Source organism: Nocardia carnea (genome assembly GCF_029868325.1).
Classification (GTDB): Bacteria; Actinomycetota; Actinomycetes; order Mycobacteriales; family Mycobacteriaceae; genus Nocardia; species Nocardia carnea_C.
This window is the reverse complement of record NZ_JARWNW010000314.1, coordinates 1-57399: the sequence shown is the minus strand read 5'-3', so window position 1 is coordinate 57399 and position 57399 is coordinate 1. Positions and strand designations below refer to the sequence as shown.

The window sequence follows — 57399 nt, the reverse complement described above, 5'->3', positions numbered from 1 at the left end:
GCCGTTGGCGATGAGCCCGCCGTCGGTGTTCACCGGTATCGAGCCGGAGATCTCGGTGGCACCCTCGGCGATCAGCTTCTCCTGGTCGCCGTGCGCGCACAGACCGGTTTCCGCCATATGGATCACTTCGGCACCGGCATCGGTGTCCTGTAACTGGGCGACGTCGATATCGGTCGGCGCGATACCGGCGGACTCGAACGCGGCGCGGGCGGCGTAGACCGACGGCGCGACATCCTCTTGCACCGGCGCATAGGTCGTATTCACCTCGTAGGCACCGTATTTGCGGGTGCGGATCTCGACCGCCCGCACGTACACCGGCTTGGCGGTGAACCGGTGTGCCAGGTCCGCCCGGCACATGATCACGGCGGCCGCGCCCTCGTCCGGCGCACAGAACATGTAGTGCGTGAGCGGGTAGTTGAGCATCGGCGCCGCCAGGATATCGTCTTCGGCGATCGGCTTACGCCGGAACGCGTTCGGGTTCAGCACGCCGTTGCGATAGTTCTTCGCCGCGGCCTTGGCCAGGGTGCGCTGGGAGATTCCGTGATCGTGCAGGTACCGGTTGGCCTTCATACCGAAGAACTGGGTAGTCAGGTACTGGCCGTTCTCGCCGTACCATTTCGGCATCCCGACGACGGTGGGATCGACGGTGAACGCACCGCGCGGATGCTTGTCCAGGCCGATCGCGATGCCGATATCGTATTTGCCGAGCCGGATCGCGTCGGCGCAGGCCTCGGTGGCGCCGGCGGCGGTCGCACAGGCGTTGAACACGTTGGTGAACGGCACGCCGGTGAGCCCCATCAGGCTCACGATGGCATCGGGATTGGCGACTTCCCAGCTGCCACCCACCGCGAACTGGATATCCTTCCACTCCAGCCCCGCGTCACCCAAGGCGGCCCGGATGGCATCCGCGCCCATCTGCATCGCAGTCTTACCTTCGAAGCGGCCGAACGGGTGCAGGCCGACACCGATGATCGCGACATCGTTGCTCATCTGAAAACTCCTGGTCGTCTACAGCGGCTGGAAGGCGAAGGTGAGGACCTCGTTGCCGTCGGCATCGGTGCCGAGCGGCACGGTGGTCAGGCCGACCCGCATACCGAATTCCAGTTTGTGCGGGTCGTTCTCGGTGAGCCTGCCTTCCACCCGGATGACGTCGCCGAGCTGCACCAGCCCGACGCCGAATGGAACGAACGTCTTCGCCGTCTCGTCGCCGAGATAGGGCGGTCCGGGCAGGAACCCCTGGGTTGTCCAGGCCACCAGGACGCCCTCGTTCGGCAGATCGATGGGCTCGACCGCCGGCCGGCTGCACCGCGGGCACAGCTGCTGTACCGGGAAGACCGTCGCCTCGCAGTCACCGCAGGCCCCGCCTACGAGCCGGAAGTCACCATCCGGCCATGTCGATATCTCCGGTGCGATCATTCGCTGCATCGTTGTCGTCCTCGCTTCTACCGATAGCCTTACCGTTAAGCCGTCCAGGCAATGACCCGTACCGCATCCGGCCATGCAATGGTAGCTTACGGTAATATCAACGGTAACCATTTCGACCCGCTAGTTGCGAGGTGGATTCATGAGCTCGAAAATTCCCGGTGACCTCGAGGACCTGCTGCACCGGCCCCTCGTGGGCGTCCTCGCGACCGTGCCACCCGACGGGTCACCGGAGCAGGCACCGATGCGCTTCACCTGGGACGGCGCACATCTGCGCATGAGCCATACGATCCCGCGCCGGAAGTTCACCAGCCTGCAGGCCAATCCGAACTACTCGTTCCTGCTCACCGACCCGGATGCGCCGGAACGCTGCCTGGAGATTCGCGGCTGGCTGGTGACCGTGGAAGGCGACGAGGACGGAAAGTTCTATGCCGAACTGGGCGAGCGCTACGGCGACACCGGCGGCGAGCCGCCCGCGGACGTCGACGACCGGGTCGTCCTGATTCTCGACGCCACCAGATTCGTCGCCAAATAGCCGTTCAGGAGATACCGATATGACTCGAGCCCCCGATATTCCGATCTTCGACGCCGACGCGCATATGTACGAGACGGCCGATGCCCTGACCAGGTACCTGCCCGAGCGGTACCGGCAGGCGGTGCAGTACGCCCGCATAGGGCGCCACACCCGGATCGCGATCAACGGCCGGATCACCGACTTCATCCCGAACCCGACCTTCGAGCGGGTCGCCGCGCCCGGCGCACACGAGAAGTTCTTCGCCGGAGAGAACACCGAGGGCTTGACCCTGCGGGAGATGCAGGGCGAGGCCATCGAGGCCCCGGCCGCCACCCGCAACCCCGCGGACCGGATCGCCGAACTCGATCGCCAGGGCGTCCGGGAGACGCTCAACTACCCCACCCTCGCCAGCCTGGTCGAGCATTCCGCGGCCGACGACCCCGAGCTGACCATGGCGATCATCCACGCGCTGAACCGATGGATGCTGGAGCACTGGAGCTACGTCTACGAGGACCGGATATTCAGCACCCCGATCATAAACTGCGCCGAGGTCGACGGCGCCCGGCGAGAGTTGCAGTACATCCTGGACAACGGCGCGAAGGTCGCACTGATCAAACCGGCGCCGGTGAAAGGCGTGAACGGCTGGCGTTCGCCCGCCCTGCCCGAATTCGATCCGTTCTGGCGCGACGTGGAGGACGCGGGGCTGCCGATCGTGCTGCACGCCGGCCAGCCGCCACTGGACGAATACGTCAACAAATGGGAACCGCCCGCCACGAAGAACTTCATGGCCATGAGCTCGTTCCGCTGGCTGGCCCTCGGGCACCGGGAGATCTCGGACATGATCGGCAGCCTCATCTGCCACGGCACCCTCACCCGGTTCCCCCGGTTGCGCATCGCCAGCGTCGAGAACGGCAGCTCGTGGATCCACCCGCTGTTCCACGACCTGGCCGATCTGACCAAGAAGATGCCGCAGAACTTCCCGGAGGACCCGCTCGAGGTATTCCGCCGCAATATCTGGGTGAGCCCGTTCTGGGAGGGCTCGGTCGCCGATGTGGTCGACACCGTCGGCTGGGACCGGGTGATGTTCGGCTCGGATTACCCGCATCCGGAGGGGTTGCCCGAGCCGAAGGCGTACTGGAAATACGCCGAGGGTATGGACAACCGGCGGACCTGGGATTTCCTGGGCGACAATGCCCGCCGGTTCCTCGGCCTGCCGATCGAGAATCCGGACCCCGCCGCCGCCGAACCACCGGCAACAGCCGCACCGGCAGCGTTATAGTTTTTCTTACAGTAAAGGGCTCGAAGGGAGTACCTCCGTGGACAAGAACGATATGATCCTCGTCAGCGTCGACGACCACATCATCGAACCGCCCGATATGTTCGCCAACCACCTGCCAGCGAAATACGCCGACGATGCGCCGCGCCTGGTCCGGATGGAGAACGGCGCCGATATGTGGAAGTTCCGGGATCGGGTGATCCCGAACGTGGCGCTCAATGCCGTCGCCGGCCGCCCGAAGGAGGAGTACGGCCTCGAACCGGAGGGTCTCGACGAGATCCGTCCCGGCTGTTACAACGTGGACGAACGGGTCAAGGATATGAACGCCGGCGGTGTGCTGGCGCAGATGAACTTCCCGTCCTTCCCCGGTTTCGCCGCCCGCCTGTTCGCCACCGAGGACTCGGACTTCTCGCTGGCACTGGTGCGGGCGTACAACGACTGGCATATCGACGAATGGTGCGGCGCCTACCCCGGCCGTTTCATCCCCATGGCGCTGCCGGTGATCTGGGACGCCGAACTGTGCGCCGAGGAAGTGCGCCGGGTATCGAAGAAAGGGGTGCATGCGCTCACCTTCACCGAGAATCCGGCCGCGCTCGGCTATCCGAGTTTCCACGACGAGTACTGGAATCCGCTGTGGAAAGCACTGGTGGACACCGACACCGTGCTCAATGTGCATATCGGCTCGTCCGGCAAACTCTCCATCCCCGCCACGGATTCCCCGCCGGATGTGATGATCACGCTGCAGCCGATGAACATCGTCTCCGCGGCGGCCGATCTGCTCTGGTCACGCCCGGTGAAGGAGTACCCCGACCTCAAGATCGGACTTTCCGAGGGCGGTACCGGCTGGATCCCCTACTTCCTGGAGCGCATCGACCGGACCTTCGATATGCACTCCACCTGGACGATGCAGGACTTCGGCGGCAAGCTGCCCAGCGAGGTGTTCCGCGAGCATTTCCTGACCTGCTTCATCAGTGACCCGATCGGGGTTCGGCTGCGCCACGAGATCGGCATAGACAATATCGCCTGGGAAATGGATTACCCGCACAGCGATTCCATGTGGCCGGGCGCACCCGAGGAACTCAACTCGGTATTCGAGGCCGAGAACGTCCCCGACGACGAGATCCACAAGATGACCCACCTCAATGCCATGAAGTGGTATTCGTTCGACCCCTTCACCCACGTGCCGAGGGAAAAGGCAACCGTCGGCGCTTTGCGCGCTGCCTCGGCCGGTCACGACGTCAGTATCAAGGCGCGCAGCCACCAGCAGACCACTGCCGCAGAGAAACTGGCCGCCTACCGCTCCCAGATCGACGCGGCCACCGCACACACCGCCACCGAATAGCGGCCCCCGGCGATCGCGAAACCGACGGCCGGACCGAAAGGATACCGAATATGACGACGCTGGATTATCTCGCCGTAGACGTCGACAACCACTACTACGAACCGCTGGACGCCTTCACCCGCCATCTGCCCAAGGAGTTCAGAACCCGCGGCGTGCAGATGGTGACCAGCGGTAAACGCACGCTGGCGTTGATGGGCGAAAAGGTCAACCACTTCGTCCCCAACCCGACGTTCGATCCCATCGTCGAACCCGGCTGCCTCGATCTGCTGTTCCGCGGTGAAATCCCCGAAGGCGTGGATCCGGGTTCGCTGATGAAACTCGACCGGCTGCCGGATCATCCGGAGTACCAGAACCGCGAAGCGCGGGTGAAAGTTCTGGACCGTCAGAAACTGGAAACCGTTTTCATGCTGCCGACCTTCGCCTGCGGCGTCGAAGAGGCACTCAAACACGATATTCCCGCCACAATGGCCTCGCTGCACGCGTTCAACCTGTGGCTGGACGAGGATTGGGGCTTCGATCGTCCCGACGGCCGGTTCATCTCGGCGCCGATGATCTCCCTCGCCGACCCGGAAGCCGCCGTCGCCGAGGTCGAATTCGTCCTGGAACGCGGGGCGAAGCTGGTACTGGTGCGCCCCGCGCCGGTCCCGGGCGTGACCGGACCGCGTTCCCTGGGCGATCCGCTGCACGACCCGGTGTGGGCCCGTTTGGCCGAGGCAGGCGTTCCGGTGGGATTCCACCTGTCCGACAGCGGCTACCTCGCCATCGCGGCACTGTGGGGCGGTAAGGCGACCTTCGAAGGGTTCGGCAAGAAGGATCCGCTGGATCAGCTCCTGCTCGACGACCGCGCAATCCACGACACGATGGCCTCGATGATCGTGCACCAGGTGTTCACCCGCCACCCGAAGCTCAAGGTGGTCAGCATCGAGAACGGCTCGTACTTCGTCTACCGGCTGATCAAACGATTGAAGAAAGCGGCGAATACCGCGCCTTACCACTTCACCGAAGATCCGGTGGAGCAGCTGAAGAACAACGTCTGGATCGCGCCCTACTACGAGGACGATGTCAAACTCCTCGCCGAGACCATCGGCGTGGACAAAGTGCTGTTCGGATCCGATTGGCCGCACGGCGAGGGGCTCGCCGATCCCACCACTTTCACCGCGGATATCCCGCAGTTCCCGGAATTCTCGTATGAGGACACCCGGAAGGTGATGCGCGACAACGCTCTCGAGCTGCTCGGTTCGAAGGTCCCACTCGGCGTGTCCGGCTGATCGCCGCAACGGGCCCGCGGGCACTTCGACGATGCCCGGCACCGCGACGCGGCACGGTTACCGCGGCATCCGGCGGCGAGGTGGTTCACTGTGCCCATGACCTCGCCGTTCAGGAGTGTCGATCGCCCGAACCCGCCGGCGCAGCGGGCACTACGCGATGTGGCCGCGTATCTGGGCCTGCCCTGGACCTGCGCCGATGCGACGGCTACCGGCATCAGCCAGGATTCGCGGCTCGTCTCCGCCGGTGAGGTGTACGCGGCGCTACCCGGGGCGAACCATCACGGCGCCGATTTCGCCGGCGAGGCCGCGGCACGCGGCGCGATCGCGGCGATCAGCGACCGGCCCTGCGCGGGTCTCCCGACCTTCGTGGTCGCCGACCCGCGGCGCATACTCGGCCCGCTCGCCTCCTGGTTCTACGGCGAACCGTCCCGGCACCTCGACGTCTTCGGCGTGACCGGAACCAACGGAAAAACCAGCACGAGCTACCTGCTCAGCGCCGGCCTGAGCGGCGCGAACATCGAGAACGGGCTGCTGACCGGTATCACCCTCTGCGGGCCACAGGGCGCGCGCCCGGCGGTGCGGACCACCCCGGAAGCCGGGGAACTACAACGCACACTGGCAGCGTTGCGCGCCGAAGGCGCCCGCGCCGTCGCGATGGAAGTGTCCAGCCATGCCCTGGCACTGAACCGGGTGGAGGGGACCCACTTCCGTGTCGGTATCTTCACCAATCTGAGCGCGGACCACCTGGATTTCCACCGCGATCTCGACGACTACTTCGCGGCAAAGGCCGAGCTGTTCTCGCCCGAGCGCAGCGATTGCGCCGTCGTCTCCATCGATGACGACTACGGCAAACGCCTCGCAGCCACCCTGGACATCCCCCACTGCACCTTCTCGACACAGTCCACGGCCGCGGACTTCTACGCCGACCGGATCCGCGCCGACGAACACGGCACCTCGTTCGTCGTACACGGCGCCGGTCGCCGCGCCCCGGTCGAGCTGAAACTGCTGGGCGCACACCAGGCCGACAACGCGCTCGGCGCGATCGCCGCGCTCGCGCAGGTCGGAACCGATCTGGACGCGGCCATCGCGGGTATGGAAGGCCTGGACTGCGTTCCCGGCCGTATGCAGCGGATCGACGCCGGGCAGCCCTTCCTCGCCTTCGTCGATTACATGCACAACCCGGCGGGCCAGAAGCGGCAATTCCCCTACCTCCGCTCCTTGACCACAGGCAAGGTCATCGTCGTCATCGGGGCCACGGGTGAACGCGACCCGGGTAAACGCGGACCGCTGGGGGTGACGGCGGGCCTGTTCGCCGACACCGTCATCGTCACCGACGAAAGCCCCTTCTCCGAGAGCGCCGCCGTACTGCGCCGCGATATCGCCGCCGGCGCCCGCGCCGCCTGCCACGCCGAAGTCATCGTCCAGCCCGGCCGCGCCGAGGCGATCGCCCTGGCCACCGCGCTCGCCCAGCCCGGTGATGTCGTAGTCGTCGCCGGTCGAGGACACGACCCTGTCCAAACCTTCGGCACCACCACCCACGCCTTCGACGACCGCGACGAATTACGCCACGCCATCCAGCAGCATCCGGCCCTCCAGCGGCTGCGATAGGGCACGCCCGATCACTGCGCCGGCGCTGCAACCCGGAAAAATGGCCTGCCCTCAGCGTGTTCAGCACCACACCGGATAATTCGCTTTTCAAACACCGAATTAATAGAGTGGCTCTGTGCAACTGTCCCGCTTCAGCGATCTCGGCCTGCGGGTGATGATGCGCCTGGCCGTCAGCGGGGCGGCCGCCGAACGGGTCACCGTCAAACTCGTCGCCCGCCAGATGAACGCGTCGGAACACTACATCGCGAAAGCAGTGACCAAGCTCGCCGAGCTGGGCCTGGTGGATTCCCACCGCGGCCGCACCGGGGGCATCTTCCTCACCGATCACGGGCGTACGGCCACCGTCGGTCAGATCGTGCGCGGGCTGGAGGGGCGCGGTGAGGTCGTGGAATGCGTGGGCGCCAACCCGTGCCCGCTGGCCGCGGCCTGCCGGTTGCGGCATATGCTGGCCGACGCCCAGGAGAGTTTCTACCGGAATCTGGACCGGTACACGCTCGGCGATCTGGTCGACAGCCGAACCGTGCAATTACTGTATATGCCGGAAATTCCCGAACGTTAGATAATCCGTCTGCGGGAAATATCAACCGCAATACAAAAACATCGGTTCGGCCGACGGATCAATTGCACCGGAAATCGGTTCACACTCTTTTCCAGCACGTTCCCGAACCAGTGCGACACCTCCCTCTTCGAGCACTTCCATTGCAGCATCACCGGTTTCGTCCGCGTTCGACGACCACTGTGGCGCCGACGACATATTCCGCACAACCGTGGGTAATTTACTTCACGCCGTCGGCACCTATTTTCCGCCACGGAATTGGATACCGTGTTGTCGTGGCATTCGAGCCGCGATTCCGCTCGACGAGGAGAACAGCATGACAACCGTCGCGATATCGGCCCCGGACCTTCCCGCAGAATTGGAGGCGCACCACGCCGAGACGGTCCGCGCGACCCTTCCGGTGATCGCTGCGCATATCGACGACATCACCGCCCTGTTCTACGAGAAGTTGTTCGCCGCCCACCCCGAACTGCTCACCGGCCTGTTCAACCGCGGCAACCAGGCACAGGGCGCGCAACAGCGGGCGCTGGCCGCATCGATAGCCACCTTCGCCACCCATCTGGTGGATCCGGCACTGCCGCATCCGCGGGAGATGCTCGCGCGGATCGGGCACAAGCACGCTTCCCTGGGCATCGTGGCCGAGCAGTACCCGGTGGTGCACGAGCATCTGTTCGCCGCGATCGTCGAAGTGCTGGGCGCCGAAACGGTTACCGCGGACATCGCCGCGGCATGGGATCGCGTCTACTGGCTGATGGCCGACACTCTCATCGAGTTCGAGCGTGGACTGTATGCCGGTGCCGGGGCGGAACCGGGCGATGTGTTCCGCGAGACGGTGGTCACCGAGCGTATCGACGACCCGTCGGGTGTGGTGACCTTCGTCGTGGAATCCACGGATCCCGCTCGGCCGCTACCGGATTTCCTTCCCGGCCAGTACGTTTCCGTCGGCGCGACGTTGCCCGACGGGGCCCGGCAGCTGCGGCAGTACAGCCTGGTCCGGGCGCCGCGCGACGGGCGGCTCGCCTTCGCGGTACGCCCGGTGGCGGCCACCCCGGATCAGCCTGCGGGGGAGGTTTCGACCCACCTGACGACTCATATCGCCGTGGGCGACACGTTGACAATCACCCTGCCGTTCGGTGACCTCACCCTCGATCCCGCGGCGGCCACACCACTGGTGCTGATCTCGGCCGGAATCGGTATCACGCCGATGATCGGCATCCTCGAACACCTCGCCGGCGCCGGCTCCCCGCGGCAGGTGCTCGTTGCCCATGCCGATCGCGATACCGGCACCCACCCGTTGCGGTCGGTCCAGCGCGACCTCGTGGCGGCACTGCCGAACGCTGCCCTCGAGCTCTGGTACGAACAGCCCACCGGAGACGGCCGGGCCGGCACGCTCACCGTGTCCGATCTCGAGCTGCCCGCGGAGGCCGATTACTACCTGTGTGGCGGTGCGGGGTTCCTCCGGTCGGTACGGGCTCAGCTGACCGCCGCGGGAGTTGAGCCGTCGCGGATGCACTTCGAACTCTTCAGCCCGGACGACTGGTTGCTGCCCGAGTGAGATGACCGGATAGCGAGCGGCCGTTCACTTGCGAGGCGGGCGATATTCTCGCCCGCGATATCCGATATCCGGTTACCCGTCGACCTGCAGCCCGGCGATCTCCTGGCGGTGCCCTGTACGGGCGCCTACCACCACCACCGTCTGTCGGCCTCCTACAACTGTGTTGGCAGGCCGCCGGTGATCGCCGTAAGTGACGTTTACGCCCGGGAACTGGTCCGCCGCGAGACCGTCGCCGATCTGCCGGCTCGCGATATCGGCGGATGAATCTGCGCGGAGAACGTCAAGGGGCCGGCGGCGCGGGATCGGGGCGTAACGCGGCCAGGGCGAGACGGGCGTAGCGCCGCCACACCTCCGGGTCCCGGATATCGAGCTCGATGAGCGCGCGGGCCACACCGGACACCAGGATCTGCACATCCATCCCGGTGGCGTCCGCACGCAGGCTGCCCTGCCTGCGTCCCAGCGTCAGCAGCTCTTCGAGCCGATCCCCCAGACGCTGGTCGAGTCCTTCGAAACCGCTGAGCACCTCGACCATCAACCGGTCCTGGGCCAGGCGGGCGGTCACCTGTTCCAGCAGGTCCTCGAGCGCACGGTAGGCGTCGTCGCGCGCCGCCGCGACCGCGGCGGCGGCGAGCTCGTGGAACCACTCGATATGCTGCTGCGCCAGCGCCCGCACCAGATCTGCCTTGGTCGGGTAGCTGCGGTAGACCGTGGCCTTGCCGACGCCGGCCCGGGCCGCGACCTGCGGAATGGTGGCGCCGATCCCGTGCTCGGTGAACACTTCCCGGGCCGCGGCCAGCACCCGTTCGTGGTTCAGCCGGGCATCCGCCCGGCGACCCGCCCAGTTCTGTGCGTCATCGTTCTGCGCGTCGTCGCGCGCGGTGTCCGGCTGCGCTGCCGTCCTACCGGTCATGGTGTCGCCTCCACGAAATCCGCATCCATCCTGCCGGATCGAGACGCACGTCTCATCCCGGGCGCAGGGTGAGTTGCTCCACAACTTCCTCGCCGAAGTGGACCCTCGGGTCCACTCGCTTCTACCCTTGAGCATAACCGGACCACAAGGTCCACATAATCGCTCGGAGGAAAGCGCATGGCGTGGCAGTTGTTCCGGCTCGGCCGCTGGTCGTTCGTGCACCGCAGGGCGGTGGCGGCGATCTGGGTGGTGCTGCTGGCCGTTCTGGCGGTCGGAGCGGCGACATTATCCGGGAAGACCAGCGATAAATTCGAACTGCCCGGTATCGAATCCACCCAGGCCTTCGAACTCATCGAACAGCGCAGCCCGCAGGCGTCCCCGGACGGCGCGACCGCGCGCGTGGTGTTCGAGGCCCCCGAAGGCCGGTCGCTCACCGAACCCGCCTACAACTCGGCGGTCGCCACAGCATTGCGCGAACTGTCGACCGAGAACGTGCAATCGGTGGCCGACCCCTTCACCGGCGGCACCCTCTCCCCCGACGGCCGGGTCGGCTACGCCGCGGTGACCTACAGCAAAACCGCCAACGAACTCGCCGACGCCGACCGCTCGGCGCTGGAAACCGCCGCCCACAACGCGGAAGACGCGGGCCTGGCCGTTGCCATCGGTGGTGATGCGCTGAGCGAATTCGAGATGCCGCTGGCCGAGGTGGTCGGTATCGCCGTGGCGCTGGTGGTACTCGCGATCACCTTCGGATCGCTGGTGGCCGCCGGCATGCCGATGCTGACCGCGCTCGTCGGCGTCGGTATCGGGATGCTCGCCATCACGACCCTCACCGGGTTCGTCGAACTCGGCTCCACGACCCCCGCCCTCGGCACCATGCTCGGCCTCGCGGTCGGGATCGACTACGCCCTGTTCATCATGTCCCGATACCAGAGCGAGGTCCGCGCGGGTCGTTCGCTCGAGGAGGCCGCCGGACGGGCGGTCGGCACCGCGGGTTCGGCCGTGGTCTTCGCGGGGGCCACGGTCATCATCGCCCTGGTGGGCCTGGCGGTGTGCAATATCGGGTTCCTCACCCAGATGGGCCTGGCCGGCGCGTTCACCGTCGCGATCGCCGTGCTCATCTCGCTCACCCTGCTCCCGGCCATCCTCGGCTTCGCCGGCGACAAGGTCATGCAGGGCAAACCGCGCTATCTGAAGCAGGCGGGCGAAACGGATTACCGCACCCACGGCCGCCGCTGGGTGGAAGGTATCGCCCGGCGCAAATGGCTCGCCCTCGCCGGCGGTATCGCCGTCGCCGCGGTGGCCGCACTGCCGATGACCTCCATGCAGCTCGCGCTGCCCGACGATTCCAGCAAACCCGCCGATAGCGATGCCCGCATCGCCTACGACCTGATCTCGGAGAACTTCGGCGCCGGCGCCAACGGCCCGCTCGTCGTGGTCGTCGATACCGCGCATGCCGCCGATCCCGCGGCGGCCGTGCAAACGGTCACCGAGGACCTGCAGAACATGGCCGGGCGAGCAGATTCCGATATCGCGACCGTCGTCCCGGCGGTCACCAGCGATACTCCGCAGGCCCGGCAGATGTTCGCGCAGCAGCTCGAAACGGTCCGGTTCGCCACCCTCACCGTTATCCCGGCCTCCGGCCCGTCGGATCAGGCCACCAAGGACCTCGTCGCCGATATCCGCACCACGGTCGCCGATCTACCGTCGGAAACCGGCGCCCGTGCCCTGGTCACCGGCCAGACCGCGGTCGGCGTCGATATCGCCGACAAGCTCACCGAGGTGTTCCCGATCTACCTCGCCGTAGTGGTGGGCCTGGCGATCATCCTGCTGATCGCGGTGTTCCGCTCGATCTGGGTGCCGGTCAAGGCCGCATTGGGCTTCCTGCTCTCGGTCGGTGTCTCGCTCGGCGCCACGGTCGCGGTCTTCCAGTGGGGCTGGCTGAACGAACTCGTCGGCCTGGACACCACCAGCCCGGTGCTGTTCATCCTGCCTATCCTGCTGACCGGGATCCTGTTCGGTCTCGCGATGGACTACGAGGTCTTCCTCGTCACCCGGATGCGTGAGGCCCACGTCCACGGGACCCCGGCGCGGCGGGCGGTGATCGACGGGTTCGCCCACAGTGCCCGCGTGGTGGTCGCCGCCGCGATCATCATGATCGGCGTTTTCGCCGGATTCGCGCTCGTCGACGATGTCATCCTGAAATCCATCGGTTTCGCGCTCGCGGTGGGTGTGCTCGCGGATGCGTTCCTGGTCCGCATGCTCATCGTTCCCGCGGTCATGCTGATCGTGGGCGAGCGGATCTGGTGGATGCCGAAATGGCTGTCCCCGCTCGTACCCGCCTTCGATATCGAAGGCGAAGGACTCGCCCGGCGGCTCGATACGGAACAGCCGGCGCCCGCCGAGGAGCGTGTACTCACCGGGAGCTGAGCACAACCACGCGACCCGCCGTATCCGAACCGCAACCTCTACATGGTGTAGGTAGTGCGGCCCCGGGTACGCGGGTCGGCGTGGGTACTGCGAATACGGACAGCACAGCCACCCGGCAGGCGCGCCGGCCGGGACGCCCGTCCGCATGGTGGATGGCGGTCCTGTCGGCCGTTGCCCTGGTCACCGGTTGCAGTGCCGGGCAGCAAACCCAGACCGCCGAAATGGAAGCGGCGATCAACGGTACGGACGGCAGTATCGGCGTCATCGACCTCGAGAACGTCTACCTCCAAGCCGAGGTCGCCGAACAGCCGAAACCGTTCTACACCGATATCCGCCTGGCCTTCACCGCCGTGAATACGAGCCAGACCGAATCCGACCGGCTGACCGGGATCGCCTCACCGGCTGCCGAATCGGTGAAGATCGAAGGCTCGGGTCCCGCGCTGGAACTGCGCCCGCAGACCGCTCTCGCCGCCGGTGAACCCATCCAGAATCTCGGTCCGAGCGCCGCTCCCGACCAGCCGATCACCGTCACCGTGACCATGAAAGACCCCGGCGCATCACCCGGCCTGACCTTCCCGTTCGATTTCACCTTCGAAAAGGCCGGCACCGTTCAACTTCAGGTCCCCTTCGACGTCTGGACACCGAGCGAATCACAGCCCACCCAGCGACCCCTGCCGCCCTCGGTAACTCCTTGACGCCCGCCCACCCAGCGGTGTGATTCGATCGGGTCATGACAGACAGCAGTGCGCAATCGCGCGTCGTATCGGCGAGCCGCGAGATCGCGGCACCGGCACACGAGATCTTCGAGTTGATCGCCGACCCGGCGCAGCAGTCACGGTGGGACGGTAACGACAATCTGGCCGACGCCCCCACCGGGCAGCGCGTCTCGCGGGCAGGCGAGGTGTTCACCATGACCCTCACGACCGGCGCGGTGCGCCACAACCAGGTGGTGGAGTTCGAGGAGGGCCGACTGATCGCCTGGCTGCCCGCGGAACCGGACCGGCAGCCCCCGGGTCACCTGTGGCGCTGGGAGGTCGAGCCCCTCACCGAGACCAGCAGCCGGGTGACCCATACCTATGACTGGTCACGATTGAACGATCCGAAACGTCTCGAACGAGCGCGGGCCACCACGGCCGACAAACTGCTGGCCTCTCTCGGCAACCTCGCCCGGCTCGCCGAGGACCGCTGAAGCGGTACCCGCCCTGCCGTCGGCACCACATATCGCGGAGGGGTTTCGGGAGACCGGCGAGTAGCCGGTATCATCCCGCAGCCGCTGTGCTGCGCATCCGGCGGGCCACCCGGTCCCGCTCCTCGGCGATCGCGCGCCGGCGAACCGACATGGCTTCGGCGGGCGATTCCCCCGCGGCGATCGCCCGGTACACGGCCACCACGTCCTCGATGCCCTCCCGGGCGCCGACGCCCGCCGCCGGGGTGATGGCGTGGTCGGCGTCGCCCACCAGCACCACAGGTGGTGTGGGCGGCGCCGCCGGGCCGAGCGGGACATTGCGGGCGTTGGAGACGTGCACCCACGCGGTTGCGGCCACCAGCTCGGCGGTCAATTCGTGAACCGGTGCGGGAGTGGTTGTCAGCACCGCCTCGGCCCACTCGCCGACCGGCCGGATCCCGGTCGCTGCCTCCGGTAGCGGCGACCGGGTGATCCGCAGAAACCACAGGGCCGCGTCGGCTGCGGGGCGCCAGATATGCCCGAGGGTGGCTGCCGGGCGGGCGCCGGACCCGGATACGGCGTCGAAGTGCAGGACGAAGGGGTCTGTCGGGCAGTGCACCGCGCGTTCGGTCATCCCGTAGACCACCACATCGCCCGCGTATTCCGTGGACCGGTTCGGTTCGATAGCGGCCCGCGCCACCGAATCGATACCGTCCGCGCCGATGACCAGGTCCCGGGTCGTCACCGTACTGCCACCGAGCCGGAGCACGGTGCCCTCGGCAGGATCGGCCCGGACCTCGAGGACCGGGTCGCCGTAGCGGATCTCGGCGCCCGCCTCGAGCGCGAACCGGGTCAGTACCGCCATCAGATCGCGGCGCAGCCAGAACCGGTGTCCCTCGCTCGGACGCTGGCGGGTGACACCGTCGTCCGGGGTGTAGCGCAGTTCGTCGAGCGCGTACGACGCGGTATGGAGATCGTGTTCCGGCACACCGAGTTCGATCAGGCCGCGATGCCCGCGACCGTCGAGGATCAGGAATGCTCCGCCCCCTTCGCCGCGGCGCTGTTCGTAGACGGTGACCGGGCGGCCGGATCCGGCCAGCGCACCGGCCGATGCGGTGCCGGCGATTCCGCCGCCGAGGACAGTGACCATCGGCGAATCCTTCCGTTGCTGGGCCGTCGGCAGTGCGATCGCACCTTAACCGACGCAGACCGACACGCCGCTGCCCAGCCGCAGGCCGCGTGTGTTCCGGATGTCATGTGGCCGCGGCGAGCTCCGCCGCCACGGCCTCGAGAGTGTGCATACCGGTGGCGATGAGCGGATGTTCCCCACTGCCCCGGCGGATTCCGGCGATGATCGTGCGAACCGGCCGGACACTGCCCTGCAGTGGCACCCGCACCACCGGATGCTCGGCGGGTATCGGGACGAGCCGCGGTAGCAGGCAGACACCGAATCCGAAAGCGACAGCGGCGGATACCGCGAACCACTCCTTCACATGGTGGGTGATGTGCGGGGTGAAACCGGCAGCGGCGCAGGCTGCGACGAGCAGATCGTAGGAGTCGTTGTGTGCTGGTTTGGCGATCCACGCCTCGGTCCGGGCATCGGCCAGGGTGACTTCGGCCCGTTCGGCGAGCGGGTGACCGCGCGGCACGAGGAGGTCCTGCACATCCTCGAACAGCACGCGCTGCTCGTAGCGCGGATCACCGGCGGGCGGGGTGTGCGCCGCCGGAAGCGTGAGGGCGATATCGGCGCGCGCTGCCAGCAGTTGCCGGAAGCATTCCTCGCTTTCCAGCTCCCCGACGTGGACAGCGATACCGGGATGGCTTTCCCGCAGGCGCGCCGCGACCGGCAGCAGCAGTGCGGCGACAGCCGAGGACACCCCGCATACCCGCAATATTCCGGTCAACGCGTTGCCGCGCGCCGCGATATCGGCGCGAGCGGCCTCCCAGCGCGCACCGAGATCGTCGGCATGGGCGAGCAGCGCGTACGCCGCGGGAGTCAACTCGACGGTGCGGCCGGTCCGCGCCAGCAACGGCACACCGATCTCCTCGGTCAGCGCCCGTAGCTGCTGAGACACCGCCGAGGGCGTCACATGCAGATCGGCGGCCGCAGCAGTGACGGTGCCGCGTTCGGCGAGTACGCGCAGTACCAGCAGACGTCGCAGATCGAACATGAAGGAAACGCTAAACGATCAGCGGCCTGATCTTTCGATGGACCTCAATCGAGGGCAAAGCCAGGCTGGAAAAGTGGTTCCTGCTCCGCTCTTCGTCGTCACCGCGGCCCTGTGCACCCAGTCCGGTCAGGCCGTCGGCAAGTTCCTGTTCGGCCGGATCGACCCGTCGGGTGTTCTCGCCTTACGCCTGGGCATCGCGGCGGCGGTGCTGCTCGTGATCTTCCGGCCGGTTCGCCTCCCACGCACCCGCCGGGACCGCACGCTGGTGGCCGGGCTGGGAGTCGCTGTCGCGGGGATGAACCTGATCTATCCCGCGCTGTGGTATCTGCCGCTCGGTATCGCCGGAACCATTCAGCTACTGGGCCCGCTGTCCGTCGCGCTGGCCGGTTCCCGGCGCCTCCCCGACCTGCTGGTCGTAGGCGCGGTGGCGGCGAGCTTATGGCTTATGCGTGACCCGGGTGCCGGTGCCTTGGCCTGGCAGGGGCTCGTATTCGCCGGGCTCTCGGCGGTCGCGATGGCCGCCTATCTGCTGATCTCGCGCGCGCTGGCGCCGGCACTCGGTCATTCCGGATTGGCCTGCGGTCTCGTCGTCGCCGCCGGGCTGGGAGTGCCGGTGGGTCTGAGCAGCGATGGACTCGATTTGTTCCGGCCTTCGGTGCTCCTGATCGGCGTGGTCGTCGCACTGCTGTCCGCGGTGATTCCGTATTCCCTGGAAATGGCCGCTCTCACAAGACTTCCCGCCTCCACGGTCGCCGTCCTGCTGTGCCTGGAGCCGGTAGTTGCCGCAGGTGCGGGGCTGATCGTCCTCGATGAGACTTTGTCCGTACAGCGGTGGGCGGGGATCGGTGGTATCTGTGCCGCGGCGGCCGCCGCCACCGTCCGCGGCGCTCGGCAGGCCCCAGCCCGGCATGGCGACCCGAGCTGACTGTTGTGCGGTGCGGCGCCGGTGGCACCCGTCACGCGGCGGCGGCGTTCCGGCGCCGACGTGTGCGCCGCTGACCGCCAGGATTCCGGAAAATAGGTATGTATCGGGCTGTTCGACCGACGCGGTCCGGGCGGGACCGGCAGATGCTGGAAGCTGCTCACCAGTATCCCCACACCGAGGCTCGTAGATGCGATATCGCCATTCGGACCAGGTTCGACACGACTGTGAAAACTATGCGGAATGCAGACCGGACGCATTGACGATCCGCCGGTGCGTCACGTGTCAGAGGCTGTTCGCGCCGTCGGCGGTGCGCTGCTCGGCGTGCTCGTCCGGGGATTTCGAGCGCGTGACCGCGGTAGGCACCGGATCGATCGTGTGCTGGCGGGTCGTGGAATGCGCGGCGAACGCGCTGGTGGATCCGGTACTGGCGACCATCGCCATCGTCGAGCTGGACGAGGGTCCCTGGGTGTACACCACGATCGAGGGGGAGCTACCGCCGGTCGGCGAGCAGCCGGTACGGGTCCGCTTCCGGGCACCGCCGTCCGGCGACAGGTTTCCGGTATTCGCGGTGCTTCCGCCCGCCTGTCCGGCGTAACCAGCCGGGCAGTACATAACAAGGCCGCATCGCACCGGCCGGCTGCCGGGTTCCGCATCTCGCCGCCGAGACCACTCGGGGATACAGTTGACAGTGGCGAGAGGTGAGCGCATGTCGACCGGTGCCCACACACATACTCGGCGGGTCGTTTTCCGGCCATGACCGCCGAAGATCCGCTGCGAACGCGTCGTGAGTCGACGACATCGGTCGCCGCGGAATTGGAGGCGGCCGGTTTCACGGCGGCCGGCGAAATCGGGCGCGGCGGATTCGGGGTCGTCTATCGCTGTACCCAGCAGGCGCTGGATCGCACGGTGGCGGTCAAACTCCTCACCGGCGAAACCGACGAGGACAACCGGGCCCGGTTCGTGCGCGAACAGCGCGCTATGGGCCGCCTCACCGGGCACCCCAATATCGTCCCCGTGCTGGAGGCGGGGGTCACCGACGGCGGCCGTCTGTATCTGGTGACGCCCTATTACCCGTCGGGTTCGCTCGAGCAGCGGATCCGCCGAGACGGGCCGTTGCCGGCGGCGGACGCACTACAGCTCGGGGTGAAGATCGCGGGCGCATTGGAGAGTGCTCACCGCCTCGGGGTCGTGCACCGGGACGTGAAACCCGGCAACATTCTGCTCACCGATTACGGAGAGCCGGCGCTGACCGATTTCGGCATCGCCCATATCTCCGGCGGGTTCCGGACCGCAGAGGGCACCGTGACCGGATCCCCGGCCTACACCGCACCGGAAGTCCTCGAGGGCTCCCCGCCGGAACGCACTGGGCCGGCGCGCGCTGTTGCAGGCCGGGGCCGGTGCGGTCGCCGCCGCTGGGGTGCTGGCCGCGCCCGCAGCCCGGGCAACGGCGCCGGTGTTCGGGCACGGCGTCGCCTCGGGCGATCCACTGCCCGACGGGATGATTCTGTGGACCCGGGTGACCGTCCGGCCGGACGCAGTCCCCGGATCCGGTGCCGGTGAGCCGGCCACCGTGCGCTGGGAAGTGGCCGCGGACCAGGGATTCAGCGAGGTCGTAGCGTCCGGGACCGCGACCGCCACCGCCGACAGCGACCACACGGTGAAGATCGATGTCCGGGGTCTGGCGCCCGCGCAGTACTACTGGTACCGGTTCGCAGCCCTCGGCGAAGTATCGCCCGTGGGCCGCACCCGCACCGCGCCGGCCGCCGCGGCCACTCCCGCACGACTGCGTTTCGGCGTGGTGTCGTGCTCGAACTGGGAGGCCGGATATTTTGCCGCCTACCGGCATCTGGCCGGCCGCGACGATCTGGATGCCGTCGTCCATCTCGGCGATTACCTCTACGAGTACGCGACGGGGTCCTACGGTGGCCGGTCCGGATCCATCCGGCGGCACGATCCGCTGCACGAGATCGTCTCGCTCGCCGACTACCGGGTCCGGCACGGTCAGTACAAAACCGATCCCGATCTGATGGCGCTGCATGCCCGGCTACCGTTCATCTGCACCTGGGACGACCACGAATCGGCCGATAATTCCTGGTCCGGCGGCGCCGGGAATCACGACCCGGCCACCGAGGGCGACTGGCCGGCGCGCCGGGCCGCTTCCGTACGCGCCTACCTGGAATGGATGCCGGTACGAGCCGAGGGCACGGCCGCGGCGCCCCGGATCTACCGGCGGTTGCGGTTCGGCACTCTCGCCGAGCTGTCCATGCTGGATCTGCGCAGCTATCGCGATGCCGCGCCGCACCTCGGCTCGCCGGACAGCGACGATCCGGCCCGCACCCTCACCGGGGCGGCGCAGATGGATTGGCTCACAGCCGGACTGGTATCCGGTTCGGCGCGCTGGCAGCTGGTGGGCAACTCGGTGATGATTTCACCGCTGGCCTTCCCGCCCATGGACCCGGCGACGACGGCCGCGGTGACCGAGGTCCTCGGGATCCCCCGGGAGGGCCTGGCGCCCAACACCGATCAGTGGGACGGGTACACGGCCGACCGGCGGCGACTGCTGACGGCCCTCACCGACCGCAATGCGACGAATATCGTCTATCTCACCGGTGATATCCACAGTTCATGGGCGTCGGACGTGCCACTCGACGCGGCGGCCTATCCGAACGGGCCCACCGCGGGGGCGGAGTTCGTGGTCCCGTCGGTGACCTCGCTCGGGATCGGTGATCTGCTGCCCGGCCCGCCGCGGACGGGGTCGGTAGCGCTGGAGAATTCGATCCGGACGCTCAACCGGCATATCCGCTACACGGAGCTCGATTCGCACGGTTACGGCGTGGTCGATATAGCCGCCGAGCAGGTGCGCATGGAGTGGTTCTATACGGCGGACGTCACCGACCCGGCCACCGGGGTCGCTCTCGGCGCATCCTGGGTCCTACCCCATGGCGGCCGGCTTCAGCCCGGAATCTGACGCCACAATCCGGCAGCCCTCGCGCCGGCACGGCACGCGACACTCCTGCTACCGGCACCGTCGCGCCGTTTCTCGATCCAGTGAAACACGCGGCGTGACCCCAGGGTTTGATATGCAAGTCACTACTTGCCTATAGTCGACGTGTGCACGCCGACCAGGGACCGATTTTCAAAGCACTCGCCGATCCGACCCGGCGGGCAATCCTCGACGAACTGGCCGGCCGCGACGGGCAGACGCTGTTCGAGCTGTGCGGGCGACTCACCATGATCCACGGCCTGTCGTCCACCCGGCAGGCGATCTCCCAGCATCTCGACCAACTGGCCGCCGCGGGCCTGGTTCGCACGCATCGCGACGGGCGGCACAAATTTCATTATCTCGACCGCGCACCCCTGCGTGGTCTCACCGACCGCTGGCTGGAGGAATAATGTTGCGGATCAATGTCACAAGCGTCTACGTCGACGATCAGGCCAAAGCCCTGCGTTTCTACACCGAAATACTCGGCTTCCAGAAGAAAACCGATGTGCCGGTGGGCGACGCCTCCTGGCTGACGGTGGTCTCCCCGGCCACACCCGACGGCGTCGAACTACTGCTCGAGCCGACCGGCCACCCCGCGGCAAAGGTATACAAAGAAGCCCTGGTCGAGGACGGGATCCCCTTCACCTCGTTCGCGGTCGACGATCTCGCGGCCGAATTCGACCGGCTGCGCGGGCTCGGCGTGCGGTTCACCCAGGAGCCGGTCGACTACGGCACCGTGAAAACCGCGGTATTCGACGACACCTGCGGCAATCTCATCCAGATCGCCCAGGAAAGCCCCGCGCAGACCTGAGGCGGGGTGAGCACCGAACGTCCGCCAGTCACCGGCGGGTGTCGCCACGGAACGTCCCTGCTGGTGGCGGACAACGAGATCGATATCGCGGCCACCCGGGCGTTACTGGTTCGCGCCTACTGGGAACTGGACCACGGTGAACAGGCGGGTAATTCGACGTCTATCGCCAAAACTCTTGCCGCCGAAGCCATCTTCCGGATCGTCGACCGCAGTATCCAGCTCTGCGGTGGTCTCGGCGTCTCCGACGATCTGCCGCCGGCCCGGCTGTCCCGCGAGGTCCGGCCCTTCCGCATCTAAGACGGACCGTCCGAAGTGCACCGCTGGGCCATCGCCAAACGGGCCGTCGGCGCAGCCCGGCGCGCCGCCCGCTAGAGCGGATGGGACGGTCAGGCCGTGTATCCCCCGTCGACGTCCAACATCTGACCGGAGATGAAGTCCGCCCGATCCGAGGCGAGGAAAGCAACGGCTTCGGCGATATCGTCCGCATCACCGAAGCGACGCAGGGGAATATTGCCCCGGGCGATCTCGAGCGCCGAGTCCTCGAGGTCACCGGACCCGATCAGGCGTTCGGCCATTCCATCGGTGAGCATGCCGGGGCCCACACAATTGACCCGGACGCCGTAACGCCCCTCCTCCACGGCCAATCCCCGGGCCACCGCCTCTACCGCGCCCTTGGTCCCGGCGGACAGCCCGTCGCGGACCGGGTACCGGCGAGTGGCGGCAGTCGTCACGGCAACCACGGCACCACGAGATTCGCGCAGTAGCGGCAGAGTGGCGTGCATCAGGTTGAAGAATGCCGCGGAATCGCCGAGCAGCTGGTCGCGATATTGCTGCGGAGAGACCCTGCTCAGGTGGACCATCGGAACATGGGGGCCGGCGGCGTATACCACGGTGTGCAGGCCACCGAAGTGTTCACGGAATTGCGCGACGATATCGGTTACCGCGTCCGGATCCGCCAGATCCAGCGGCCATGCCCGGCCCGAGCGCCCGAGTGCCCCGACATCTTCGGTCAGCGCGTCGGCCTTCGCCCGGTTCATCCGGTAGGTGAACCCGATATCGCTGCCCCGGCGGGCCAGTAACCGCACCACCGCGGCGCCGATTCCACCGGTCCCGCCGGCCACCAGCGCCGCCCCGGGGCGCCCGGAAAACTCGTCCATCATCACGCCTCCCGACCAACCAAGCAATTGCTTGCTTTAGCCTAGCAGTAGACCGGCTGCCCCTTGATGACTGTCACCCGGCCGGGGTGTTCCCCGCCCCCGACAACCACAGACCCGCACCGTCTGCCACCCCCGGACCCCGCCACGACAGCTTCGCGTTGACGCCACAAGATCGCGGCGGCCCCATGCCCGCACGCCACTATGGCCTGCCGTTTTCCGACCACTCGGGTGTTAGTGTGAACATATGTTCGAATCCGATGGCGGCCTCCGGGGACGTGGGCGCACACACCACTCCCCCGGAGCCGGCCCGCGGCCTCGGATCGCCGCGCGACCGCAGGCATCGATCCTGCACGCCGATCTGGACTCGTTCTACGCCTCGGTCGAACAGCGGGATCAGCCGCATCTGCGCGGCAAACCCGTCTTGGTGGGTGGCGGGGTCGTACTGGCCGCCAGTTACGAGGCCAAGGCACGAGGGGTCCGGACTCCGATGAATATCGGGCGGGCGCTGCAGTTGTGTCCGGAGGCGATCGTGGTGCCGCCGCGGATGTCCGAATACGCGCAGGCCAGCAAGGAGGTGTTCGCGATCTTCTTCGATACCACTCCCGTCGTGGAGGGGATCTCCATCGACGAGGCCTTCCTCGATGTCGCAGGGTTGCGCCGGGTCGCCGGGGAGCCGCGCACCATCGCACGGGAACTGCGTGCGCGGGTGCGGCGCGAAGTCGGTCTGCCCATTTCGGTGGGGATCGCGGGCACCAAATTCCTGGCCAAGGTCGCCAGTGCGGTATCGAAACCGGACGGCTTACTGCTGGTCGAGCACGGCGGCGAGCTGGAGTTCCTGCATCCGCTTCCGGTACAGCGACTCTGGGGCGTGGGACCGGTGACCGCCGAGGCATTGCGCGGGCACGGGATCGAACGGATCGGGCAGCTGGCCGAACTCGGCGAACAGGGGCTGCGGCCGATCGTCGGCCGGGCAGCGGCCCGGCATCTGCACGCCCTGGCCTGGGCGCGCGACCCACGCCGGGTGGAAACCGGGCGACGGCGCCGGTCGATCGGCGCTCAGCGCGCGCTCGGACGCCGGGCGCGGACCCCGGACGAAATCGAGGCGTATCTGCACGGTCTCACCGATCGCCTGGGCCGGCGGCTCCGGAACGCGGACCGGGTCTGCCGGACGGTGGTGCTGCGTCTGCGTTTCGACGATTTCACCCGCGCCACCCGTTCGCACACCCTGCCCGACTGCACCGATCACACCGAAACGATCCTGCGCACGGCTCTCGGCCTGCTGACTGCCGCCATGCCGCTGATCCACGAGCGCGGGCTCACCCTCATCGGGTTGACGCTGACCAACCTGGAAGACGCGGACCCCCGCCAGCTCACGCTGCCGTTCGAGCACGGACCCGGCCCGGAATTGGATACGGCACTCGACGAGGTCCGGACCCGGTTCGGGTCGAGCGCCGTGACCCGCGCCGCGCTCCTCGGCCGGGGTGAAGGACTTTCGGTTCCGCTACTGCCCGATTGATCGAGTCTCCCGCCTCCGTGCGCATCACCGGCACCACGAACTGAACAATTGACCAACCGCATCTGGACGAACGTTCAACAGTGTGGTTCGCTGCCACACGACAGGAAAGGAACCGCGATGGCAGCGACACCCGAACCCCGCACCGCCACCGGCCCGTCCGGCGACCGGCCCGCGGCACTTCCGCGCCGGACCGTGCTGGCAGGTGCCGCAGCGGGAACCTTCGCTCTCGGCTCGGTCACCACGTTCGGCGCCGCCGCCCCTGCGGCAGCCGCGCCCGGATCCGGCGAATACCTGATCGGGATGGGGATTTCCGATATCACCGGGCCGGCGGCCGAATGCGGCATGATGGGGTACTCCCAGCAGGACCAGACCACCGCCGGAATCCATCTGCGGCCCCGCGCCCGCGCGTTCGTCATCGCCGCCGGCACCGAGCGGGTGGTGTTCGCGGTCGCGGAGAACGCGATGATCTTCCAGTCGGTGCACCGGGGCGTGCTCACCGAACTGGCGCGGCGGTTCGGCGATCTCTACACCGAGCGCAATGTCCTGCTCACCTCCACGCATTCGCATGCCGTCTGCGGCGGCGCGGCCCACGATTACGCCTACAATCTGTCGATTCTGGGATTCCAGCAGCAGGTCTACGATGCCGAGGTCGGTGGGCTGGTCGAGGCCATCGCCGCGGCGCATGCCGATCTCGCGCCCGGCACCCTGGCGCTGGGGCGCTCCGAACTCCACGACGCGAGCGTTAACCGGTCCCGGGTCGCCTTCGATCGCAACCCCGCCGCGGACAAGGAGCACTTCCCGTCTGCCATCGATCCGGCCGTCACTGCGCTGTCGATCGAGCGGGGCGGCCGACCGGCGGGCGCGATCACCTGGTTCGCCACGCACAACACGTCGATGACGAACAAGAACCGGCTGATCAGCTCGGACAACAAGGGTTATGCGGCCTTCGCCTGCGAACACACCGACCATGGTGTCCGCTACCTCGACGAGGGACCACCGGATTTCGTCGCCGCCTTCGCGCAGACCAATGCCGGTGACATGTCGCCGAACCTGAACCTGCAACCGGGTTCCGGGCCCACCGGCAACGAATTCGACAACACCCGGATCATCGGCGAACGGCAGTACAGCGCCTCCCGCGCGGCACTGGCCGCGGCACGTCCGCTGGCAGGCCCGGTGGGGTCGGTGTTCTGCTATATCGATCTCGCCGATATCGCCGTGGACGGCCGGTTCACCCCGGACGGCGTGGCCCGCCATACGGCACCCGCCGCTGCCGGGGTCTCCCTGCTGGCAGGCAGTATCGAGGACGGACCGGGCCTACCCGGCGCGCCGATTCCCGAGGGAGTGCGCAATCCGTTCATCGACGCATTGGGCGATCCGCACACGCCCGCGCCCGGCTGGCTCGCCGATGCCCAGGCCCCCAAGGCGATCGCGGTGCCGTTCAGCCTGCTACCACCGGCTCCTTGGGTGCCGAATATCGTGCCGATTCAGATCGTGCGGATCGGTGAGTTGTACCTGGCGGCAGCCGGTGGCGAGTTCACCATCGTGGCAGGCCTGCGGGTGCGCCGGGCCGTGGCGGCGGCACTCGGGGTGGATATTGCCCAGGTCCTGCTGCAGGGCTATGCGAACGCCTACCACGAATACGTCACGACCCCGGAGGAATACGACGTCCAGCAGTACGAGGGCGCGTCCACGCTGTTCGGTCGGTATACGCTGCCCGCCTACCAGCAGGAATTCACCCGCCTCGCCACGGCGCTGGCCGCGGGCACGACCGTCGCGCGCGGACCCGCCCCGCGCGATATCTCGCATCTGCAGCCGAATTTCGTGCCCGCGCCGGGCCCCGATACCGCCCCGCCGGGATCCGATTTCGGCGCGGTGCTCACCCAGCCGGCACCCTCCTACACTGCGGGCACCCGCGCGACCGTGGAGTTCGTCTCCGCCCATCCCAAGCACAACCCGCGCCGCAACGGCACCTTCCTCGAGGTCCAGCGATCGGTCGGCGGCCGCTGGACCCGGGTCGCCCACGAAGGCGAATGGAATGTGCGCTTCCACTGGAGCAAACGCCCACCGGCCACGTCCGTCGCGACCTTCACCTGGGACATCCCCGGCGACACCCCGGCCGGGCGGTACCGATTCGTCCACCGGGCCGACCGCTTGTCCCCCGACGGAACCCTGCACCCCGTCAGCGGCACCAGCAGCGAATTCGATATCCGTTGATCACCTACGACTGCACCGCTCACGAACCGGCCGGCCGCCGGACGGCATCGGCCTGCCCCGAAATGCCGGAGCATGAAGCCGATACAACCCGGCGCGGAGGCCGGTCCGATCGAGCACACCGCGGCGATAGACATTCGCACCTACCGGCGCCCGGCTGATCGTGACCGGGCCCAGCCGACCAGGGCCGCCCGGAAACCTCTTCGCCTCGCCCGCCGGTATTCCGCCTCGGCCCCGGGCTCCGGCTCACCGACCGGCACACCCGGCCGTTCGTCACGCGCGATCAACCGCCGAGAGCAGGCTCACCGACCCGGGCGGGCAATTGCTGTTCACAGACCGCCTCCACGAATTCGCCGGTCTGCGCCTCCGATACACCGTGGGCGATATCAGCCTCGGTGATGATTCCGACCAGCCGGCCGCGCTCGGTGACGGGCAACCGGCGGATCTGGTACTGCTGCATCAGCGCCAGGATCGCCCCGAATTCCGTATCCGCCTCGACGGTGCGCAGTTCGTCGCCCTGCGCGAACTCTCCGGCGGTCGCTGTCGTGGGATTGCGTCCCAAGGCCAGGCAGTTCACCACGATATCCCGGTCGGTGACGATGCCGACCGGATGTCGTTCCCCGTCACAGATCGGCAGCGCCCCGATATCGCGCTGTCGCATCTGCTGGGCGGCGGTGTCCATGGTGTCGCGTACACCGATGGTCACCACATCGGTGTGCATGAGCTCGCGTGCTGTGGTCATCGTGCTCTCCTTCCACCGGGATACAACCTGCCGGGTCCTCCTCGCTGCGAATGCTCTAGTCCATCGTCCGCGCCGGTGTGATCGCTGTCCAGACTCGTCCGGGATCCGGCCGGACGCGTTCGGCGGTCCGGCCCGAGTTGCCGCTATCGCCACACCAGAAACCTGGTTGCCCACCGGAACGGACCCGTGACAGCATGCAAATGCAACACCTGTCGCTATAGTGGCGCGATCCCTCTGCCGCTGTATCGCCGAACACCACCCGGACCGACCGGAAACGAGTTATGCCCACGACCCACCACCCCGCACATATCGCGATGATCGGTATCCCGATCGTCAGTCACGTCCTGCCGAGCCTCGAGGTGATCCGCGAACTGGTGCGCCGAGGCCACCGCGTGACCTACGCCAACGACCCGTTCGTGGCCGAACTGATCACCGCCACCGGCGCCGAGTTCGTCGCGTGCAGTTCGGCGTTACCGGTGGCCGACAACAACTGGCCCGACGACCCGATCGCCGCCGCGAGCCTGTTTCTCGACGATGCCGTCGCAGCATTGCCGCAGTTACAGGCCATCTACGATCGCGACCCGGCCGACCTCTACCTGTACGATATCGGCGCCTACGCCGCCCGCGCCCTCGCCGAGAAGCAGCGACGCCCGTTCATGCTGTTGTCCCCGACCTTCGTGGCCTGGGACGGCTACGAAGAAGACGTCGCCGCCCACCTGCGACAGCTGCCCGGCGCCGGCGACTACCGGGCACGATTCGCCCGATGGCTCGCCGAATGCGGTGCGACCACCGCTGACGTCGACGCCTTCTCCGGCCGGCCCGCGCATACCGTGGCTCTCATCCCCCGTGCGATGCAACCGAATGCCGAACGCGTCGACAGCGAAACGGTGACATACACCGGCCCCTGCCTGCCCCCGGGCGAATCCGTTACCTGGACGCGTCCCGCCGCGGCCGAGAACGTGCTGCTGATCTCGCTGGGTTCGGCGTACACCTACCGGCCGGAGTTCTATCGGCAATGCCTGTCCGCATTCGGCGATCTGCCCGGGTGGCACGTGGTGCTGCAGATCGGGAAATACACCGGCCCACAGGAACTCGGAACCATCCCCGCGAATATCGAAGTGCACTCCTGGGTCCCGCAGCAGGCGATCCTGGAGCAGGCCGACGCCTTCGTCACGCATGCCGGTATGGGTGGCTGTGCGGAGGGGCTGACGGCCGGCGTGCCCATGATCGCCGTGCCACAGGCGGCCGAACAATCGGTCAATGCCGACCGGCTGGTGGAACTGGGCGTGGCCCGGCGGATCGATACCGAGCAGGCCACCGCCGGAACGCTGCGCACAGCATTGAATGATCTGGTCACCGGCCCGGAGGTGAGTCGCCGGTCCGCTCGGCTACGCGCGCAGGCCCGGGCCGAGGGTGGTACGGGCAGGGCCGCCGACCTGATCGAAGACATGCTCGGGTGATCCGAATCGGCGCGGGTGATCCCTGTGATCACGAAGTCCCCACCGGCCAGGGTCTTTCGGCCTTCCGGCACGGGACCATCGCCCGCATCCGCCACCGCGTGCTGCGTTCTCATGTCGGCGACGAGTCTGTATAGACCGGTTGCTCTCACTGTGCCGAAACCGGGTATCGGGGGCAGCCGACCGTCGAACGAAAGGAAACCCCTTGACCGCGCGCACGCGAGCCCCTGTTGTGGTCGGCATCGACGGGTCGTCCGGATCGATGACCGCACTGTGGTGGGCGGCACGCACGGCGGCACGTCACCGCATCCCCTTGCATCTGGTGTCGGCAGTCGGCAGCCTCGGCGAGCCCGATCACGACAGGGGCAACTGCCACCAACGACGACGGGACGCTGCGTGCGGATGCGGCGACATTACTGTTCACCGCACGTGATCTCGCGCGCAACCGTGCCGGAGCCGAGCTGGAGATCGTCTGCACGGTCGCCGACGAGCGGCCGGACACCGTGCTGATCGGCTGTTCCAAGGATGCCCGCATGGTCGTCGACGGAGTCCGCGGCGTGGGGCAGCGGCCTGGCGAATCTGACCGCTCGCGCCGAGGCCGCCGGCGGGCGCTGCGATATCGAACCGCTCCCCGGCGGCGGGACGGCCGTGCGCTGGCAAGCACCCCTACCGTGACACGCTCGCAGACCCGCCCGCGGGCAGCGTCCGGTCGAACAATGCGAGAAGTTCGCGGTAGTGCCGTTCGGCGGCCGCGGGATCGTAGGCGGAGGTATCGGCCTGGGTGAAGCCGTGCCGGGCGCCCTCGTAGACCTCGGTGCGGTACCGGACACCGGCGGTGGCCAATGCCTCGTCGAACCGGGCGATATGGTCCGGAGTCATATGGTCGTCCTCGCCGGCGTGGGCGAAATACAGTTCCGCGGTGATGTTTCCGGCCATCAGATGCGGACTGTCCGGGGTGTCGGTGACGAGCGGCCCACCGTGGAATCCTGCCACCGCCCCGACTCGGCCGGGAAACATGGCGGCGATCAGCACCGCAAGCCGCGCCCCCATGCAGTAACCGGTGACGCCGACCTTCCCTGCGGCCGCCTGCGGTGCCGCCGCCAGCCGGTCCAGGTACGCGGCGCTATCCGAACGCAGCAGCTCCGGTGTGAGCTCGCGGATCATCGGGAAGACCTGCTGGAAGATCTCCGGCCGCTGTTCCGGGTCGATGAAATCCGGCAGTTCGATCACCGGCGCACGCCCGTGCCGGTAGTAGGCATTCGGTAGGAGAACTGTGTACCCGTGGGCGGCGATACGGTCGGCCAGCGACCGCAGCCCGGGCCGCAGGCCGAAGCCGTCCTGGATCACCAGCACTCCCGGATGGGGAGCGCCGTCGTCGGGATAGGCGAGATACGCGTCGGCCACCCCATCGGCCGTCCGCACGTCGACCGGCATTCCTTGTATTGCAATCATCGGTGATTCCTTCTGTCGTAGTCGATGTTCTGCGATCAACTCGACGAAGGCGGAGCCCGGGCAGTACAGCGGAATCCTGTGCAGCACAGCGGACCCGAACCAGCCCGCGCGGCGCTCAGAACAACACCGGGTAGCCCGTCCGTGTGTGGCGCAATGCCGTCCCGGTAGTCATCACCACAGACCCTAGCAACGTTCCACCGATGGCGCGATCTGTGGGATGTATGTCGTTGACGCCACCCTCGGTACAGCGGAAGGTGGGGAGTGTGCAGCAACGCCGTGTCGTATTCGTCGTCTTCGACGATTTCCAAGCGCTCGACCTGGTCGGCCCCTACGAGGTCTTTCAGGGCGCCGGTGAGTACGACTGCCAGGTCGTGGCCACTCGTCCGGGATGCGTGCGGTCCGACAGCGGGTTACCAGTAGGAGTCGACTGCGGTGTGGACGATGTGGCCCCGGCGACCGTGGATACGCTCATCGTCGTCGGCGGACCCGGCGTCGAGACCGCCCGCGACGATCCCCGCCTCATGCAGTGGATCCGGGCCGCCGCGCGGGCCCGCCGCGTCGCCTCGGTGTGCACCGGTGCGTTCCTGCTCGCCGCGGCAGGGGTACTCGATGGGAAGCGGGTTACCACGCATTGGGCGTTCACCGCGCAACTCGCTCGCGAGTTTCCCCGGGTCAGTGTCGAAAGCGACCCGATTTTCGTGCACGATGGCAACGCCTGGTCCTCGGCGGGCGTGACCGCCGGGATGGATCTCGCCCTGGCTCTCGTGGAGGATGATCTCGGCCGCCGGGTCGCCCTCGAACTGGCGCGCTTCCTGGTGCTGTTCCTGCGCCGTCCCGGCGGGCAGACCCAGTTCAGCACGGCGCTGTGGCGACCACAGCCCGCGACCGACCCGGTGCGGTCGGCGGTGGCGGCCATCCACGCCGAACCCGGCGCCCGGCACAGTATCGGCGATCTCGCGGCACGGTCCGGTTTGAGTCCCCGACACTTCCAGCGCCGTTTCAGCGCCGAACTCGGCGTCGGCCCGGCGGCCTATGTCGAGCAAGTCCGGATCGAAGCGGCCCAGACGGCACTGTTCGATGGCGATCCGGTGGACACCGTCGCCCGGCGGTGTGGTTTCGGTACCGCCGAATCATTGCGCCGCGCCTTCCACCGCAGGCTCGGGATTTCGCCCGCGGACTACCGGGACCGCTTCCGCTCCACCACTGCCGCCACCATCACGGCGTAACCCGCCGTACTTGCCTGACCGACACCGTCCTGTCCCGGCCGAAAACCTCGACCGGCCCGCCCTCTCCCAGCCCAGCGATAACGACCGGCTCCGGCCTGTACGGGCCCGGCCTTCCAGCGGCATGCGACAACGCACGTCTGCCGCATGTCCTTTCACCCCGAGGAGTTCCCATGTCCCTGGACCTACCGGCCACGCCCCTGGCGCGCGCGGCGCAGACCGTGATCGATACCGAACTGACCCCCGCCCTGCGCAATCACAGCGTCCGCTCGTTCCTGTTCGCCCGGGCCGCGGCCGCCGACCGTGGACTGCGGCCCGGCATGGACTACGACGAAGAAACCGTGTACCTCATCTGCGCCCTGCACGATATCGGCCTGGCCGAAGTTGCCAACGGCGACCAGCGATTCGAGGTCGACGGCGCCGACTACGCCGCTGAATTCCTGGAATCCCAAGGCGTGACCGACGAACGAGTCGACATCGTCTGGGATGCCATCGCCGCCCACACCACCGGCCTCAGCGACTCCCCTGTCTACCGTCGCCGCCGCCCCGCCGCCATCTGGGTCGCCGTCGACGGTATCGCCATCGATATCGGCGGCAACGCAGGCATGCTTCCCCGGGGATACGCCGACCGCGTACACACGGACTATCCGCGACTCGGCGGAATCCGCGCGCTGACCCGCCTCGTCGAAGCGCAAGCCGTAGCGAATCCCGCCAAGGCGCAACCGGGTTCGCTACCCGGCGAAATCGTCCGCCTTGCCCACCCTGAGCTGGTCCCCACCTGGCAGGACATCATCGCCGCCGGCGGCTGGGGCGACTAGCGACCCCCCAGCACGAACCCTTCGGCTCCCATTCCCCACCGTTCAGAACAGTCAGGAACCTGCCGTGACCGATACCGGTGTCACCTTCATCAATGTCATCGAACTCCCCGCCGAGGCAGTCGACGAGTTCATCGCCCAGTGGCGCGAACGGGTAGCCCGTATGCGGTCCGCCCCCGGCTTCCGGGATGTCCGCCTGCACCGCGCACTGCTCCCGGACTCCCGGTTCCAGCTGGTCAATATCGCCCATTGGGACAGCGCCGAGGACTGCCGCGCCGCCGGCGCCGATCCGATTGTCACGGCCTCGGTGGCGGAAGCGGAGAAGTCCGCCGTCGTGTACCCGAGCCTCTATCGAGTTGTCGCCGAATACAGCTGAACTGCGAAATCGTCGATCGACGGACTAGGACAAGACCCCGGCATCAACGCCGTCCCGACCGGACGTCCGACCAGCCCGGGAATCGGTACGGCCACCCTCGACACAATCCGCCATTGACAAATGGCACATTCATAAATGATTCTTACTGGTATGAACAGGTCGACGAGGACCTCACCGCCGGTGGTCACGGCACGGAAGGTGGGCTGACATGCTCGGACTCGATATCTTCCGGCCCTTCGGCCCGCCGCCACGCAGCCGCGGCGCCCGGGCGGTCGTCACCGGCGCGGGCAGCGGTATCGGCCGGGCCTTCGCCCACGAGCTGGCCGCTCGCGGGGGCCGGATCGTCTGCGCCGATATCGACGAGGATCGTGCGGCCGAAACGGTGGCATCGATCGAGCGCGAGTATCCGGGCGTTGCCTACCCGTTCCGCTGCGATGTGGCGAAACGCGACGATGTCGAGGTGCTGGCGCGCTATGCCGAATCCGTTTTCGACGGCCCCGCCACCCTGGTGATCAACAATGCCGGGGTCGGGTCGGGCGGGCTGCCCGTCGGCGAGATCGGTTTCGCCGAATGGGAGCGCACCCTGGGCATCAATTTGTGGGGCGTCATCCACGGGTGCGAGATCTTTGCTCCACGGCTACGCGAGGCCGGCCACGGCGGCATCATCAACGTCGCCTCGGCCGCGTCGTTCGGCACCGCACCGCGGATGGCCGCCTACAACACCGGGAAAGCCGGGGTGCTCGCGCTGTCGGAGACGATGGCCGCGGAGTTCGGCGGAACCGATATCGCGGTGACCGTACTGTGCCCGACCTTCGTCCGCACGAATATCGCGCGTGACGCACCGGTCCCCGCGGGGGCCCGGGAACTCGCCGACACCTTGATGCGCTGGACCGGGTTCTCCCCCGACAGCATCGCCCGCACCACGCTCGATGCGCACGACCGCGGCCGGTTACACGTCGTCCCGCAACTCGACGCGCAACTCCTCTGGTTACTGAAGCGGCTGTTCCCCGGCCAGTACACAGCCGTGGCCGGCCTGCTCGCGCGACTGCTGCCCGACGAGGAAGCGGCAGCGTCCATCACCCCGGAAAGAACAGGAGTCTGAGATGGCAACCATGGACTTCGACGATATGCTCGGCAAGATCAAAGACCGGCAGTGGGCGCTGGCCGATATCGATTGGGACGCACCGGGCGCGGAAACGCTCACCCCCGAACAGCACGCCCGCCTGAAGCCGTTCATGGCGGATCTGATGTGGATCGAGAACGTGGGTGCGCGAGGTTTCGCGGCGATGGCGAAGAAAGCACCCACCGAATCCCTGCGCGAAATCTACCGCTGGTTCCACGCGGAGGAACAGCGCCACGCCAATGCCGAACTCGCGCTGATGCGACGCTGGGGAATGCTCGACGGCGACGAGATCCCGCAGCCGAATATCAACGTCAAACTCGTCATCGACTTCCTGGACAAATACTCCGACGATATGTCGCTGTCGTTCCTGGGTACCGTGATCCCGATGCTGGAGGTCGCGCTGGACGGTGCCCTGGTGAAGTTCATCATGGACGAGATCGAAGACCCGGTCTGCCAGGAAACATTCCGGCGGATCAATGCCGACGAATCCCGCCATCTCGCCGTCGATTTCGCGGTGATGGATGTGCTCGGGCACGCGGAGCTGCGTAAACTGCTCATCGACCTGGTCGGCGGCTGGGTGAAACCGACGTTTCTCATCGGGGTCCTCAGCTATGTGCCGTTGCTGAACAAAATGCGCGACAATATCGTCGCGATGGGTGTGGACGAGCAGAAGCTCTACACGGCCATGGAGCGTTACCGCAAAGTCGGTGAGCGTAGCGAATTCGTGCGCCGGCTCCCGATGTATCAGATCGTGAAACTGCAGGCGAATTGGGTTGTCGACCGCGGCCACCCCTATCACCTTCTCGCCGACGCGCTGGTGAAGATCACCGGGGCCATCCCGCGGCAGCTGCTGCGTAAGGACCCGACCTGGTCCAAAGAGCTGACCTACACCCCCGCCGCGTGAACGAGGACATCATGACCACCAACCATGCGGCGCCGCTCGACGTCGCCGTGATCGGTGCCGGCTTCGCCGGAATAGGCACCGCGATACGTCTGCGCCAGAGCGGTATCGGAAATTTCGCCGTATTCGAACGGGGGTCCGCGATCGGCGGTACCTGGCGTGACAACACCTACCCGGGCGCTGCCTGCGATATTCCGTCGCGGCTGTACTCCTACAGTTTCGCACCGAATCCGGAGTGGTCGCACACCTACTCCGGGAGTGCTGAAATCCTCGGCTATATCGAGTCGATTACGGCGAAGTACGACGTTACGCCCCATATTCGCTTGCGGCACAATGTCACCGGTATGTCGTTCGACGAGGACACCGGACTGTGGGCTATCACATTCGAGGGCCGCGAACCTGTCCGGGCACGGGCGGTGGTGCTGGCGTCCGGGCCGCTCACCGAACCCGGCTTCCCCGATATTCCGGGGATCGACACCTTCACCGGGCATAAAGTCCACAGCGCGCGGTGGGACCACGACTACGACTTCACCGGCAAACGGGTCGCGGTGGTCGGTACCGGCGCGAGCGCGGTCCAGATCATCCCCGAATTGGTTCGGAAGGCCGGTTCGGTCAGGGTTTTCCAGCGCACGCCCGGCTGGGTGCTGCCCCGGGTCAACCGACGCACCGGTGCCCTGGCCAAGGAGATCTACCGGCAGGTTCCGGGGGCGGAAACGCTGGCCCGGCAGGCCTGGTTCTACGGTCACGAATCGGTGGCGCTGGGCGTCGTCTGGAATACCCCGCTCACCCGGGTGGTCGAACTGGTCGGGCGCGCGCAGTTGCGGCGCCAGGTACGCGATCCGTGGCTGCGCCGCCAGCTCACCCCGGAATTCCGGGCCGGCTGCAAACGCCTGCTCATGTCCGACGACTACTATCCGGCGCTGCAGCGCGACAACTGCAAGCTGATCACCTGGCCGATCGCGCGAATAGCCCCGGACGGTATCCGCACGGCCGAGGGAATCGAACACCGGGCCGACTGCATCGTGTTCGCGACCGGCTTCGATGTCTCCAAGAAAGGCACTCCGATCCCGATCACGGGCCGTGACGGCCGGGTGCTCGCCGACGAATGGCGACGCGGCGCATTTGCGTACCGCAGCGTCACGGTGTCAGGTTATCCGAACCTGTTCCTCACCTTCGGTCCCAATTCCGGCCCCGGACACAATTCGGCGCTGGTGTATATGGAATCGCAGATCGACTATCTGGTTCGTGCCGTCCGGATAATCCTGGACCGCGACCTGACAATGCTCGACGTCCGCCCGGACCGCCAGGAACGTTACAACGCGGCGATCCAGCGCCGGCTGGGCGCGACCACTTGGAATTCGGGCTGCCGGAGCTGGTATCTCACCGAGGACGGTTTCAACCCGACCATGTACCCGGGTTTCGCCACCCAGTACCGCCACCAGCTGCGCGACGTCGACCTCGACGACTACACGGTGACGACCGCCCGGAGCAATCATTCCGCCGACGTCGGTCCCGGCGTTCTGAGCGGCGGCTAGACTCGATCACTCGAGCCGGGGGCAACCGGGCGGTAGGCGGGCGAGGAGGTGCGGCGGAGATGCCGAGGTATCGGATCGACGATCTGGCCCGTGCCGCGGGCACCACCTCCCGCAATGTCCGCGCCTACCAGGAGCGCGGGCTGCTCCCGCCACCCGCGGCCAAGGACGGCCGCGCCAGTATCTACGACGATTCCCACCTCGAACGGCTCCGTCTCATCGACGCGCTGCTGCAACGCGGATTCACCACCGCACATATCTCCGATTTCATCACCAGCTGGGAGACGGGCAAGGACCTCACCGAGGTACTGGGCCTGCAGCACGCGGTGACCGCCAACTGGTCGCAGGAGGAACCGTTCGAGGTCTCCCGGGAACTGCTCACCACCATCCTCGGGGCACAATCCGAGGAACTGGTGGAGAAACTGCGCCGGATGGACCTGGTCCGCACCGACGGCGATACCGTGACGATCACCGATACCCAGTTACTCACCTCGTTCACCGAACTCCACGAGTACGGGATCGACCTGGGGACCCTGATCTCGGTATATGCCGAGGTAGCGACCCGGATCGACGATATCAGCGGGATCCTGATCCGCGCGGCGAAGAAACATATCGTCGACGAACACGGGCCGGGCTGGCTGCCCGATACGAATGAGGAGATCGCCGAAACCACCCGCATGCTCAATACCATGCGCGAACTCGGTGTCGCCGCCGTGCACAGCAGCCTGGCCCGTTCACTGGACGCGACACTCGCCCGCGAACTCGGTGACTACCTCGCCACCGCCGCCGAGCGCGAACGCGAACGCAAAGCAGGCGGCGTAGAACGCGGCCGCTGATCCGCCGGGGGCCACCTGCTCTTATTCGAGGGACTTGTCACCCCAGCGGGTGCATCGCAGCGAACCGTCGGCAGAGAGGACCGCTTCGAGCTGTCCCGTGTAGGTCATCTGGTTCGCGAACATGAACTCGGGAGTCAGCTTTTCTCGATTACTGCAGTACTCCGACAGGTGCAGCATCATGATGCCGCCGTGTGTGACGATCAGGCTCGTCCCTTCCCGGCCTTTGTACTCGGAGACGAACCGGTCCCAGAAAACCTGCACCCGTTCTTCGGTCTGGTTATAGGACTCGCCCGGTACCCCGTCCGCCCCGACCTTTTCGTCGCGGCGTTCGTCGGCGAGTATCGCCTTCATATAGTCCATGACTGCCGCGGAATCGCCGGACGGCACCGAAATTTCGCGCAGGTTCCAATCGGCATCGACCGGTAGACCGGCGTCGATCGCCACTGCACGAGCGGTCTGGAATGTTCGGATCTGAGCGCTGGCGTGGACGTCTGTGACAACACCCGAGAGCTGTTGGGCCAGTTCCTCCGCTTGCCGAGCGCCACGCTCGGTCAAGGGAAGATCTCCCACGGGCCCGAGGGCATCGGTGGGGTTGATATCCGGAATCGCGACGCCGGACCGGTTTTCCGACGCGACGTTGCTCCAGCTTTCCGCGTGCCGGGCAAAGATCACGACCCGGTCCCGGCCGGGCGGTTCGGCTCCGGCCGACCCGGCGTCCGACGTCGACGAGCACGCGGCCATCATGACGGCGAGAAAGGAGAGGGCAGCGGTGGCGACCACACTGCGACGACGTGGCACAGCCGCCCGCTCATCGGTATACATGGGGTGATTTTAATCTGATCAAGCGCCCATTTCGGTGCGATCCGCAAGTTCCGGTGGCGGGCGTTCAGGCCGGAAATCGCAAGCGCAGCATCATATCGTGGTCCTCGTGGTCGAGGATGTGGCAGTGCCAGACGTACCCGCGTAGGTCGGTGGAGTGGTCCTGGCCGTTGTGCACCGGGTGATGCCCCGAAGCGTGGCCGTTGCCCGGCGGGGCGTTGAGTCGCGGGAATGCGGCGTCGGGATCGAATCCCAGTTCTTCCGCCGTCGGAATGCGCACGATGATCCGGGTGACCGTGCCCCCGTCGGCCCGCACGATATCCTTCCAGCCCCGCTCCCACGGCGGTGCCGGCACCGGGGGCCCGGCGAGAAACCCGTCGACCGGAGGCGTCCACCGGGTCCCGACCGGCGGCTGTGGGTAGGCGGCCTGATACTCCGGCGTGCGCAGCGGAGTCCGGTCCAGCACACGGAAGGTGACCAGGTGGATATGGATGGGATGCGGGTCGGGGGTGATATTGACGATGTTCCACTGCTCGACCGTGCCCTGCCGCGGCATCTCGATATCGGAATCGGAATAGCGGAGATTGTTGAGCGTCATGATCGCCGGTGGCAGACGGGTGAAATCGTAGGGTTGGCTGAGAGTGATGTTGCGGACGACCGTGGGGGTCAGCGGCGCGGGAATCACCGCGGGCTGCCGGTACCCGCCGCGTAACCGCTCCGGCACCGGGCCGGTGAACCCACGTCGCGATTCGGCGCGGAACCGGCAGAACACCGGCATCGCCACCTGCCCGATGAGCCGCGCCTGGAAAACCGGCTGCTCGTCGTTACAGAGCTCCACCGTCTCCCCCGGCGCCAGCCCGGAGAAATCGACCAGCAGATCGATCCGCTCCCCCGCCGCCAGCCGGAAGTTCTGCACCGGTACCGGCGCATCGAGCAGGCCGTGTTCGTTGCCGATCACCCAGAACCGCATCCGGTTGGCGAAGAACAGGTTCCAGGTGCTGAACGACGAGGCGTTGATCGTCCGGAAACGGTAAAGGCCCCGCGCGACCGGTAGTTCCGGCCATACTTTCCCATTCACCAGTCCGGTATCGCCCGCGCCGCCGCCCTCCCAGCGCCCTTCCGGTACCACGATCGTCGACCGGAGACTCTGCTGCCCATCAGGCCGGAAGATCTTCTCCTGCAACACCAGTGGCATCTCGAACTCACCCGAGGGCAGGCCGGGGGAATTGCCCTGCTCGCCCGTATCGAACTCGTCACGCAACAGCAGCATGCCCGCCAAGCCCGCGTAGACGTTGGCGCGGGTGATGCCCATCGGATGGTCGTGGTACCAGAGAGTTCCGGCGTCCTGCCGCAGCGGATAGCGGTGGTCCACGCTCCGCCCCGGCATGATCAGCTGTTCGGGATGCCCGTCGCTGTCCGGCGGTGTCACTCCGCCGTGCAGGTGCAGCGAGGCCGGTGGGGCGGTCCGGTAGCTTTCCTGCACGCCGTGCACGCTGGTGTCCAGATCGGCGGCGAACGGATGCGCGCCCAGGTTGTTGGCGAACCGCACGTGCAATTGCTCGTCGCGATGGTGATCGATGGTCGGCCCCAAATAGGATTGTCCGTGGTATCCGAACGCCGGCGCCTCCGGCAGGTCCCGATGGAAGCGATGCAGTGTCGTCGCGGCGGCCAGCTCGAGCCGCTGCCCGCGAACCACGGGAATTCGCGGCATCTCGTCGACGAACTTCGCCAGCTCCGGTGAATGGAAAAGCAGCGGACTGTCGAACGGCTGCGCCGCCGCCCGGCCCCCTGCGAATCCACCCAGCGCACCCGCCACCGCCCCGCGCAATACCGCGCGCCGCCCGATCGGCCTGTTCATGATCGTGCCTCCCGCTCGCACCGGCCGCTGACCATACCATCGAGTATGGTGCGGTGCCGGCGGAATTGTCAGAAGGCAAGCCGGCAGAGGGTTTTCCCCATGGTGAGCCCGGACAACATCGCCGGCAGAGCTGTGCTCGCCGACTCGATTCCGTCGAAGACGGTTTCCCGGTAGACCAACCGGCCGTCCGCGAGGTAGCTGCCCACTTCGCGGCGCATCGCTTCCTCGAGGTGCAGGAAAGACCCCGCGCGGAAACCGCGCATTCGCAGACCTTTCGACACCATGGTGAACAGGTTCGGTGGTCCCGGCGGTGCGGCCCCGTCGTAACCGGAGACCGCGCCACACAGCGCGATCCGGCCGGACGGCCGGAGGGCGTCCAGGGCAGCGGTGAGGTGATCACCGCCGACATTGTCGAAGTAGGTATCGATACCGCCGGGCGCGAGTGCTGCCAGCGATTCCGGTAGCGGGGCGTCGTGGTAATCGAAGGCGGGGATGCCGAGTTCATCGCGCAGGAACACGACCTTCGCGGGGCTTCCGGCGGAGCCGAGCACGGTGGCGCCGCGAATCTTCGCGAGTTGCGCGGCCAGCGCGCCGACCGCACCCGCGGCGGACGAAACCCACAGTGTGTCGGCCGGGCCGAGGTCCAGGATCTCGAACAAGCCGACATAGGCGGTGAGCCCGGCGCTGCCGAGCGGGCCGAGGAACCACTGGTGCGGTAGGTCTGCGGCGTCGATCCGGGATGCGGCACCGTAGCCGCCGATGGTCTGCGTCCGACTGCCGACCAGCGCGTACTCCCGGTAACCGAGAGTATGCGACACCAGATCACCGACGGCGAAATCCGGACACCGGGACTCGATCACGGTGCCGAGGGCGAGCCCGGACAGCTCGTCACCGGGCTGCAAGGGCGGAAGATACCCATTCGGTGTGGTGTCGGCGAGCCGGATCCGGATCGACGGGTCGATCGATAACCAGGTGTTGCGGACCAGCGCCTCCCCCGGGCCCGGTTCCGGGATCGGCGCCTCGGCCAGCTCGAGGTCGGCGGCTACCAGTTTCCCGGACGGGCGGCGCGCCAGCCGCACGTGACGATTCAACGACGGTTCCTTCTATAAGGGTTCGCGACGCGGTTCAGCGCACGAACGCGATCTCGGGGGTCCGGGCGATGAGCAGGCGGCGCACCGCGCCGGTGGAGTCGAGTTGCGCGGTCGCGTTGAAGGACGCCTCGAATGCGCCGTCGCGGGTGGTGCGACCGACGACCAGCTCGTATTCGCCGGCCACGGTACCTATATCGATGTGATGGATCAGCGTGCTCTTTTCGCGTTGCGCCAGATAGGCAACCAATCCCGCTCGGTCACCGACGAATTCGGCGCTCTGCCCATCTCCCTTGGAGAATTGCACGGACATGGTGAAATCGTCGGCGATCATGCCGAGTACCCGGTCCGGGTCGTCGGAGTCCATATAGCCGAACCAGCGGGTGAGTACCGGTACCGCCGTGGTCATGCCCGCACTCCTTCGGTCGGGGATTGTGCCGGTACGAGCGCGAAATCCGCGCTGAACGACACCTGATACCGGTCGATGAGGCCGTCGGCGCCGATATGCATGGCGGCAACGAACCAGCCGGTGGTCACGGAATCGTTCTCGGTGACCGCACCGTGCGCGAACTGCATATCGCCGTCGACGGCGACCCGCAGCAGCCGGTGTTTGCGGTTCACCTTCGGCCTGCCGCTCAGGTAGTCGAGCATCGCCGCCCGACCGCGGTCTCGGTTGGCTCCTGCCGGCAGGACCATTGCGAACTCGACGTCCGCGGCCAGCATGGCGGTCGCATCCTGCAGTCTGCCGCTGTCGACCGTCGCGTAGTAGTCCTCGATCACGTGAGTCATGAAATGAACTTAGTTCAGTCCACCTCTTCTTGTCGAGAGGTTCAGCCGCTAGGCTCGACAATATCGAATTGAACTCAACTCAAGGGGAGAATATGTCTCCGACCTCGGCAGCCGTCGCCGAACACCCCTGGCCGCGCTCGGAACCGCCGGGATTGTCCCCGGATCCCGAACAGATTCAGCTGCGCGAATCGCTGCGTGGATTGCTCGGAAAGTACAGCGATATCGAACAGGTCCGAGCCGCCGCCGACACCGGCCCCGGCTACTCGCCGCAACTGTGGCGGACACTCGTCGACGAGATGTCGGTGACCGGCCTGGCCGTACCGGAACGCCACGGCGGCCTCGGTTACGGAACGACCGAGCTGGCGGTCGTCCTCGAAGAATGCGGGCGGGCACTGGTCTGCGAACCCGTCTACAGCTCGGCAGTGCTCGGCACACACGCACTGCTGGCGGCACCGGAGGCCGAAGGCAATCCACTTCCGGAAGTTCTCGCCGGGAACCTCGTCGCCACGATGAGTTCGCTCGATCCGGCCACCGACAACCTCCGGGGCACGCCGAATCCGGACGGATGGCGGATCGACGGCACGGTCGCCCACCTCATCGGCGGCCGCAGTGCCGATATCGTCATCGCCTCGGCCGAAACCGCCAACGGTCCGAGACTGTTCGCGCTGCGCCCACCGGATGATGCGGTGCGCACGGAACTGCGGGTACTGGACCCCACCAGGCGGCAAGCCGATCTGACCGTGCGCGACTGCCCGGCCGTGGCGCTCACCGCGCCGGACACCACCCCCGCAGTGCGTGCACGCCTGCACGATCTGGCGACGCTCGCACTGGCTTGCGAGAACACCGGAATCGTCGAACGCCTGCTGGACATGACCGTGGAGTATGCGGTTACCCGGCACCAGTTCGGCCGGGCGATCGGGTCGTTCCAGGCGGTCAAGCATCGGCTGGCCGACCTGCTGGTATCGCTGGAACGCGCACGGTCGGCATCGCGGTATGCGGCCGCACTCTATGCCGAGGACCCCGATTCGGCCCGCCTGGCCGTCGCGGTGGCCGGCGCGGTGTGCACCGACGCCGCCGTTCACGCCGCCGCCGAGGCCGTACAGCTACACGGCGGGGTGGGCTTCACCTGGGAACATCCCGCCCACTCCTATTTCCGCCGGGTACTGGGAAACGAAGCGGCACAGGGCGATGCGCGCACTCACCGCGCCCGCGTCGCCGCACTGATCGGCGTGTGACCAGCCCCGGCGTTCGCCGGAAATCCGTATTGACGCGCTTCGCGCCGTCGAGTACAACTGAAGTGAATCCAGTTCAGGAACTGCTCCCGAAAGAGGCTCCGATGATCGACACCGACCACATCGTCCTGGAAAAAGACGGCGATATCGCGCGCGTCTGGCTCAACCGCCCGCACAAGAAGAACGCGGTCACGGTGGAACTGCTGCACCGGCTCGACGAGATCATCGTCGAAGTGGACAACGATCCCGAACTGAAGGTGCTGGTACTGCGCGGTCGCAACAACACCTTCTGCTCCGGTTTCGATCTCGACGAACTGCGCGAGAACTACGTCGGCAAAACCAATGCCATGGACGTCGCGGTGCTCTCCGCGAAGGTCTGCGACCGGCTGTACTCGATGAACACTCCGTCGGTCGCGGTGCTCGAGGGTTATGTCACCGCGGGCGGGTTCGAGCTGATGATCTCCTGCGATTTCGCGGTCGCCGCCGACGACGCCAAGATCGGCGATTTCCACATCCGGCGGGCCCTGTTCGGCGGCGCCGGCCCGATCTACCGGCTCCCCCGGATGATCGGAATCCGCAAGACCAAGGAACTGATGCTCACCGGCAAACTGCTGAACGGCCGCGAGGCCGCCGATTTCGACCTGATCAACGCCTCCGCGCCCGCCGCGGAACTCGATCGGCTCGTCGCCGATTTCATCGCCCCGATCGTGGACAAGAGCCCGTTCGCCATGAAGCTCACCAAGATGACCATCGATCGCGGTCTGGACGCCGATATCCAGTCGCTGATGGTGATGGAGCACCTTGCCGTCGGCAATGCCCTGCAGTCCGAAGACGCGCGCGAAGGCGTGAACGCCTTCCTGGAGAAGCGTGAACCGAAGTGGGTCGGACGCTGAATTCCGGATAGCAGCGACGAATCGGAAGGGACGACATGGGTGAGCAGGTGAAACCGGTACTGGAAGGCAGCAGGTGCGCGGTATGCGGCACAGTAGGTTACCCGGCGAGCGCGAACTGCGCGCGCTGCGCCGCACCGACCTCCGAACCGCTGACACTGAGCACCGAAGGCGTGGTGTGGGCGCATACCGTGCAACGGTTCGCACCGAAATCGCCGCCGTATGTTGTTCCCGCCGAGGGCTTCACGCCGTACGCGGTCGGCTATGTAGAACTGCCCGAGGGCATCCGGGTCGAGGCGATTGTCGACTGCGACGATTTCGCCGATCTGGACCGGGCACGGGTACGCCTCGTCGCGGCGGCACCCGTTCCGCGGTTCGCCACCATCACCCGTCAGCAGAGTGAGGTCCGGTGACCCAGCAGGTTTCGATCATCGGCAGCGGGCTGTCCCGCTTCGGCCGGCAGCCCGGGGTCACCGGACGGCAACTCGCCGTGCAGGCGATCGGCAACGCACTCGCCGACGCCGGGCTGACCTGGCCCGATATCCAGGTCGCCTACGGTGGCAGCGACGGGTCCGGATTGGCCGACACCCTGGTGGCCGAACTCGGCTTCACCGGGATCCCGTTCACCAATGTCAAGAACGGCTGCGCCACGGGCGGTAGCGCACTGTTCTCCGCGGTCAACGCGGTCCGCTCGGGCGCCGCGGATATCGCCCTGGCGGTCGGTTTCGACAAACATCCGCGGGGCGCGTTCGATCCCGACCCCGCCGATTGGGGCCTGCCCGAGGGTTACGGTTCGGCCGGGCTCATGGTGACAACCCAATTCTTCGGCGCCAAGATCGGCCGCTATATGCGCGCGCACGGTATCTCGGCGAAAACGCTGGCCATGGTCGCCGAAAAGGCCTACCGCAACGGCAGTCGCAATCCGAATGCCTGGCGGCGGGAACCGATCTCGGCCGAGCAGATCCTGTCGGCCGAAATGGTCAACGATCCGCTCACCAAATTCATGTTCTGCTCGCCGGGTGAGGGCGGTGCGGCCGTGGTCGTCGCGAGCGAGGCCGCCGTCCGCCGTCTCGGCGGCCGGCCGGTACGGTTGCGGGCCATCAGCCATCGCACCCGGCGCTTCGGGTCATTCGAGGTGTTCAGTCCCGCTGTCCAGGGCACCGGTGAACCGACCAGTGTCAGCGCCGACGCCGCCTCGGCGGCATTCGAACAAGCCGGTATCGGCCCGGGTGAGATCGGCGTCGCGCAACTCCAGGACACCGAGAGCGGTGCGGAGATCATGCATATGGCCGAATGCGGGTTCTGTGTACCCGGAGCGCAGGAGGAAATGATCGCGGCGGGCGCCACCGAAATCGACGGCCGGCTGCCGATCAACACCGACGGCGGGTGCATCGCCAACGGCGAACCCATCGGCGCCTCGGGGCTGCGGCAGGTGCACGAGATCGTGACCCAGCTGCGCGGCGAGGCCGGCGACCGGCAGGTACCGGGCGCGCCGAAAACCGGTTTCACCCATGTGTACGGCGCACCCGGTATCAGCGCCTGCACGGTTCTGTCGGTCTGAGGGGAACACAGTGAACACACAGCAGCTTCCCGGCCTCGCCGAATTCACCGAGCAGGCCCGCGCCTGGCTCGCCGCGACGGCGGCACCGCGGACCGAATCCGCCTGGGGGGCCGGCGACGATTCGGTGGCGGTTTTCGAGAACTGGACCGCCGCGCAGGAGCGACGCCACACCGATCTCATCCGCGCCTACGAACAGGCCAAATACGATGCGGGCTGGGGTGCGCTGACCTGGCCGGCCGAGTACGGCGGGCGCGGCCTGCCGATGTCCTATGCGCTGGCGTTCCGCCGCGCCGAAGAAGAGTTCGAGGTGCCGCGGCGGACCGAAATGTTCTCGGTCACCCAGCAATTGGTTGCGCCGGCGATCGAACAGTGGGGCACCGCCGAGCAGCGGGAACGCTATGTGCGGGCGATGCTGCGCACCGATCTCATCGCCTGCCAGCTCTTCTCCGAAACCGAGGCCGGATCGGATCTGGCCGCGGTGCGCACCCGGGCCGTCCGTAACGCCGACGGAACCTGGACGCTCGACGGGCACAAAGTGTGGACCTCCGGGGCGCGGGTGGCCGATCTCGGGGTCGCGGTATGCCGGACCGATCCCGCGGCGCCGAAACACGCGGGACTCACCGTTTTCCTGGTGCCGATGAACGCACCGGGGGTCACCGTCCGGCCGATCCGGCAGATGACCGGCGGGAGTTCGTTCAACGAGGTCTACCTCGACGGTGTGATACTCGACGACGGGTTGCGACTCGGGCCGGTCGGTAAAGGCTGGCCGGTGGCGCTCACCGTGCTCGCCGCCGAACGGCTCGACGGCGCCGGGCTGGGACTGGCGAATGCGGACCAGGCGGTGGAGCTGGCCCGCAACCTCGGCCGCGAACTGTCGGAGCTCGAACGCGACCGGGTCGCGGATCTGGTGACCCGCAGTTATGTACAGCGGATCGCGGGGATGCGGGTGGCCGCGGCGGTGGTCGCGGGCCGCGATCCCGGACCGGAGGCGTCGGCCGGGAAATTGCTCGCCACCGACACCATGGCCCGGACCTCCGAGGTCGTACGGCTCCTGCTCGGCCGGGAACTCACCGCGGATTCCGGGCGCTGGGGCACCTACGCCTGGACCGAACACGTGCTCGGCGCGCCCGGGTACCGGATCGCGGGCGGTACCGACGAGATCCAGCACAACATCATTGCCGAGCGGGTGCTCGGCCTACCCAAGGAGCCGCGCCCATGACGCTGGAACTGCGGGTGCGTGACCGGTTGCGCACCGACCTGGATATCGACGTCACCGCGTTCGAACCGCTGCCCGGCGGGCATTCGGGACTCACCTACCGGGTCACCACCACCGGCCCGGCGTTCGTGGTGAAGGCGGTGCCCCAGGGGCGCAAACCCATCGGCCGCCACGATATGCTGCGGCAGGCCCGGGTGATGCGAGCGCTGGCCGGTACCGACGTGCCGGTGCCCCGGATCGTGGCCGTCGACGAGGCCGAACCCGGCTGGTTCGCCATGGAATTCGTGACCGGGGAATCGCTCGAACCGGTCCTGGACGACCCCGCCGTGGAACCCGGCCTGGCGGCGGTCCGGATGCGGCGGGCGGCCGAGGTGCTGCCCCGGCTGCACGCGGTCGACCCGGCTTCTGTGCCGGGCGCCGAAACCGCCCTGACACCGGCCGATGAACTCGCGCGCTGGGCGCGCACACTGGGCGCGGTGCCGCCCGAGCTGGTCGCGGGCGGCGACCGGCTGCTCGATCTGCTGGGCCGGACGATTCCCGAACCCGTCACCCCCACGCTGGTACACGGCGATTACCGGCTCGGCAATATCATCGCCGCCGGTACCGAACCGGTCGCGCTGATCGACTGGGAGATCTGGAGCGCGGGCGATCCGCGCGTGGAACTCGGCTGGTTCTTGGTATTCGCCGACGGCACGAATTTCCCGGACGTGGGCCGGACCGTACCGGGACTGCCCGATCCCGCCGAACTCGTGGACCGCTACCGCGGGGATGGCCCCGAACTGCCTGACCTGCCCTGGTTCGACGCGCTCGGGCGGCTGAAAATGGCCGCCATCATGGGCCATAATCTGCGGCGGCACCGGGAAGGCCGGCACCACGATCCGGACCAGGAAAAACTGCCCGCCACCATCAATCGCCTCATCGAGACCGGAACCGCGCTCCTCGCCGGTTGAGGTCCTCTCCCCCGATTCAGGAGCCGTATCGTGGATTTCGCCTATTCCACCCGCACCCGAGAGCTGCTCGACCGGCTCGGACAGTTCATGGAACAGTATGTCTACCCAGCCGAACGGGTGTACGACGAACAGATCGCCGCCGCGGACAATCCGCACGAACAGCCGGCCGTCATGCGAGAACTGCAGGCCGAGGCCCGCAGGCAGGGGCTGTGGAATCTGTTCATGACCCACGACGGTCTCGGTGCCGGGCTCACCAATCTCGAATATGCCCCGCTGGCCGAGATGGTGGGCCGGTCGATCATCGGCAACGAGACGATCAACTGTTCGGCCCCCGATACCGGCAATATGGAGATCCTCGCCATGTTCGGTACCGAACAGCAGAAGCAGCAGTGGCTGAAACCGCTGCTGGACTGCGAGATCCGCTCGGCGTTCGCCATGACCGAACCCGCCGTCGCCAGCTCCGACGCCACGAATATCACCTCGACCATCCGCCGCGACGGGGACCACTATGTCCTCAACGGCCGCAAATGGTACATCTCCGGAATCCTCGACCCGGACTGCAAACTGATCATCTTCATGGGCAAATCCGATCCGGACGCCCCCGCCTACCGGCGCCAGAGCATGATCCTGGTACCCGCCGACGCACCGGGTATCGAGGTGCTGCGGGATCTGCCGATGTTCGGATTCCACGACCGGCTCGGGCACGGTGAGGTGCAGTTCACCGAGGTGCGGGTCCCGGCGGAGAATATGCTCGGCACCGAAGGCGACGGTTTCGCAATCGCCCAGGGCCGGCTCGGGCCCGGCCGGATGCATTACGCCATGCGCGCCATCGGAATGGCCGAGCGCGCACTGGAACTCATGTGCCGGCGGTCGCTGGAACGGACCGCGTTCGGCGGGCCGCTGGCCGACCGCGGCGTGGTACGCGAATGGATCGCGCGCAGCCGGATCGAAATCGATCAGATCCGGCTGCAGACCCTGTATGCGTCCTGGCTGATGGATACCAAGGGCAACGCGGCGGTGCGTTCGGACGTCGCGGCCATCAAGGTCTCGGCGATGGAGGTCGCGCACAAGGTCGTCGACCGCGCAGTCCAGACCTTCGGCGCGGCGGGGGTCAGCAACGACACCGTCCTGGCCCGGATGCACGCCATCACCCGCGCACTCCAGATCGCCGACGGCCCCAACGAAGTACATCTGCGCACCATCGCGCGTCTCGAGGTGAAGAAGTACCGATGAGCACAACGGATCTGAACGGGAAGGTCGCGCTGGTCACCGGCGCCAGCCGCGGACTCGGGCTGGCCATCGCCCGCGGACTGCGTGACGCAGGTGCCACCGTGATCGTCTCCAGCCGCAAACTCGCGTCCTGCGAGGAAGCGGTCTCCGCACTCGGCGACCGCGCGCACCCGCTGGAATTGCATGTGGGCCGATGGGACGCCCTCGAACCTGCCGTCGACGGGATCATCGAGCGCTTCGGCAGTCTGGACATCCTGGTCAACAACGCCGGAATCGCCCCACTCGCCGATGATCTCGCGTCGGTCACCGAAGGGCTGTGGGATAAGACCATCGAGGTGAATCTGAAGGGTCCGTTCCGTCTCATGGCGGTCGCCGGAGCCCGGATGGCCGCCGCCGGGGGTGGGTCGATCATCAATATCTCGAGTATCGGTGCGGTACGGCCGAGCCCGCCGGAGGCGATGTACGCCGCGGCCAAGAACGGACTCAATGCGCTCACCATGGCCTTCGCCCAGGAATATGCACCGTCGGTGCGGGTGAACTGTGTGATGCCGGGCGGGTTCGCCACCGATATGTCCGAGCACTGGGACGACGAGTTCGTGGGCAAGATCATCGACCGGCTGCCCGCCGGACGGCTCGGCGACCCGGCCGAAATCGCCGGCCTGGTGGCCCATCTCGCGAGCGATGCCGCCGGGTATACGACCGGCGCGCTGATCCCGGTCGACGGCGGCCGCACCGCGGTGTACTGAAAGGCTTCGCAGATGAATACACCGGCATTGCAGGATCTTTTCGGATTGGACGGCCGGGTCGCCGTCGTCACCGGAGCGTCCTCCGGCCTCGGCGCCGGTTTCGCCCGAGCACTCGCCGGGGCGGGAGCCACCGTCTACGCGGCCGCCCGCCGGGTTGACCGGATACAGGCCCTCGCCGCGGACGAACCGCGGATCATCCCGGTACGCTGCGATGTCACCGACCCCGGCGACCGCGCCGAACTCGTCGACCGTTGTTACGAACAGTCCGGACGCCTCGACATCCTGGTCAACAACGCGGGCCGGGCCGGGCCGCCGAACGCGGAGCAGGAGACCGATACGGAATTCCGCGCCGTCCTGGACCTCAATCTGCTCGCGGGTTTCCACCTGGCGACCTGTGCGGCGTCCCGGCTGCCCGAGGGGGAACGCGCGTCGTATATCAATATCTCCTCGGTGATCGGCCTCGTATCGACCGCGCCGATCGGTGGCGCCAGCTATGCCGCGTCCAAAGCCGGAACCCTGGGATTGACCCGCGAACTGGCCGGACAGTGGGGCCGCCGCGGTATCCGGGTGAACGCCGTGGTCCCGGGCTGGTTCGATACCGAGATGACCGACGGCCTGTTCACCAACGAGAAATCCGCGGGCTGGGTGCGGCGTAACACCATGCTCGGCCGTGGCGGACAGGCCGGTGAAGTGGACGGAGCCGTGGTGTTCCTCGCCTCCGACGCGTCCTCGTATATGACCGGGCAGGCGCTCGTCGTCGACGGCGGCTGGACGGCACGCTGATGCTGGCCGTTCAACTCACCGCCTGGGGCGCCGAACCCGAACTCCGCGAGATCCCCACACCTCGGCCCCGCGGCGAGGAACTGCTGGTCCAGGTGACGGCCGCCGGTTTGTGCCGTTCGGACCTGCATGTCATGGACGCCGCGGCGGGCAGTTTCGACTACCCGCTACCGCTCACCCTGGGCCACGAGGTGGCCGGGACCGTGGTGGACGCGGGACCGGCCGCCGACCGGAGCCGGCTCGGGGAACAAGTGGTGGTGCACGGTATCTGGGGCTGCGGCGGTTGCCGCAACTGCCTGCGTGGCCGGGAGAACTACTGCCTGCGCCTGCGACCGCGCGACGGTCGCGGCGCACCTATCGGCAACGGGCTCGGTTATCCGGGCGGGCTGGCCGAAGCGGTGATCGTGCCTGCGGCCCGGTTCCTGGTGCGTTCGGCCGGTGTCGATCCGGTACTCTGCGCACCGCTCGCCGACGCCGGTCTCACCGCCTACCACGCGGTCCGCGAACACCGCGATCTCCTGGACGCGCAGAGCATCTGCGTGGTGATCGGGGTCGGCGGCCTGGGGCATCTCGCGCTCCAAGTACTGCGCGATTTCGGCGCCGGACGCATCGTCGCCGTCGACACCCGCTCGGACGCTCGGGATATGGCCGCAGCACTGGGAGCCGATGCCGTATTCGGCGATATCGGTTCCGCCACCGCAGCCTTGGGTGAGGGCGCGGATCTGATCCTGGATTTCGCCGGTGCGCCGGATACTGTCGCCCCGGCCGCCGCCGCACTCGCGCCCGGCGGACGGTTATCGGTGGTCGGCAGTGCGGGCGGACGCCTCGAGGCCGGCAAGGATGTGGGGCTGGCGGCCGGCTGGGGAATTACGGCCCCGTTCTGGGGACCACGCGCGGACCTGGCGGCAGTGGTCGATATGGCACGGCGGGGCGCGCTGCACGTCACCGCACAGACCTACCCACTGACCGCGGCGATCGAGGTCTACCGGCAGTTGCGGTCGGGGAGCATCACCGGCCGCGCAGTTCTGGTCCCGCCGCCGTGACCGGCGCAAACCGCCCCGCGGCGGCCCGGCAGCGAGTAGACAGAGAGCACAGCGGCACGAGGAACAGTAGATGAAAGCACTGGCGCAGGAGATGGTCGAGCGGGCCCGCAAGGCTCCGGCGGAGATCGCCGTGATCGACGAACTCGGACAGCACACCATGGGCGAGATCATGGCGACGGCGAATGCGCTCGCCGAGCGTATCGCCGCCATCGACGGCCGGGCCCCCACGGTGATCATCCAGGCCGACAACACCTGGCGCACGCTCGCCGCGGCGCTGGCCGTCGGCCTGCGGGGTGGAGTGGTTGCCGTGTTCAGCCCGCACGCCGCCGAATCGGAATTCCGGCTAGGGCTCGAGGATATCGACCCGGACCTCGTGATCGGCGAACTGGCGGCCCTGAGTGCATGGGATGTGCCGGCGACGGAGTTCCCCGTCACTACCACCGCGTTCGGCGACCATCTGCTGCGTTCTCGCGGCGTGCCGTTCGGTCCGGTACAGCGGTGGCGCGGCGGCAGCGCCATCGCCATGACCTCCGGCTCCACCGGACGGCCCAAATGCGTCGTCCAATCCGAGGACGCCATCCGCTACGCCTGCCGCAGCACCATCGATACCGTCGGGCTGCGGCCGGGCGAACCGGTGGGCGCCTTCGTACCGCTGTCGTCGGTCGCCGCGTTCTGCTTCGGTATGTACCTCCCGGCGTTCCTCGGCGGCACCATGGTCACCATCGGCAAATGGACTCCGGCGGCGGCGCTCGACGCTATGGCCGAGCATCGGGTCGCGTGGACCATGCTGGTACCGACCATGGCCCTGCAGCTCTCGGTCACCGGCAACAGCGAAGGGCGACTGACCGGTATGCGGGCGATGACCGTGGGTGGTGGGCCGATGAACCAGCGAGCCCTGGCCGAGGCCGAGACCAAGCTGGGCACCACCTTCCTCCGGGTTTTCGGAATGTCGGAATGCCTCGGCCATACGACCCCGCGGCCGGACGATCCCCCGGAAATCCGGCTGGGTCGTGACGGCCGGCCGTTCCCCGGCACCGTCGTCCGCGCGGTCGACGAATCGGGTGCCCGGCTGCCCACCGCGGCGATCGGTGACGCCCAGGTGAAGGGTCCGTCGTTGTTCGTCGGCTACGCCCGCGGCGGCGTCCCGGTCCTGCCCGACCTCACCGCGGACGGATTCCTGCCGACCGGTGATCTCGTGGAGGTGGCCGCGGACGGTTCGATCCGGGTGATGGGCCGGCAGAAACAGATCATCATCCGCGGCGGTCGCAATATCGATATCAATGAGATGGAGTCGGCGATCGCGGCACTGCCCGGGATCGTGCAGGTCTGTGTGGTTCCGGTTCCCGACGAACTGCTGGGTGAGCGAGCGGCGGCTCTGGTAGTAGCCGACGGTGTCACGCCGACGCTGGACGGCATCACCGACCGGCTCGCCGCGGCAGGGTTCCCGAAGTTCAAATGGCCGGAATACCTTTTCCCGGTCGCCGATCTGCCGCAGAACCGGGTCGGGAAACTGTCCCGGCCCGACGCGATCCAGCTCGCCACCCGACTCGCCGCGGCTGACTCGAATTCATCTCAGGTTGGGTTGTAGAGTTGACCGATCCACACACAGTCGATACTTGGGGGCACACCACTCATGACCGTTGACACCGGATCCCGGCGGGAAAGCCCGCGGTCGAAACGCAGTAGCATCCTGACGGCCGCGATCGAGCAGTTCGGGCGGATCGGTTACGAACATACGAAGTGGGCCTCCATTGCCGGCGAGGTCGGCATCGGCCAGACGGCCCTCTACCACTACTTCGAGTCGAAGGCGCACTGCCTGCTCACGATCATGCGCCTGGAGCTCGCCGATTCCGTCGACCGTTTCGTCTCGGCGACCGAGAACGAGACGGACCCCGAACAGGCCCTGCGCGCTGCCGTGGCCGCTGCCCTGCGCGCCGAACCGATCGATGCACTGCAACGCCGCATTCTGCAGAACCATATGGACCTGCTGGCGCAGCCGCGCCAATCGGAGAAAGAAGAAGCCGAACGGCTGCGGTCGCGGGAACTGGTCCAGGAGATCGAACAGAATTGGACCGAGCTGATCGAGCGGGGTATCGAGGCCGGCGTTTTCACCGGCGGCGATCCCAAAATCCTCGGGCGGATGGTGCTGGCCGTGGTGATCAGCGTCTGGCGCTGGTATCGCCCGGACGGCACGCTGACCTTGGCCGAGATCACCGAAACCGTCACCGAGACCGCGGTGCGGATGGTGCGCGCCTGACAGCGGCTGCGGCTCGCCACCGGACGATCGGTTCCGTACGCCCAGGGCGGCACAACTACCTCTGACCGCCGAGGCGGCAACCTACCGGCGCCGCGCCCTACCCCAGTAACCCGAACAGAATTCAGTTAGGAGTCCCGGTGTACAACCTCATCGTTCTGGCATCCAGGCCCAGCGATTGGTCACACGAACAGTTCATCGAATGGTGGCGCGGCGAACACGCCGAGGTGACCTACCCACTGCCCGGCCTGCTGCGCTGGCAGCACACCGAACTCCTCGACACCTTCGACGAGAAATCGGCCGGCTGGGACGGCCTGTCGATACTGAGTTTCGAATCCCGCGAGGCGCTCGACGCCGCGCTGGCGAGCCCCGAATGGAGAGCCGCCGTCCAGCATGTCGGCGCAATGCGCGGCCGCCGCATGATCTGGTTCGGCGAAGAGCAGACCATGGTGCCCCTGGCCGGCAGCGGCGAATGAGCACGCACTGGGCCGAGCCCGGCTGCTACGAGGTCGCCGACGGTATCCACCGCATTCCGCTGCAACTACCGCAGGACGGATTACGTGCGGTCAACGTTTACGCGCTCGAAACCGAAACCGGGCTCGCCCTGATCGACGGCGGCTGGCACCGCCCCGGCACCTACCGCGAGCTCACTGCCGGTCTCGCGCAGATCGGCCGCTCCCCCGACGATATCCACGATGTCCTGGTCACCCATATCCACCGCGACCACTACACCTTCGCGGTGGAGCTGCGACGCCGCCACGGCTGCCGAGTCCATCTCGGCGCCGGCGAATCCGCCGGGCTCGCGGAGATCCGCGCACTCGGCACCAATGTGCCCACCAGTTCACTGCGCGAACTACGCCGTGCCGGCGCCACCGGTATCGCGGCGCGCGCGTACGCCGGCAGTATCGGCGAACCCTTCGATATCGCCGACTGGGCAGCCCCCGACAAGTGGTTGCAGCCCGGGACACTCACCCTCGGCGGATACGAACTCGAGGTCCGCGCCACCCCCGGGCACACCAAGGGACACTTGGTCTTTCAGGATCACGCCCGGCGACTGCTGTTCACCGGCGACCATCTGCTGCCGACCATCACACCCTCCATCGGCTTCGAACTGGGCACCTGGGAACTCCCGCTCGACAACTTCCTGAATTCGCTCACCCTGCTCCGCGACGACGACGAGCACACCATGCTCCCCGCCCACGGACCCGACGGCGGCAACGCCGGCCGCCGCGCCCGGGAGCTACTGGAGCATCACGACCGGCGTTTCGCGCAGATCCACACCGCCGTCATCGAACTCGCGCCCTGCACGGGCCTGGAAGTCGCCCGCGCGCTGACCTGGACGCGCAGGGAGCGCCCGTTCGACACCCTGGATACGTTCAATCAGATGGTGGCCACCTGCGAAACGATGGCGCACCTCGATGTTCTGGTCACCCGCCACGTCCTGACGGTCGAAACAGACTCCGGCACAGATATTTTCGCCCTCGCGCGCTGACATTCCGGACCGCCGACAGTAACGAAGCCGGGACAGCCCGGCACCGGTGCGCTATCACCGTCGTTGCCGTGGCTGCGGGCCCGGTCGGTACGAACAGCCCGCTGGGGTTGTCTCCGCCCCTCATCCGGTGGAGACAACCCCGGCGTCCGCGCTGTCAGGCGCAGGTCCAGCCCCCGTCCACATACAGTTCGCTGCCGGTGACGAAGGTCGAATCGTCCCCGGCCAGGAACGCCACCGCGGCGGCTACCTCCTCGGCCCGGCCGAGCCGGTCCATCGGCGTATTCGCGAGCATCGCGCGATACCGTTCGGTGCCTTCGTAACGTTCGAGAAGTTGTCCGGTTTCGATGAAGCCCGGGTGTATCGAGTTGACGCGTACCCCTTTCGCCGCCCAGTGCAGGGCGGCGTTCTTCGTCATCGTCCGTACCGCGCCCTTGGCGGCCGCATAGGCGAGGCTGTTACCCAATCCGCCGACGGTGCCGAGGATCGAGCAGAGGTTGACGATCGCGCCGCCACCGCTCTGCTCGATCAGGGCTCCGGCATGTTTCATACCCAGCCAGGTGCCGGTCTGGCCGACCTCGATCACCCGGTTGTAGCGTTCGAGGTCTTCGTCGACCACCGAGGCCAGGCTGCCGATGGCGCCATTGTTGACGAGGGCGTCCAACCGCCCGTACCGATCGCGCACCGCGCTCACCGTGGCGCCCCATTCCGCCTCGCGGGCGATATCGAGGGACCTGGTGAGATGGCGGTCCGGCGCGTCCAAGGTGGCGACGAGGTCGGCACAGGCCGCCTCGCCGAGGTCGGTCACCACCAGCACGGCGCCTTCCGCGGCGAGCCGGCGCACGATCTCCACACCGATACCGCCGGTCGCACCGGTCACCAGGACCACCTTGCCGGTCAACCGCGACGGACCCGTAGCCATGGCAGGCCTTTCTGTTTCGAGGGAAAGGGATGCGGCCGAGCCGCGATTCACAACTTGTTCAGCACGTTCCGGCCGCCGACGAGCATTGCCACACCCACGCCCGCAGTGGTGACCGCGGTCATCAGCAGTGCCATCGCGGCAACCAGCGGATAGGACCCGTTCTGCCACAGATCGAACAGCAGGGTGCCCATCACCTGAGTGGTGGAAGCGCGCACCAGCAGCGAGGCGGCGAATTCGTGGGTCAGCAGGATGAACATCAGGGCGACGGCGCTGAGGATGGTGGGCCGCATCAACGGCAGCATCACCCGCAGATTCGTCACCAGTGGCGAGGCACCGCTGGTCGCCGACGCCTCGCTGTAGGTGTTGCCGAGCGACAGCATGGCGGTCATCTGCATCCGGGTCGCGTAGGGCAGCATCAGAACGATGTAGACCAGGATGATCACGGCCCGGGTCCCGTACAGGATGAGCGGCGGCTCGGTATAGGTGAGCAGGAACCCGACACCGAAGATGACTGCCGGAATACCCAGCGGCAGCGCGGTGATCAGATCGGCCAGTAACGCCATGATCTTGAACTGCCGCCCGCGCACCAAGAGCGTGGCCATCAGGTAGCCCAGCGGTACGCAGATCAGCACGGCGACCAGCGAGGTCGACACACTGGTGAGTACGGAGCTCACGATGGCGCTGTCGGCGCCCAGGGCCCGGAAGTTGTCGAGGGTGAGCAGATCCCAGGACAGCGAGCCGGACCAATACGGCGTCAGCGCGACGATGATCAGTCCGATCAGCGGGATGATCAGCGCGAACAGGGCGTAGACGACGATGGTCACCGTGGCCCACAGCGAGCGCCCCCCGGCCGGCGCGAAGGATTTCCCGCCATGAGTGACGAAACGGGATTGGTTGCCCAGCAGCCCTTTCTGGATCAGCACCAGTACCAGCCCGAAGATCACCAGCGGTGAACCGGCGGCGGCCGCAGCGGCGAAATCCGACGGCGATTCCGAGACCCGGCGATACATCTCGGTCGTCAGCACTTTCACGCCGTAGTTCTGGCCGAGCAGCAGCGGACCCGTGAACTGGCCGAGACCCAGCAGCAGCGCGATACCGCCGCCGTAGATCAGCGACGGCCGCAGCAGCGGCAGCACGACCCGGAAGAACACTCCGACAGTGGAGGACCCGCTGATCTGCGCGGCCTCCAGATGTTCGGCGCCGATGTTCTGCATTCCGGCGCTGACGAACAGGTACACGAACGAGGTGAGCCCGAACCCGGTGAGGATGATGATCCACGGCACGGTGTACACATCGATCGGCCCGGAATCGGTGCCGCTCCACCAGGGCAGCTTCCGGAGCAGGACGTTCAGGTAGCCCGGTCCGGGTGAGAGCAGGAAGGCCCAGCCCACGATATTGGCGACCGCGGGCATCACGATCGGCAGGATCGGGATGATCCGCAGGAACCCGAAACGTTGCGGCAGCCGGCTCGCCGCGAACGCGAGCAGCGTGCCGAGGACCATGGCGATCACCAGCGACCCCACCGCGAGCGCGATGGTGGTCCAGATGGTTTCGGCGATATCGAAACGGGTGTACTGCGCCCGGTAGCCGCGGGCACCGTCTTCGAAGGCCAGCGACTGCAACCGGATCATCGGAAGCACCACGAGATATGCCAGCACGGCAAGCAGGGCGAAATACCCGAGCCGGGTGCGCCATTGGGCCGGTAGGGCGAAGGTGCGGTTCACGGCGGTGGTGACGGTGGCCATCAGGCGTGGCCTCCCGCGCTCACGGCAACGGGTTCCGGGGCGGCGGTGGGCTCGTCCCCCGGAATCGCGAATACCCGCAGGCTCGCCGGGGAGAAGCTCACGACCAGCGGTGCGCCCGGGCGGCTGCCGCGCAGGGCCGCACTGTGCTGAGCGGCCGGCGCACGCAGAATCAGTTGTTCGCCACCGGTTTCGACCGTGACATCGAAGTACCGGCCACCGTACTCGTAGGTCACCAGTTCGGCGTGCAGGGCGACATTGCCCAGCGGCACCTCATCGGCCCCGGCGTGTAACAGCACATCGTCGGGCCGCAACCGGGCCACCGCGGTGGTGTGCCGGGGCCGGGAATGGCGGGGCCCGGCCAGGGGGGGGGGGTGCGGGGAGCCGGCGGGGGGGGGCCCCCCCGCCGGCCCCCCCCCCGTGTCCGGGGGGCCCCGGCCCGCCTATACTTTTCTTTATACTCTCTTCGGCGCGCGGGGCCCCCCCCCCGCCCCCCGGCCGGCTGTGCGGGGC

Annotated in this window: 56 protein-coding genes and 3 pseudogenes (1 of these 59 only partly in view); 43 read left to right on the top strand and 16 right to left on the bottom strand. The window is 67.3% G+C overall.

Translation table 11 applies throughout. The features are described 5' to 3' along the window. Together QH196_RS31365 and QH196_RS31360 are read right to left on the bottom strand one after the other, a co-directional pair. Positions 1-990: the 5' portion of a thiolase family protein gene (locus tag QH196_RS31365; RefSeq protein ID WP_280419469.1), read on the bottom strand. The gene continues 159 nt to the left of window position 1, outside the view; the window shows 990 of its 1149 coding nt (coding positions 1-990); it begins with the start codon at positions 988-990; the stop codon falls past the left edge of the window. An 18-nt stretch (positions 991-1008) separates the two neighbouring features. After that, positions 1009-1425, bottom strand: coding sequence for a Zn-ribbon domain-containing OB-fold protein (locus QH196_RS31360; protein ID WP_062978326.1), 417 nt, complete (start codon positions 1423-1425; stop codon positions 1009-1011). A 139-nt stretch (positions 1426-1564) separates the two neighbouring features. On the opposite strand from QH196_RS31360, the gene QH196_RS31355 reads away from it, so the two are divergent. The 8 genes and pseudogenes from QH196_RS31355 to QH196_RS31320 form a co-directional block, all read left to right on the top strand. After that, complete coding sequence (locus QH196_RS31355; RefSeq protein WP_280419468.1) at positions 1565-1957, top strand: pyridoxamine 5'-phosphate oxidase family protein; 393 nt, start codon at positions 1565-1567, stop codon at positions 1955-1957. Positions 1958-1976: 19 nt separating this feature from the next. Beyond that, complete coding sequence (locus tag QH196_RS31350; RefSeq protein ID WP_280419467.1) at positions 1977-3215, top strand: amidohydrolase family protein; 1239 nt, start codon at positions 1977-1979, stop codon at positions 3213-3215. Positions 3216-3252: 37 nt separating this feature from the next. Then, the gene (locus QH196_RS31345) at positions 3253-4554 is read left to right on the top strand and encodes an amidohydrolase family protein (protein WP_280419466.1); all 1302 of its coding nucleotides are present in this window, start codon (positions 3253-3255) and stop codon (positions 4552-4554) included. A 50-nt stretch (positions 4555-4604) separates the two neighbouring features. Next, the gene (locus tag QH196_RS31340) at positions 4605-5822 is read left to right on the top strand and encodes an amidohydrolase family protein (protein WP_280419465.1); all 1218 of its coding nucleotides are present in this window, start codon (positions 4605-4607) and stop codon (positions 5820-5822) included. A 96-nt stretch (positions 5823-5918) separates the two neighbouring features. Further along, positions 5919-7430 carry a UDP-N-acetylmuramoyl-L-alanyl-D-glutamate--2,6-diaminopimelate ligase gene (locus tag QH196_RS31335; RefSeq protein ID WP_280419464.1) on the top strand — a complete coding sequence of 504 codons (1512 nt, stop codon included), beginning with the start codon at positions 5919-5921 and terminating at the stop codon, positions 7428-7430. 115 nt (positions 7431-7545) lie between these two features. Further along, entirely contained in the window at positions 7546-7989 is a 444-nt protein-coding gene (locus tag QH196_RS31330) for an RrF2 family transcriptional regulator (protein WP_280419463.1), read from the top strand. A 313-nt stretch (positions 7990-8302) separates the two neighbouring features. Continuing rightward, on the top strand, positions 8303-9541 hold the full coding sequence (locus QH196_RS31325; protein WP_280419462.1) for a globin domain-containing protein: 1239 nt from the start codon (positions 8303-8305) through the stop codon (positions 9539-9541). Positions 9542-9604: 63 nt separating this feature from the next. Further along, positions 9605-9805 (top strand): annotated as a pseudogene (locus tag QH196_RS31320) (diaminopimelate decarboxylase); the annotation flags it as partial. A 16-nt stretch (positions 9806-9821) separates the two neighbouring features. Here the strand turns inward: QH196_RS31320 and QH196_RS31315 are convergent. Beyond that, positions 9822-10451: a TetR/AcrR family transcriptional regulator gene (locus QH196_RS31315; RefSeq protein WP_280419461.1), complete on the bottom strand. Its 630-nt coding sequence runs from the start codon at positions 10449-10451 to the stop codon at positions 9822-9824. Between the two features lie 177 nt (positions 10452-10628). Here QH196_RS31315 and QH196_RS31310 point away from each other — a divergent pair, with 177 nt between their 5' ends. The 3 genes from QH196_RS31310 (at position 10629) to QH196_RS31300 (ending at position 14070) form a co-directional block, all read left to right on the top strand. Further along, complete coding sequence (locus QH196_RS31310; protein WP_280419460.1) at positions 10629-12881, top strand: MMPL family transporter; 2253 nt, start codon at positions 10629-10631, stop codon at positions 12879-12881. A gap of 80 nt (positions 12882-12961) precedes the next feature. Then, entirely contained in the window at positions 12962-13576 is a 615-nt protein-coding gene (locus QH196_RS31305) for a hypothetical protein (protein ID WP_280419459.1), read from the top strand. A gap of 35 nt (positions 13577-13611) precedes the next feature. Beyond that, the gene (locus tag QH196_RS31300; RefSeq protein ID WP_280419458.1) at positions 13612-14070 is read left to right on the top strand and encodes an SRPBCC family protein; all 459 of its coding nucleotides are present in this window, start codon (positions 13612-13614) and stop codon (positions 14068-14070) included. A gap of 70 nt (positions 14071-14140) precedes the next feature. Here QH196_RS31300 and QH196_RS31295 read toward each other — a convergent pair whose 3' ends face one another. Together QH196_RS31295 and QH196_RS31290 are read right to left on the bottom strand one after the other, a co-directional pair. Beyond that, positions 14141-15196, bottom strand: a complete 1056-nt coding sequence (locus QH196_RS31295) for an FAD-dependent oxidoreductase (protein ID WP_280419457.1) — start codon at positions 15194-15196, stop codon at positions 14141-14143. Positions 15197-15299: 103 nt separating this feature from the next. After that, positions 15300-16217, bottom strand: coding sequence for a LysR family transcriptional regulator (locus QH196_RS31290; RefSeq protein WP_280419456.1), 918 nt, complete (start codon positions 16215-16217; stop codon positions 15300-15302). A 73-nt stretch (positions 16218-16290) separates the two neighbouring features. On the opposite strand from QH196_RS31290, the gene QH196_RS31285 reads away from it, so the two are divergent. The 7 genes and pseudogenes from QH196_RS31285 to QH196_RS31255 form a co-directional block, all read left to right on the top strand. After that, a complete protein-coding gene (locus tag QH196_RS31285) occupies positions 16291-17142 on the top strand; it encodes an EamA family transporter (RefSeq protein ID WP_280419455.1) in 852 nt (283 codons plus the stop codon). Positions 17143-17488: 346 nt separating this feature from the next. Beyond that, positions 17489-17737, top strand: coding sequence for a hypothetical protein (locus tag QH196_RS31280; RefSeq protein ID WP_280419454.1), 249 nt, complete (start codon positions 17489-17491; stop codon positions 17735-17737). Between the two features lie 158 nt (positions 17738-17895). Beyond that, positions 17896-18498, top strand: a pseudogene (locus tag QH196_RS31275) (serine/threonine-protein kinase); the annotation flags it as partial. A gap of 142 nt (positions 18499-18640) precedes the next feature. Beyond that, a complete protein-coding gene (locus QH196_RS31270) occupies positions 18641-20110 on the top strand; it encodes an alkaline phosphatase D family protein (protein WP_432279582.1) in 1470 nt (489 codons plus the stop codon). Positions 20111-20253: 143 nt separating this feature from the next. Then, entirely contained in the window at positions 20254-20535 is a 282-nt protein-coding gene (locus QH196_RS31265; protein WP_280419453.1) for an ArsR/SmtB family transcription factor, read from the top strand. Positions 20536-20537: 2 nt separating this feature from the next. Then, positions 20538-20936: a VOC family protein gene (locus QH196_RS31260; protein WP_280419480.1), complete on the top strand. Its 399-nt coding sequence runs from the start codon at positions 20538-20540 to the stop codon at positions 20934-20936. A 60-nt stretch (positions 20937-20996) separates the two neighbouring features. Beyond that, a pseudogene (locus tag QH196_RS31255) lies at positions 20997-21308 on the top strand (acyl-CoA dehydrogenase family protein); the annotation flags it as partial. 14 nt (positions 21309-21322) lie between these two features. Here QH196_RS31255 and QH196_RS31250 read toward each other — a convergent pair. Further along, positions 21323-22093 (bottom strand): SDR family NAD(P)-dependent oxidoreductase, encoded by a 771-nt coding sequence (locus tag QH196_RS31250; protein ID WP_280419479.1) that lies wholly within the window; start codon positions 22091-22093, stop codon positions 21323-21325. A 244-nt stretch (positions 22094-22337) separates the two neighbouring features. Between QH196_RS31250 and dinB the strand changes: the two genes are divergently transcribed. Beyond that, entirely contained in the window at positions 22338-23609 is a 1272-nt protein-coding gene (dinB, locus tag QH196_RS31245) for a DNA polymerase IV (protein WP_280419452.1), read from the top strand. Positions 23610-23726: 117 nt separating this feature from the next. Then, positions 23727-25823 carry a neutral/alkaline ceramidase gene (locus QH196_RS31240; RefSeq protein WP_280419451.1) on the top strand — a complete coding sequence of 699 codons (2097 nt, stop codon included), beginning with the start codon at positions 23727-23729 and terminating at the stop codon, positions 25821-25823. Between the two features lie 280 nt (positions 25824-26103). Here the strand turns inward: QH196_RS31240 and QH196_RS31235 are convergent, their stop codons facing one another. Next, positions 26104-26562, bottom strand: coding sequence for a CBS domain-containing protein (locus QH196_RS31235; protein ID WP_280419450.1), 459 nt, complete (start codon positions 26560-26562; stop codon positions 26104-26106). A gap of 281 nt (positions 26563-26843) precedes the next feature. Here QH196_RS31235 and QH196_RS31230 point away from each other — a divergent pair, with 281 nt between their 5' ends. Both QH196_RS31230 and QH196_RS32415 read left to right on the top strand, forming a co-directional pair. Then, on the top strand, positions 26844-28022 hold the full coding sequence (locus QH196_RS31230; RefSeq protein ID WP_280419449.1) for a macrolide family glycosyltransferase: 1179 nt from the start codon (positions 26844-26846) through the stop codon (positions 28020-28022). 229 nt (positions 28023-28251) lie between these two features. After that, positions 28252-28452 (top strand): universal stress protein, encoded by a 201-nt coding sequence (locus tag QH196_RS32415; RefSeq protein ID WP_348538125.1) that lies wholly within the window; start codon positions 28252-28254, stop codon positions 28450-28452. Positions 28453-28685: 233 nt separating this feature from the next. On the opposite strand, the gene QH196_RS31225 is transcribed toward QH196_RS32415, so the two are convergent. After that, positions 28686-29471 carry a dienelactone hydrolase family protein gene (locus QH196_RS31225; protein WP_280419448.1) on the bottom strand — a complete coding sequence of 262 codons (786 nt, stop codon included), beginning with the start codon at positions 29469-29471 and terminating at the stop codon, positions 28686-28688. A 221-nt stretch (positions 29472-29692) separates the two neighbouring features. On the opposite strand from QH196_RS31225, the gene QH196_RS31220 reads away from it, so the two are divergent. The 7 genes from QH196_RS31220 to QH196_RS31190 all read left to right on the top strand — a co-directional run bounded on the left by QH196_RS31220 (position 29693) and on the right by QH196_RS31190 (position 36277). Next, the gene (locus QH196_RS31220; protein WP_432279583.1) at positions 29693-30697 is read left to right on the top strand and encodes a GlxA family transcriptional regulator; all 1005 of its coding nucleotides are present in this window, start codon (positions 29693-29695) and stop codon (positions 30695-30697) included. A gap of 170 nt (positions 30698-30867) precedes the next feature. After that, positions 30868-31512, top strand: coding sequence for an HD domain-containing protein (locus tag QH196_RS31215; RefSeq protein ID WP_280419446.1), 645 nt, complete (start codon positions 30868-30870; stop codon positions 31510-31512). A 64-nt stretch (positions 31513-31576) separates the two neighbouring features. Beyond that, positions 31577-31885 carry an antibiotic biosynthesis monooxygenase family protein gene (locus QH196_RS31210; protein WP_280419445.1) on the top strand — a complete coding sequence of 103 codons (309 nt, stop codon included), beginning with the start codon at positions 31577-31579 and terminating at the stop codon, positions 31883-31885. A 208-nt stretch (positions 31886-32093) separates the two neighbouring features. Beyond that, the gene (locus tag QH196_RS31205) at positions 32094-32987 is read left to right on the top strand and encodes an SDR family NAD(P)-dependent oxidoreductase (protein WP_280419444.1); all 894 of its coding nucleotides are present in this window, start codon (positions 32094-32096) and stop codon (positions 32985-32987) included. 1 nt (position 32988) lies between these two features. Beyond that, the gene (locus tag QH196_RS31200; RefSeq protein WP_280419443.1) at positions 32989-33912 is read left to right on the top strand and encodes a ferritin-like domain-containing protein; all 924 of its coding nucleotides are present in this window, start codon (positions 32989-32991) and stop codon (positions 33910-33912) included. An 11-nt stretch (positions 33913-33923) separates the two neighbouring features. Next, positions 33924-35444 (top strand): flavin-containing monooxygenase, encoded by a 1521-nt coding sequence (locus tag QH196_RS31195; RefSeq protein ID WP_280419442.1) that lies wholly within the window; start codon positions 33924-33926, stop codon positions 35442-35444. Between the two features lie 59 nt (positions 35445-35503). After that, positions 35504-36277 carry a MerR family transcriptional regulator gene (locus QH196_RS31190; RefSeq protein ID WP_280419441.1) on the top strand — a complete coding sequence of 258 codons (774 nt, stop codon included), beginning with the start codon at positions 35504-35506 and terminating at the stop codon, positions 36275-36277. Between the two features lie 21 nt (positions 36278-36298). Here QH196_RS31190 and QH196_RS31185 read toward each other — a convergent pair whose 3' ends face one another. The 5 genes from QH196_RS31185 to QH196_RS31165 all read right to left on the bottom strand — a co-directional run bounded on the left by QH196_RS31185 (position 36299) and on the right by QH196_RS31165 (position 40831). After that, on the bottom strand, positions 36299-37099 hold the full coding sequence (locus QH196_RS31185) for a histidine phosphatase family protein (RefSeq protein ID WP_280419440.1): 801 nt from the start codon (positions 37097-37099) through the stop codon (positions 36299-36301). 64 nt (positions 37100-37163) lie between these two features. Beyond that, positions 37164-38954: a multicopper oxidase family protein gene (locus tag QH196_RS31180; RefSeq protein WP_280419439.1), complete on the bottom strand. Its 1791-nt coding sequence runs from the start codon at positions 38952-38954 to the stop codon at positions 37164-37166. 68 nt (positions 38955-39022) lie between these two features. Then, positions 39023-40045 carry an NADP-dependent oxidoreductase gene (locus tag QH196_RS31175; protein ID WP_280419438.1) on the bottom strand — a complete coding sequence of 341 codons (1023 nt, stop codon included), beginning with the start codon at positions 40043-40045 and terminating at the stop codon, positions 39023-39025. A gap of 34 nt (positions 40046-40079) precedes the next feature. Then, complete coding sequence (locus QH196_RS31170; protein ID WP_280419437.1) at positions 40080-40451, bottom strand: hypothetical protein; 372 nt, start codon at positions 40449-40451, stop codon at positions 40080-40082. Further along, positions 40448-40831 (bottom strand): nuclear transport factor 2 family protein, encoded by a 384-nt coding sequence (locus QH196_RS31165; RefSeq protein WP_280419436.1) that lies wholly within the window; start codon positions 40829-40831, stop codon positions 40448-40450. The genes QH196_RS31170 and QH196_RS31165 overlap by 4 nt, the downstream gene beginning before the upstream one ends. 92 nt (positions 40832-40923) lie before the next feature. Between QH196_RS31165 and QH196_RS31160 the strand changes: the two genes are divergently transcribed. From QH196_RS31160 to QH196_RS31095, 14 genes are all read left to right on the top strand, one after another. Further along, positions 40924-42066: an acyl-CoA dehydrogenase family protein gene (locus QH196_RS31160; protein ID WP_280419435.1), complete on the top strand. Its 1143-nt coding sequence runs from the start codon at positions 40924-40926 to the stop codon at positions 42064-42066. Positions 42067-42167: 101 nt separating this feature from the next. Further along, positions 42168-42956 (top strand): enoyl-CoA hydratase/isomerase family protein, encoded by a 789-nt coding sequence (locus QH196_RS31155; protein ID WP_280419434.1) that lies wholly within the window; start codon positions 42168-42170, stop codon positions 42954-42956. Positions 42957-42991: 35 nt separating this feature from the next. Continuing rightward, entirely contained in the window at positions 42992-43366 is a 375-nt protein-coding gene (locus tag QH196_RS31150; RefSeq protein ID WP_280419433.1) for a Zn-ribbon domain-containing OB-fold protein, read from the top strand. Then, positions 43363-44514: a thiolase family protein gene (locus QH196_RS31145; protein ID WP_280419432.1), complete on the top strand. Its 1152-nt coding sequence runs from the start codon at positions 43363-43365 to the stop codon at positions 44512-44514. The genes QH196_RS31150 and QH196_RS31145 overlap by 4 nt, the downstream gene beginning before the upstream one ends. A 10-nt stretch (positions 44515-44524) precedes the next feature. Next, complete coding sequence (locus tag QH196_RS31140) at positions 44525-45733, top strand: acyl-CoA dehydrogenase family protein (protein ID WP_280419431.1); 1209 nt, start codon at positions 44525-44527, stop codon at positions 45731-45733. Continuing rightward, positions 45730-46680 (top strand): phosphotransferase family protein, encoded by a 951-nt coding sequence (locus QH196_RS31135; protein WP_280419430.1) that lies wholly within the window; start codon positions 45730-45732, stop codon positions 46678-46680. Before QH196_RS31140 ends, QH196_RS31135 begins: the two co-directional genes overlap by 4 nt. Positions 46681-46710: 30 nt before the next feature. After that, entirely contained in the window at positions 46711-47913 is a 1203-nt protein-coding gene (locus tag QH196_RS31130; protein WP_280419429.1) for an acyl-CoA dehydrogenase family protein, read from the top strand. Next, entirely contained in the window at positions 47910-48656 is a 747-nt protein-coding gene (locus QH196_RS31125) for an SDR family NAD(P)-dependent oxidoreductase (protein ID WP_280419428.1), read from the top strand. Before QH196_RS31130 ends, QH196_RS31125 begins: the two co-directional genes overlap by 4 nt. Before the next feature lie 12 nt (positions 48657-48668). Then, positions 48669-49439 carry an SDR family NAD(P)-dependent oxidoreductase gene (locus QH196_RS31120; RefSeq protein ID WP_280419427.1) on the top strand — a complete coding sequence of 257 codons (771 nt, stop codon included), beginning with the start codon at positions 48669-48671 and terminating at the stop codon, positions 49437-49439. Continuing rightward, the gene (locus QH196_RS31115; RefSeq protein ID WP_280419426.1) at positions 49439-50479 is read left to right on the top strand and encodes an NAD(P)-dependent alcohol dehydrogenase; all 1041 of its coding nucleotides are present in this window, start codon (positions 49439-49441) and stop codon (positions 50477-50479) included. Before QH196_RS31120 ends, QH196_RS31115 begins: the two co-directional genes overlap by 1 nt. A gap of 70 nt (positions 50480-50549) precedes the next feature. Further along, positions 50550-52067 carry a class I adenylate-forming enzyme family protein gene (locus tag QH196_RS31110; RefSeq protein WP_280419425.1) on the top strand — a complete coding sequence of 506 codons (1518 nt, stop codon included), beginning with the start codon at positions 50550-50552 and terminating at the stop codon, positions 52065-52067. 45 nt (positions 52068-52112) lie between these two features. Continuing rightward, positions 52113-52736, top strand: a complete 624-nt coding sequence (locus QH196_RS31105) for a TetR/AcrR family transcriptional regulator (RefSeq protein WP_280419424.1) — start codon at positions 52113-52115, stop codon at positions 52734-52736. Positions 52737-52873: 137 nt separating this feature from the next. Further along, the gene (locus QH196_RS31100; RefSeq protein WP_280419423.1) at positions 52874-53209 is read left to right on the top strand and encodes an EthD domain-containing protein; all 336 of its coding nucleotides are present in this window, start codon (positions 52874-52876) and stop codon (positions 53207-53209) included. Beyond that, on the top strand, positions 53206-54225 hold the full coding sequence (locus tag QH196_RS31095; protein ID WP_280419422.1) for an MBL fold metallo-hydrolase: 1020 nt from the start codon (positions 53206-53208) through the stop codon (positions 54223-54225). Before QH196_RS31100 ends, QH196_RS31095 begins: the two co-directional genes overlap by 4 nt. Positions 54226-54379: 154 nt before the next feature. Here the strand turns inward: QH196_RS31095 and QH196_RS31090 are convergent, their stop codons facing one another. Genes QH196_RS31090 through QH196_RS31080 form a run of 3 tightly spaced genes read right to left on the bottom strand, consistent with a single transcriptional unit; the run spans position 54380 to position 57209 of the window. Next, on the bottom strand, positions 54380-55144 hold the full coding sequence (locus tag QH196_RS31090) for an SDR family NAD(P)-dependent oxidoreductase (RefSeq protein WP_280419421.1): 765 nt from the start codon (positions 55142-55144) through the stop codon (positions 54380-54382). Positions 55145-55191: 47 nt separating this feature from the next. Next, positions 55192-56889, bottom strand: coding sequence for an ABC transporter permease (locus tag QH196_RS31085; protein WP_280419420.1), 1698 nt, complete (start codon positions 56887-56889; stop codon positions 55192-55194). Beyond that, positions 56889-57209, bottom strand: a complete 321-nt coding sequence (locus QH196_RS31080; RefSeq protein WP_432279581.1) for a TOBE domain-containing protein — start codon at positions 57207-57209, stop codon at positions 56889-56891. The genes QH196_RS31085 and QH196_RS31080 overlap by 1 nt, the downstream gene beginning before the upstream one ends. Positions 57210-57399 lie beyond the last annotated feature (190 nt).

Coding starts and splice junctions, on each gene's coding strand:
- QH196_RS31250 (WP_280419479.1), bottom strand. CDS start 22,093: ATGGACGAGTTTTCCGGGCGCCCCGGGGCGGCGCTGGTGGCCGGCGGG.
- QH196_RS31360 (WP_062978326.1), bottom strand. CDS start 1,425: ATGCAGCGAATGATCGCACCGGAGATATCGACATGGCCGGATGGTGAC.
- QH196_RS31185 (WP_280419440.1), bottom strand. CDS start 37,099: ATGTATACCGATGAGCGGGCGGCTGTGCCACGTCGTCGCAGTGTGGTC.
- QH196_RS31355 (WP_280419468.1), top strand. CDS start 1,565: ATGAGCTCGAAAATTCCCGGTGACCTCGAGGACCTGCTGCACCGGCCC.
- QH196_RS31095 (WP_280419422.1), top strand. CDS start 53,206: ATGAGCACGCACTGGGCCGAGCCCGGCTGCTACGAGGTCGCCGACGGT.
- QH196_RS31110 (WP_280419425.1), top strand. CDS start 50,550: ATGAAAGCACTGGCGCAGGAGATGGTCGAGCGGGCCCGCAAGGCTCCG.
- QH196_RS31150 (WP_280419433.1), top strand. CDS start 42,992: ATGGGTGAGCAGGTGAAACCGGTACTGGAAGGCAGCAGGTGCGCGGTA.
- QH196_RS31160 (WP_280419435.1), top strand. CDS start 40,924: ATGTCTCCGACCTCGGCAGCCGTCGCCGAACACCCCTGGCCGCGCTCG.
- QH196_RS31335 (WP_280419464.1), top strand. CDS start 5,919: ATGACCTCGCCGTTCAGGAGTGTCGATCGCCCGAACCCGCCGGCGCAG.
- QH196_RS31225 (WP_280419448.1), bottom strand. CDS start 29,471: ATGATTGCAATACAAGGAATGCCGGTCGACGTGCGGACGGCCGATGGG.
- QH196_RS31240 (WP_280419451.1), top strand. CDS start 23,727: ATGGCAGCGACACCCGAACCCCGCACCGCCACCGGCCCGTCCGGCGAC.
- QH196_RS31235 (WP_280419450.1), bottom strand. CDS start 26,562: ATGACCACAGCACGCGAGCTCATGCACACCGATGTGGTGACCATCGGT.
- QH196_RS31195 (WP_280419442.1), top strand. CDS start 33,924: ATGACCACCAACCATGCGGCGCCGCTCGACGTCGCCGTGATCGGTGCC.
- QH196_RS31230 (WP_280419449.1), top strand. CDS start 26,844: ATGCCCACGACCCACCACCCCGCACATATCGCGATGATCGGTATCCCG.
- QH196_RS31090 (WP_280419421.1), bottom strand. CDS start 55,144: ATGGCTACGGGTCCGTCGCGGTTGACCGGCAAGGTGGTCCTGGTGACC.
- QH196_RS31085 (WP_280419420.1), bottom strand. CDS start 56,889: ATGGCCACCGTCACCACCGCCGTGAACCGCACCTTCGCCCTACCGGCC.
- QH196_RS31310 (WP_280419460.1), top strand. CDS start 10,629: ATGGCGTGGCAGTTGTTCCGGCTCGGCCGCTGGTCGTTCGTGCACCGC.
- QH196_RS31300 (WP_280419458.1), top strand. CDS start 13,612: ATGACAGACAGCAGTGCGCAATCGCGCGTCGTATCGGCGAGCCGCGAG.
- QH196_RS31200 (WP_280419443.1), top strand. CDS start 32,989: ATGGCAACCATGGACTTCGACGATATGCTCGGCAAGATCAAAGACCGG.
- QH196_RS31190 (WP_280419441.1), top strand. CDS start 35,504: ATGCCGAGGTATCGGATCGACGATCTGGCCCGTGCCGCGGGCACCACC.
- dinB (WP_280419452.1), top strand. CDS start 22,338: ATGTTCGAATCCGATGGCGGCCTCCGGGGACGTGGGCGCACACACCAC.
- QH196_RS31325 (WP_280419462.1), top strand. CDS start 8,303: ATGACAACCGTCGCGATATCGGCCCCGGACCTTCCCGCAGAATTGGAG.
- QH196_RS31220 (WP_432279583.1), top strand. CDS start 29,693: ATGTCGTTGACGCCACCCTCGGTACAGCGGAAGGTGGGGAGTGTGCAG.
- QH196_RS31125 (WP_280419428.1), top strand. CDS start 47,910: ATGAGCACAACGGATCTGAACGGGAAGGTCGCGCTGGTCACCGGCGCC.
- QH196_RS31135 (WP_280419430.1), top strand. CDS start 45,730: ATGACGCTGGAACTGCGGGTGCGTGACCGGTTGCGCACCGACCTGGAT.
- QH196_RS31350 (WP_280419467.1), top strand. CDS start 1,977: ATGACTCGAGCCCCCGATATTCCGATCTTCGACGCCGACGCGCATATG.
- QH196_RS31180 (WP_280419439.1), bottom strand. CDS start 38,954: ATGAACAGGCCGATCGGGCGGCGCGCGGTATTGCGCGGGGCGGTGGCG.
- QH196_RS31120 (WP_280419427.1), top strand. CDS start 48,669: ATGAATACACCGGCATTGCAGGATCTTTTCGGATTGGACGGCCGGGTC.
- QH196_RS31215 (WP_280419446.1), top strand. CDS start 30,868: ATGTCCCTGGACCTACCGGCCACGCCCCTGGCGCGCGCGGCGCAGACC.
- QH196_RS31205 (WP_280419444.1), top strand. CDS start 32,094: ATGCTCGGACTCGATATCTTCCGGCCCTTCGGCCCGCCGCCACGCAGC.
- QH196_RS31290 (WP_280419456.1), bottom strand. CDS start 16,217: ATGTTCGATCTGCGACGTCTGCTGGTACTGCGCGTACTCGCCGAACGC.
- QH196_RS31170 (WP_280419437.1), bottom strand. CDS start 40,451: ATGACCACGGCGGTACCGGTACTCACCCGCTGGTTCGGCTATATGGAC.
- QH196_RS31295 (WP_280419457.1), bottom strand. CDS start 15,196: ATGGTCACTGTCCTCGGCGGCGGAATCGCCGGCACCGCATCGGCCGGT.
- QH196_RS31105 (WP_280419424.1), top strand. CDS start 52,113: ATGACCGTTGACACCGGATCCCGGCGGGAAAGCCCGCGGTCGAAACGC.
- QH196_RS31165 (WP_280419436.1), bottom strand. CDS start 40,831: ATGACTCACGTGATCGAGGACTACTACGCGACGGTCGACAGCGGCAGA.
- QH196_RS31270 (WP_432279582.1), top strand. CDS start 18,641: ATGATTCTGTGGACCCGGGTGACCGTCCGGCCGGACGCAGTCCCCGGA.
- QH196_RS31340 (WP_280419465.1), top strand. CDS start 4,605: ATGACGACGCTGGATTATCTCGCCGTAGACGTCGACAACCACTACTAC.
- QH196_RS31155 (WP_280419434.1), top strand. CDS start 42,168: ATGATCGACACCGACCACATCGTCCTGGAAAAAGACGGCGATATCGCG.
- QH196_RS31115 (WP_280419426.1), top strand. CDS start 49,439: ATGCTGGCCGTTCAACTCACCGCCTGGGGCGCCGAACCCGAACTCCGC.
- QH196_RS31315 (WP_280419461.1), bottom strand. CDS start 10,451: ATGACCGGTAGGACGGCAGCGCAGCCGGACACCGCGCGCGACGACGCG.